The organism is Phycicoccus avicenniae (assembly GCF_018139485.1).
Lineage (GTDB): Bacteria > Actinomycetota > Actinomycetes > Actinomycetales > Dermatophilaceae > Phycicoccus > Phycicoccus avicenniae.
In genome coordinates, this window is sequence record NZ_JAGSNF010000017.1 from 109,910 (window position 1) to 165,770 (window position 55,861).

Consider the following 55,861-nt stretch of genomic DNA (forward strand, 5'->3'; position numbering starts at 1 on the left):
GCACGGCCTCGGGATGTCGGACCAGATCGAGAACCGGATCATCGAGGCGAAGTCCCGCGGTGTCTACGAGGCCCCCGGCATCGCCCTGCTCCACATCGCCTACGAGCGGCTGCTCAACGCCGTCCACAACGAGGACACCATCGCGAACTACCACGCGGAGGGTCGGCGGCTCGGGCGGCTGCTCTACGAGGGCCGGTGGCTGGACCCGCAGGCGCTGATGATCCGCGAGTCGATCCAGCGGTGGATCGCCTCCGTCGTCACCGGCCAGGTGACCTTGCGGCTGCGGCGGGGAGAGGACTACACCGTCCTCGACACCCGCGGCGAGAACTTCAGCTACCACCCGGACCGGCTGTCGATGGAGCGCACGGAGAACGCCGCCTTCGGCCCGCTCGACCGGATCGGCCAGCTGACGATGCGCAACCTCGACATCGCCGACAGCCGCGCCAAGCTCGAGCTCTACGCCGAGCAGCCGACCGACCAGGGCCAGGTGCTCGTCGAGAACGGGACGCTCTTCGGCGAGCTGCCGACCGGCGGGTACGACCGGATCGCCGACAACCCGGCCGTCGGCGGCGACGAGGAGGACTCCCTGGACCGGGCCGCGATCGAGTACGGCACCGACTGACCGGCCCCCGCCGCGGTGGTGGCGCCCTAGAGTTGTGGGGTGTCCACGACGTCCTCCCCCGACACCCGCACCCGGGTCGCCCGCGCCGCCGGCGACCTCGGCGCCGCGGCGGTCCGCCAGATGGAGGCCGACCACGAGTGGTTCCGCGCCCTCTCGGCGGAGAACCGGTCCTGGGTCGGGCTCGTCGCCCAGGCCGGCATCTCGAGCTTCGTCCAGTGGTTCGAGGCCGACGACGACCGGACCGCCGTCACGGCCGACGTCTTCGGCACCGCGCCGCGTGAGCTGACCCGCTCGATCAGCCTCGCCCAGACCCTCGACCTCATCCGCACCGTCATCGGGGTCGTCGAGCGCGAGACGGCCACCCTGGCCACCCCGGCCGAGGCCCGGGAAGCGCGGGAGGCGGTCCTGCGCTACAGCCGCGAGGTCGCCTTCGCCGCGGCGGAGGTCTACGCCGAGGCGGCGGAGGCCCGCGGGGCGTGGGACGCCCGGCTCGAGTCGCTCGTCGTCGACGCCGTGATCCGCGGCGAGGCGGACGACTCGATGCAGTCCCGCGCCGCCGCCCTCGGCTGGGGCTCGGTGACGGACGTCGCCGTCGTCGTCGGCTCCACCCCTCGTGGCGCCACGGGACCGGTCCTCGACGAGCTGCACCGCACGGCCCGCCGCGCCGGCCTGCAGCTGCTCGTCGCCATCCACGGGCCGCGGGTCGTCTGCATCGGCGGCCACGTCACGGACCCGATGACGCTCGCGCGCTCCCTCGACCCGCACCTCGCCGACGGCCCGCTCGTCGTCGGCCCGACGGTCCCGCACCTCTTCGCCGCCGGCCGCAGTGCCCGGGCCGCCGTCTCCGGTCACACCGCCGCACCCGCCTGGCCCGGCGCCCCCCGGCCGGTCCACGCCGACGACCTCCTCGGCGAGCGGGCGCTGATCGGTGACCTCCCCGCCCGCAACGCCCTCGCCGCCCGGATCCTGCGACCCCTCCAGGAGTCGAGCGGCGGGGCCCTCCTCGAGACGGCCGCCGCCTGGCTCGACGACGGCCTCGGGGTCGAGGGCACCGCGCGCACCCTCATCGTCCACCCGAACACCGTCCGGTACCGGCTCGGCGGGATCGAGCGGGCGACGGGCTACGACCTCACCGACCCGCACGACGCACAGACGGTGCGCACCGCCCTCGCCCTGCACCGCCTCGGTCCGGCGGCCCGCGTCGCCCCCCGGTGACCACGGACCCCCGTTTGGAGGATCCCCACAAATGACGACGGGCAGGTTCGTCCCCCCTCGTCACGACCGGCACGGCCCGTACCCGCCACGCTGGGACTCGTGATCGTCATCGTCTGTCCCGGCCAGGGCTCCCAGACCCCCGGGTTCCTCGCGCCCTGGCTCGAGCTGCCCGGCGCCGCCGAGCACCTCGCCACCCTCTCCGACGCCGCCGAGGTCGACCTCGCCGCCCACGGCACGACCTCGGACGAGGACACCATCAAGGACACCGCCGTCGCGCAGCCGCTGCTCGTCGGCGCCGGGCTGCTGGCGCTGCGGGCCCTCGGAGGCACCGACGGCGTCGGGGCCCTGTCCGGTCACTCCGTCGGCGAGATCACCGCGACCGCCGGTGCGGGTGTCCTCGACGAGGCCGACGCGATGCGCCTCGTCGCCCTCCGCGGCCGCGGCATGGCCGAGGCGGCGGCCGTCACCCCCACCGGGATGAGCGCGGTCCTCGGCGGCACCCCGGACGACGTCCTCGCGACGATCGAGCGGCACGGCCTCACCCCGGCCAACGTCAACGGCGCCGGCCAGGTCGTCGCCGCCGGCGGGCTCGACGCCCTCGCCGCGCTCGCCGACGAGCCCCCGGCCAAGTCGCGGGTCGTCCCGCTCAAGGTCGCGGGCGCCTTCCACACGAGCCACATGCAGTCGGCCGTCGACGCGCTCGCCGCCGCGGCCGCCGACCTCTCGCCCGCCGACGCCGCCGTCCCCCTCGTCTCGAACCGCGACGGCGAGGTCGTCACGGACGGCCGCGAGGTCCTCGAGCGGCTCGTCGCCCAGGTGTCGACGCCGGTCCGCTGGGACCTGTGCATGGAGCGGTTCGCCGCCCTCGGCGTCACCGCCGTCATCGAGCTCCCACCCGCCGGGACGCTCGTCGGGCTGGCCAAGCGCGCCCTCAAGGGCGTCGAGCTGCTGGCCGTCAAGGGACCGGACGACCTCGAGGCCGCCCGCGCGCTGATCGAGGAGCACCGCCGATGACCGTCACGCCGAAGAACCTCGCCGGCCCGCTCGCCGCTCCCCCGGCGGCCTCGGCGCGCATCACCGGGATCGGCGGCTACCGCCCGCGCCGGGTCGTGCCGAACAGCGAGATCGTCGAGCGCATCGACTCCTCGGACGAGTGGATCCGCGAGCGCTCCGGCATCATCGAGCGCCGCTGGGCCGGCGAGGGCGAGTCGGTCATCGACATGTCCGAGCTCGCCACGACGCCGGCGCTGGAGATGGCCGGCATCGAGGCCGCGCAGCTCGACGCGATCCTCGTCGCCACCGTCAGCTGGCCCTACCAGACCCCGGCCGCCGCGCCGATGCTCGCCGAGCGTCTCGGGTCCAAGGCCGCCGCCCTCGACATCTCGGCGGCGTGCGCCGGGTACTGCCACGGCATCACGATGGCCAACGACATGGTCCGGGCCGGGACGGCCGAGCACGTCCTGGTCGTCGGGGTCGAGCGCCTGTCGGACTTCACCTCCCGCGACGACCGCGGCACCGCCTTCATCTTCGCCGACGGTGCGGGCGCGGCGGTCGTGAGCCGCTCCGAGGTCCAGGGCATCGGCCCGACCGTCTGGGGCAGCGACGGCGCCCAGTGGGAGGCCATCTCCCAGACCGAGAGCTGGATCGACGTGCACCAGAAGAACCTCGGCTGGCCGCACATCGGGATGGCCGGGCAGACCGTCTTCCGCTGGGCGGTGTGGGGCATGGCGCCCGTCGCGCAGAAGGCCCTCGACGCCGCCGGGGTCACCGCCGACCAGCTCGACGCGTTCGTCCCGCACCAGGCCAACGTCCGGATCATCGACGCGATGGCCAAGCAGCTGAAGCTGCCGGCGGACATCCCCATCGCCCGCGACATCGCGTACACCGGCAACACCTCCGCCGCCTCCGTCCCGCTCGCGATGGAGCGGATGGTGCGCGAGGGTGAGATCCCCCGCGGCGGCCTGGCCCTGCAGATCGGCTTCGGCGCCGGCCTGTCCTACGCGGCGCAGGTCGTCACCATCCCCTGACCCCCGGCGGCCCCCGGGTCACCCGGGCCGAGCACCACCCGTCCACCGACACGAAGGAGACCGACATGGCAGACCAGCAGGAGATCCTCAGCGGCCTCGCGGACATCGTCAACGAGGAGACCGGCGTCGAGCAGTCCGAGGTCCAGATGGACAAGTCGTTCACCGACGACCTCGACATCGACTCGCTGTCGATGATGACGATCGTCGTCAACGCCGAGGAGAAGTTCGGCGTCCGCATCCCCGACGACGAGGTCAAGAACCTCACGACCGTCGGCGACGCCGTGAGCTACATCCAGAACAACCAGGGCTGACCCGCCCGCCTCCTCGACCCCGTCCGGTGGCCCGGACGGGGTCGGGGACGCACCACCCGCGGTTGACCCCCGCGGAGCCGTCCCACCGCCCCGACCCAAGGAGCAGCTGACCCCATGAGCGAGCGTCGCGTCGTCGTCACCGGACTCGGTGCCACCACCCCCCTCGGCGGCACCATCGCCGAGACCTGGGACGGCATCCTCGCGGGCCGGTCGGGTGCCAAGCCCCTCGACCAGGAGATGGTCGACCGCTACGAGATGCCGGTCCACTTCGCGTGCACCATCGCGCAGGACCCGTCCGAGGTGCTCACGAAGGTGCAGATCCGGCGGATGGACCCGAGCGCGCAGTACGCGGTCATCGCCTCGCGCGCCGCGATGGAGGACGCCGGATCCCCCGAGCTCGACCCGGAGCGGCTCGGTGTCGCGATCGGTACCGGGATCGGCGGGGTCTGGACGCTGCTCGACCAGTGGGACAACCTCCGCGAGAAGGGCCTGCGCCGGGTGTTCCCGCTCGCGGTGCCGATGCTCATGCCGAACACCTCGTCCGGCAACGTCTCGCTCGACCTCGGCGCCCGCGCCGGCGCCCACACGACCGTCTCGGCGTGCGCATCCGGGGCGGAGTCGATGGGCACCGCCTACGACATGATCCGGGACGGCCGCGCCGACGTCGTCGTCGCCGGTGGCACCGAGGCCGCGACGCACCCGATCTGCTTCGCCGGGTTCGCCCAGATGCAGGCGCTCTCCACCCGCAACGACGACCCGGGCGCCGCGTCGCGCCCCTACGACACCGGCCGCGACGGGTTCGTCATGGGCGAGGGTGCCGCCGTCATGGTGCTCGAGGAGTACGAGCACGCCAAGGCCCGCGGCGCGCGGATCTACGCCGAGTTCGCCTCGATCGGGATGTCCGCCGACGCGCACCACATCACCGCACCGGAGCCCGAGGGCGCCGGGGCGAGCCGGGCGATGCGCGCGGCCGTCGAGCGCGCCGGGCTCTCCGACGGCGACATCGTCCACATCAACGCGCACGCGACCTCGACCCCGGTCGGCGACGTCGCCGAGGCCAACGCGATCCGCCGCGCGTTCGGCGGGGCGGCCGACGGGATGCCGGTCAGCGCGACGAAGTCGATGACCGGGCACCTGCTCGGTGCCGCCGGGGCGCTCGAGGGCCTGCTGACGGTCCTGTCCGTGCACCACCGGACCGCGCCGGCCGCGATCAACATCGACGACCTCGACGAGAAGATCGACCTCGACGTCGTCCGCGGAGAGCACCGGACGCTGCCCGACGGCGACATCGCCGCGCTCAACAACAGCTTCGGCTTCGGCGGCCACAACGTGGCCCTCGTCATCACGAGCGTCTGAGCCGCCGTCCGGGGTCCGTGCGAACCCCGGACAGTGGCCCGGCCAGGGCCCTACCGTTCTGCCGTGGGCGACGGAACGGGCAGGGCAGACGTCCCGGGGGCTTCGCGGACGACGTTCGTGTCGACGCAGGCGTCGGTCGAGCGCGAGATCCGTGCGCTCCGCCGGTGGCACCTGCGACGACGCGCGGTGTGGGTGGCGCTGGCGCGGACGTGGCTGCTGGCCCTCCTCCTCGTCGTCGCCGGCTCGGTGCTCGTGGGCTCCGTCCTCGGCTCGGACCCCTGGCTGCTCCTCGGCCCGTGGCTCGCTGTGGGTGCCGTCACCATCTTCCTGCTCGACGCCGCACTCGTCCCCTGGCGAGCGGGGCGGATGTTCCGGTCGATCGTCATGGCGCAGAGCCCGCCCGGCACCGCCCTCGGGGCCGACGTCGGGCCGGACCGGTTCGTCCTCGACACCCCGGACACCTCCTTCGCGATCTCGACCGACGCGATGACCCGCCTGACCTGGGTCGAGGGCTGCCTCGTCATCGACACCCGGACCGACAAGTTCTTCGTCGTCCCCGGTGAGCTCCTCGACGACCACGCGTGGTCCGTCCTCGAGACCGCCCTCGGCGACCGGCTACGACGTGTCTGACGGTTCCTCTTCCGGGGTGTACGAGGTCTCCTACGTCCAGACCCGGGAGATCGCCCGACGTGAGGCGGCCGCTCTCGTCGAACGCCTCGAGCGTCGGCAGGGACGCTGGCGGTGGTTCGTCGTGCGCCACGCCGCCGTCCTCGCCCTGTGTGTCGGGGTCGTGCTGACGCTCGCCGTGGCGGGCCGGGCGAGCGCGGACGGAGCCGCGCGGGGGCTCGCCGTCCTGGTTCCCGCGGTCCTCGCCCTCACGGCGTTCGACGTCTGGCGGGCACGTCGCCGCGTGCGCCGCGCCGCGCGCCGGTGGAGCGAGATCTCCTGCCCTCCCGGGACGCAGGTGCGGGGGCGCTGGTCCGCCGAGCGCGTCACCTTCGTCCTGCCGAGCCACCAGGTCGCGCTCGACCTGTCGACGATCGTGACGGCCGAGCGCGTGGCCGGCGTCCTCGTCCTCGAGCAGGAGGACGAGCGCGCGTGGACAGTCCCGGACGAGCTGCTCGGGGACCGGGGCCTGGCGATCCTCGCGGAGGCCCTGGGCCCGCGCCTGCGCGGAGTGTGAGGCCGGTCGATGCGGTTCGTGACGCGACGGTGGGGGTCAGCCGACCTTGTGGAGCCAGCGGACGGGGGCGCCCTCGCCGGCGTAGCGGAACGGCTCGAGCTCCTCGTCCCACGCCGCACCGAGCAGTTCCTCGAGCATCTCCTGCATCGCCTCGGGGCTGCCCTGGGCGAGGACGACGACCTCGCGGAGCCGGTCCTCGTTGACGACGGCGTCACCGCTCGCGGAGGTCCACGTGTGGTGGATGCCCAGGCCGGGGGTGTGCGACCAGCGGGAGCCGTCGCAGCCGGGGCTCGGCTCCTCGGTCACCTCGTAGCGCAGGTGGTCCCAGCCCCGCAGCGCGGAAGCGAGCCGCGCCCCGGTCCCGGCGTCACCGGCCCAGCTGAGCTCGCCCCGCACCATCGCCGGCGCGGCCGGCTGCTCGGTCCACTCGACGGCGACTCGGGTGCCGAGCACCCCTTCGATCGCCCACACGACGTGCGGGCACAGCGCCTTGGGCGTGGAGTGGACGTAGATCACTCCACGCGTGGCGGTACGCGGCATCGCGACAGTCATCGTGGTCTCCTTCACGTGCGGTGGACGTCTTCCCCAACGCCGTCGCTCGTGGCGGACCCGGTTGCTGCCGGTCGGTCGTGCTGTGCGGGCACCTGCGTGCCGGTTGTCGAGGCCCATTGTGCACCACGCGGCGCACCCGCACCAGCGATCACAGGGATCACCGGGCGGATGCGCCGGGGCCTCTCGTCAGATCGACCAGGCGGTCGACTCCGCGGCCGTGTCGTCCGAGGTGCCGTTCGCGTCGGACGGGTCACCGGAGTCGGTCGACCCCTCGTCCCGGTCGCGGTCCGCCCCGGGGCCGTGCCCCATGCCAGGCCCGCCACGGCCGGGGCCGCGCCCGACGGGTCCACCGCCCTCGTGGGTCCCGGTCACGGCGAAGTCGGCGTCGAGCGCGACGTGGACGTGCCCGTCGTCGGTCGTCAACATGACGTCGTAGGTGCCGTCGGACCGGGCGCGGACGGCGGTGGCCGTCCCGCCGTCGACCTCCGCCTCGGCGGCGGCGATGGCGCGGCTCGCCGCGTCGGCGGTGAGCGGACCACCCTCGTCCATCATCGGGCGGTCGGGACGCTCGCCGTCGCCGTCGGTCGTCCCGCCCTCCGGGGAGGCCGTCGCCGAGGGCGAGGGGGTCGAGGTGCTGTCGTCCGCGGCGGCGATGCCGGCGCCCGTGAGGCCGAGGGCGACGGCCGCCGCGAGGCCCGCGCCTCCGACGGCGAGGATCGTACGGGTGCGGTCCATGGTGGCTCCTTCGTCGTGGGGACCTGGTGCCACCACGCTCCGGTCGGCGCCTGTGGGGGACCTGTCATCGCCGTCGCTCGGTGCTGTGAGGTCGAGCCGCGCGGCGTTCGACCTGCGGCACGGGTCAGGCGCCGGGCCGCCCCCTCCCCGGCGCGACGGTGCGCGCGAGGATGCCGAGCGTCGCGCGCAGCGCCGACTCGGGGACGACCGGGAAGATGCGGTCGGCGACCCGCTCGTAGTGCGGGTGCACGTCCGACCAGTCGTAGTACGCCACGACCCGGGTGCCGCCGTCGATCGGCTCGAGGCGGTACCCGTAGACGTGGCCGATCGGCGGCTGCATCGTGCCGTCGATGGTCCAGGCGATCTCCCGGTCCTGCTCGTACACGGTGAAGATCACGGTGACGTCGTACTCCCCCATGTCCCGGTCGCGCAGCGCGTCCCGGTCCATGTGGACGACGAACCGGTCACCCACCGCGGTGACCGGCGACCCGCCCGCCGACATGAGCATCCCCGAGGCGTCGACGGCCACGTGTCCCTCGGGCCGGGTGAGGAGGTCGAAGACCTCGTGCGGCTGGGCGGCGACGGCCCGGTCGACCTCGATGCGGCGCTCCGTCATCACGGCTCCTCGCTCTCGACGGCTGGCTCAGTCAAGCACGCAGCCGCAGTGACCTACGCGGTCCGGCCACGTTCTACCGCGCCGATAGGCTCGCGGGCGACGGCCACGGCCGTCCCGGGGCGTTAGCTCAGTCGGTCAGAGCAGCGGACTCATAATCCGTCGGTCGTCGGTTCAAGCCCGACACGCCCCACGCCTACGAGCCCGCGCCTCCTGGCGACACCGCGAACACCGGCCAACCGATCTCGGTCCGCCACGCCGCGGCGTCGGCGGTGTCCCGTGGCCCGACGAGATAGGTCTCCCGCACCGGGCCCGCGATGGCCAGGGCGTTGCGCGCGACCCAGGCACCGACCTCGCCGTACGTGACGTCGATGTCGTCGTGGTCGCCGACGTGCGTCGCGACCGCGAGGTCGACGGCGGGCAGGACGACACGGTGCACCCGGCCCCGGTCCGGGGGCGACGCACACGGCCGGTGGACGAGGACGTGTCCTCGCCCGGTCTCGAACAGCGCGTTGTCGTACACGCCGCCCACCGGACCCTCGCCGCCCCCGACGACGGCGTCCAGCTCCGCCACCGCGCCGGCGAACCAGGGCAGGACGGCGTCGAGGTCGACGTCGTCCTCGACCGCGGCGACGACCGCTTCCGGCACGGCACGCACCTCCACGTGCACCGGCGCCGGCTCGGGGGCGAGCAGGCGGCGCAGGGAGCCGACCGCCGCCCGCGTCCGGTCGAGCTCGGCCTCGAGGTGCCGGAGGTGCTCGGTGACGACGGCCGCCCGGTCGGCGGGGTCGTCCGCCTCGAGGACCCGCCGGACCTCGGGCAACGGGACGTCGAGCTCGCGGAGCCGGTGGATCACCTGCGCCACGGGGATCTGCTCGACGGCGTAGGAGCGGTACCCCGTCGAGCCGTCGACCGCCGCGGGCAGCAGGAGGCCGCTGTCGTGGTAGCGACGCAGGGTCCGCACGCTGAGGTGCGTCATCCGCGCGAACTCGCCGATGCTCAGGCCCGCCACCATCCCCGCAGTGTGCACCCTCCCCCCAGGAGAGGGTCACGGCTGTTGACCCTCACGCTGAGGACGGCCGCAGGATCGGTCCATGACCACCACCGACACCGCCCACCCCGTCCCCACCGACGACCTGCCCGCCGCCGTCCGCGGTTTCCTGGCCGCGCACGCGGACCGTGACGTCCCCGCGGCCGCGACCTTCTTCACCGACGACGCCGTGGTCACCGACCAGGGCGAGACCTTCCGCGGCACCGACGGCGTGCACGACTTCCTGACCCGCGCCGGCAGCGAGTACACCTACACCTCCGAGCTCGTCGGCGCCCGCCACGTCGACGACACCCGGTGGGTGGCGGTGGTCCGCCTCGAGGGGGACTTCCCCGGCGGGGTCGCGGTCCTCGACTACCGCGTCTCCCTGGCCGACGGCCGCATCGCCGAGCTGACGATCGGATGACCGCGTAGCGTCCCGCGCCCGGCCCACCGGCCGGCGGGCCGCACCACGTGGACGGTCAGGCGCGGCGTGGCAGGACGACGGTCCTGCTCCCACAGGTCCCGGACAGGATCCGCTGGAGCGCGGCCTTCTCACGGGAGTCGATGCTGAGCCGCCATCGGTACTTCACCTTGACCCAGTCGACGGCGTAGCGGCACCGGTTCTTCGGCGGCATCCACTGCCCGGGGTCGTAGGCGTTCTTCTGGTAGCGGTTGAGCGACGGGGTCATCACGTTGAGGCTGGGGGCGTAAAGGTCGTTCGCGAAGCGGGTGCGGCGGTCCTTGGACCACGACCGCGCACCCGAGCCCCACGCCTCCGCGAGCGCGACGTGGTGGTCGATGTCGACCTGGGCCTTGCGGGTGTACCAGCGTCCGTCGTACATCGAGTACCACCTCCCCGTGGAGAAGCTGCACCCTCCGATCCGGACCCGGGACTCCGCGACGAGCACCTCCTCGCGGGTGTCCTGGCAGTCCTTGTCGACGTCGAGCCAGTGCGGGAACTTCGCCCGGTCGTAGCCGCTGTTGCTCTCGGCGCGCACGTCCAGCGCGTTGAGGATGCGCGCAGGGGTCGTCTGGTACGCGGCCTGTGCCGAGGAGGGGAGAGCGAGCCCCACCGCCGCGGCGACGAGGGCGGAGGCGGCGAACGCGATGGTGGATCTCACCGATGTCCTTTCGTCAAGAGTTCGCGCGGACGCTAGCCCGGCCACATCGACGCCGGACGCCCGACGACCTGGCGGTCGGCCGTTCGGCCGGTAAGGTCCGGCCACGTGGTCCTGCTCGTCGTCGTCGTCGTCCTCGCCGCGGTCGCCGCGGGGGTCGGCATGGTCTCCCGTCGTCAGGAGGGTGGGCTGCGCGCCTTCTCCTCCGCCGTGGCCCTGCTGCTCGTCGTCTCGCTCGTCATCTGGAGCGTCGTCATCGTGCTCCAGGCCCTCAGCGCCTGAGCGGGCGTCCCGACCTCCGAGGCCACCGCGCACGCCCGTGACAGAGTGGCCGCATGAGTGACGACGCCCGCAGGGCACGCTGGGAGAGGTCCGGGGAGTGGCCGCTGACCGTCGCAGCGCTCGTGTTCCTCGTCTCCTACGCCTGGCCGATCCTCGACCCCGGCCTCGACGCCGCCGTCGTCACGGCCCTCGACGTCGTCACGTGGGTGGCGTGGGCGATGTTCGCCGTCGACTACGGCGTCCGGCTGTGGCTCGCGGAGCACCGGGTCACGTTCTTCCGGAAGAACCTGCTGGACCTCGCGATCGTCGTCCTCCCGCTGCTGCGTCCCCTCCGCCTCCTGCGCCTGTTCACGCTGCTCGCGGTGCTCAACAAGAAGGCGGGGGGCTCGCTCCGCGGCCGGGTGAGCGTCTACATCGGCGGCTCGGCGGTCATGGTCATGCTCGTCGCGAGCCTCGCCGTCCTCGATGCCGAGCGCGGCGCACCCGACGCGAGCATCGACTCGTTCGGGGTGGCCCTCTGGTGGGCGGCGACGACGGTGACGACCGTCGGCTACGGCGACTTCTACCCCGTGACGACCGAGGGCCGGTTCGTCGCCGCCGGCCTCATGCTCGCGGGCATCGCCATCATCGGAGTCGTCACGGCGACCTTCGCGAGCTGGCTCATCGACCGGGTCCGGGAGATCGAGGACGAGGCGTCCGAGCAGGCGCCGAGCAAGCGCGACGTGCTGCGCCTCACCGACGAGGTCCGCGACCTGCGCCGGGTCGTGGAGGAGCTGCGCTCCCAGAAGTGAGCGGGCCCAGGCCCGTCCGCGGACGAGGTCTCGGATCGGTCACGATCACGGCCCCCGCGAACCGGCACTGTCCGAACCCCGCTCGCACTCGCTAGGTTCTCGTCGCATGAGCGAGCCTCTCGTCGTCCTCAAGGACGTCAACAAGCACTTCGGCGACCTGCACGTCCTCAAGGACATCAACGTCACCGTCGAGCGCGGTGAGGTCGTCATCCTCATCGGCCCGTCCGGCTCCGGGAAGTCCACCCTCTGCCGCACGATCAACCGCCTCGAGACCTTCGAGAGCGGCTCGATCACCATCGACGGCAAGGAGCTGCCCGAGGAGGGCAAGGAGCTCGCCGCCCTGCGGTCCGACGTCGGGATGGTCTTCCAGTCCTTCAACCTCTTCGCCCACAAGACGATCCTCGAGAACGTCACCCTCGGGCCGATGAAGGTGCGCGGCATCAAGAAGGCCGAGGCCGAGAAGCGCGCCATGGAGCTCCTCGAGCGGGTCGGCATCGCCCACCAGGCGCACAAGTACCCGGCCCAGCTCTCCGGCGGCCAGCAGCAGCGCGTCGCGATCGCCCGGTCCCTCGCGATGGACCCGAAGGTCATGCTCTTCGACGAGCCGACCTCCGCGCTCGACCCCGAGATGATCACCGAGGTCCTCGACGTCATGGTGCAGCTCGCGAAGAGCGGCATGACGATGATCGTCGTCACCCACGAGATGGGCTTCGCCCGCAAGGCGGCCGACCGCGTGGTGTTCCTCTCCGACGGCGAGGTCCACGAGCAGGCCACGCCGGAGGAGTTCTTCACCCACCCCAAGAGCGACCGCGCGAAGGACTTCCTCGGGAAGATCCTCACCCACTGACCCGGGGGGCCGAGCGGCCCGCCGTACCGACCACCGTCGGCGACACCAGGAGGAACGAGACACCATGAAGAGCACCCGCACCGGACTCGCCGCCGCGGCGGCGGTCCTGGCCCTCACCGTGAGCGCCTGCGGCTCCGACGACGGCGGGGGCGGCGACGCCGGCTCCGGCGGCGACGGCGGCGGCGACTCCATCCGGATCGGCATCAAGTTCGACCAGCCCGGTCTCGGCCTCAAGCAGGGCGAGGAGTACACCGGCATGGACGTCGACATCGCGACGTACGTCGCCGGTGAGCTCGGCTACTCCGAGGACCAGATCGAGTGGGTCCAGGCCCCGAGCGCCCAGCGCGAGAACCTCATCGCCACCGACCAGGTCCGCCTCATCTTCGCGACCTACTCGATCACCGACGAGCGCAAGGAGCAGGTCTCCTTCGCCGGTCCGTACTTCATCGCCGGTCAGGACCTCCTCGTCCGCTCCGACGACGACTCGATCACCGGCCCGGACAGCCTCGACGGCAAGTCGCTCTGCTCGGTCACCGGCTCGACGTCCGCGCAGAACGTCCAGGAGGAGGTGCCCGGGGTCAACCTCCAGGAGTTCGGCACCTACTCCGAGTGCGTCGCGGCCCTGCAGTCCGGCGCCATCGACGCGCTGACCACCGACGACACGATCCTCGCCGGGTACGCGGCCCAGCCGCAGTACGAGGGTCAGCTCAAGGTCGTCGGCAACACCTTCTCCGAGGAGCGCTACGGCGTCGGCCTCAAGAAGGGCGACACCGAGCTGTGCCAGCAGGTCACGGACGCGATCAACCAGATGTTCGAGGACGGCTCCTGGCAGGCCGCCGTCGACGACAACCTCGGCCAGGCCGGGTACCAGCCGGGGGCGGGCAACCCGCCCACCCCGGACGAGTGCGCCTGACCCGTCCTGTCACCGTCGACACCGCCCGCCCGCTCCGGGCGGGCGGTGTCCCGGCGAACACCCCTCCGTCCGTCGGCCGAAAGGTGAGGTGAATGGGCGACTTCTTCAGCAACTACGACATCCTCGGCGCCTTCTGGGTGACCGTGCAGCTGTCCGTGCTCTCCGCCATCGGGGCGCTCGTCATCGGGACCGTCGTCGCGGTCCTGCGGATCTCCCCCGTCGGCGTGCTGCGACTCATCGGGTCGCTCTACGTCAACCTCATCCGCAACACCCCGCTGACCCTGCTCATGGTCTCGAGCATCCTCGGCCTGACGTTCATCCTCGGCCTGCAGATCTCGGAGCAGAACACCCGTAACGCCTACTGGTGGGCCGTCATCATGCTGTCGGTCTACCACGCCGCCTTCGTCTGCGAGGCGATCCGCAGCGGCGTCAACACCATCCCGGCCGGGCAGGCCGAGGCCGCCCGCAGCATCGGGCTGACCTTCGGGCAGTCGATGCGCGAGGTGCTCCTCCCCCAGGCCTTCCGCGGCGCCATCGCCCCGCTGGGTTCGACGCTCATCGCGCTCATCAAGAACACGACCGTCGCGGCCGTCATCCTCGGCACGGCCGAGGCGGCGGGCCTGCTCGCGCAGATCACCGAGAACGAGGGCGCGAGCCTGCCGCTGTTCTTCGTGTTCGCGCTGGGCTTCGTCGTCCTCACCCTGCCGATCGGCATCGGCATCACCAACCTCTCCCGACGTCTGGCGGTGAAGCGATGAGTGCCGAGAACGTCCTCTTCGACGCACCGGGCCCGCGCGCCCGGCTGCGCCACAACATCCTCACCGTCGTCGGCGTCGTCCTCCTCGCCGCGATCCTCTGGGTGGTCTACCGGCGGATGGCGGAGGCCAACCAGCTCGAGCCCTACCTCTGGCAGCCGTACGTCACCGACGCCGCGGTGTGGACCTCGTACATCCTCCCCGGGCTCCAGGCGACCCTCGAGGCCGCCGCCATCTCGATGGTCCTCGCCGGCGTGTACGGCCTCGTCTTCGGGATGGGCCGGCTCTCCGAGCACCGCCCGATCCGCTGGGTCAGCAGCGTCGTCGTCGAGTTCTTCCGCTCGGTCCCCGTGCTGCTCATGATGGTCTTCTTCTTCTACGGGTACTTCGCCCGGGCGGACTGGCTCTCGAGCACGATGGCGCCGCTCGCCGCCGTCGTCCTCGGGCTCACGCTGTACAACGGCTCGGTCATCGCCGAGCTCGTCCGCTCCGGCGTCCACTCGCTGCCGAAGGGCCAGGCCGAGGCGGGCCTGTCGATCGGGCTCACCCCGACGCAGACCCTGCGCTCGATCCAGCTGCCGCAGGCACTGCGGGCGATGCTCCCGGCGCTCATCGGCCAGCTCGTCGTCGTCCTCAAGGACACCGCGCTCGGCACCGTCGTGCTCTACCCCGAGCTGCTCACCCAGGGCGGGCGGACGCTCGGGTCGGCGTACGGCAACGTCATCCCGGCGTACATCGTCGTGGCGGTCATCTTCATCGTCATCAACTACGCCCTCACCGTCGTCGCGGGTCGGGTCGAGTCGCGGATGAAGCGCAAGCGCCGCTCCGCCGGTGGCCCGCAGACGAACGCGATGCCGGGCGCCCCCGGCGGCGAGGGCACGATGGAGTCCTCCGGCGTCGGCGGCGACAACGTCCAGAACATCGACGCCACGAGCCGGTAGTCCCGGCGCACGACGAAGGGCCCGGACCCCACGGTCCGGGCCCTTCGCGAGCCCTCACCGGGTCACGGTGATGACGGCCTTCCCGACGAGGTCGCCGCTCTCCATCGCCGTCAGGGCCTCGGACACGTCCTCGAGCGCGAACCGGCGCCCGAGGGCGGGCGTGACCGCGCCCGTCACGAGGTGCTCGGCGAGGGACTCGAGGAGGTCGCGCGACTCACTGCTCACGAAGAAGGTGAGCCGCTGCCGGACGAAGGGTGACATGAGGGCCGCCAGGACCTGGCGACCGATGCCGCCGGTGAGGTCGTCACCGCCCTCGCCGCCGACGATGACGAGGGTGCCCGTCGGGGTGAGCGCCCGCCGGATGCGGGAGATCGGGTTCCGGCCGCCGGTGTCGATGACGTGGTCGGCGCCGAGGCCGCGGACGACCTCGAGCTTGCGGGTGCCGGCGACCCCCGTGACGGTGGCCCCGCGCGCCTTGGCCAGCTGCACCGCGAACGAGCCCACCCCGCCGGAGGCCCCGATGACGAGAACGTGCTGTCCGGCCTCGAGGCGACCGACGGTCAACGCCTGGAGGGCCGTGATGCCCGAGATCGCCGAGACCGCGGCCTGCTCGACGGTGACGTTCTCGGGCGTGAGCACGAGCTTCGACTCCTTCGCCACGGCGAGCTCGGCGAAGGTCCCCGTCCCGATGCCGAACACGGAGTCGCCGACGGCGAAGCGGGTGACGTCGGCGCCGACCCCGACGACGCGACCGGCGACGTCCATACCGAGCACCGGGTCCTTGGGCCGGCGGACGCCGAACCCCATGAGCCGCATCACGTAGGGCTTGCCCGTCATCACGTGCCAGACCCCGCGGTCGAGGCCGGCCGCCGCCACCTCGACGAGGACCTCGTCGGGGCCGGGGGTGGGCCGCGCGACGGCCGTGACCTCGAGCGCGTCGGTCGACCCGTAGGTGCGGCGGGTGGCGGCGCGCATCGTCGTGCTGCCGGAGGTCCCGAGGGGCCGGTCGTCGAGGGTGTGCACCGTGTGTCACGGACCACGTCCTCGTCCCGCTCGGCATGGAGCACAGCTTCGTGTCGGACGGGGAGGTCCACGAGGCGATGGCCACCGGGCACCTCCCCTGGTTCTTCACCAAGCGGCCGATGCCGGAGAACGCCACGACGCGGGGGACCGCCCCTCAGGGCGGGATCGTCGCCGGCGTCACCGACCTCGCCCACTACCTCGCGGTGCAGATGAACGGCCGCGACGACGTGCTCAGCGCCGACGGCAAGCGCGCGATGATGCGGCCGGCCGGTGCCGCGTCGCCCTTCTACGGGTTCGGGTGGTTCGTCGACACCGAGGCCGGCACCGTGTGGCACACGGGGACGAGCCCGGGGTTCGAGGCCACGGCGACGATGCTCCCCGCCCAGGGCAAGGCCGTCGTCGTGCTCGTCAACGGGGGCAGCGGGGTCGGGTTCGGCGAGACCGCCCCGCTCCGCGACGCGATCACCGCCCGGGCGCTGGGGCTCGACGACGCGAGCAGCGGGTCCCGGCTTCCCCAGAAGGCCCTTTTCCTCGGCCTCCTGCTGCTCCCCGCCCTGTACCTCCTCGCCACGGTGTGGGCATGGCACCGCCGCGCGACGATCCGGGCCAAGTCAGGCTGGTTCGGCCTCTTCAGCCTGTGGTTCCCGTTGCTCACGACCGGCGTGGCGGCCTGGGTGGTGCTGAGCCTCGCCCCGACCCTCATCGGCTCGCCCCTCGGCACGATCTCGCGGTTCCAGCCCGACCTCGGCGTGGCCCTCACCGCGACCGCCGTCACGGGAGTCCTCTGGGCGCTCGGCCGGCTCGTCGTGGCCTACACCGGCGACGGGCGACCCCGTCTCCGCGCCTCGACGCCGGCCGGTCCGGCGTCCCCTCCGGGCCCTGGCGGCGTGTGACAGCGCCAGGGCCCCGCTGCCCGCATGACGACCTCGGAAGGCCGTCGACCTCGGGGGATGCGAAAGGCCCCCGACGCTGCGTCTGCGCAGGTCAGGGGCCTTGTCCGGCTCCCCCGGTTGGACTCGAACCAACAACCCTCCGGTTAACAGCCGAATGCTCTGCCAGTTGAGCTACAGGGGAAGGGCCACCACGGGATCGCCGCGGCAGCGGAGCCACGATAGCAACAGCGAGGGCAACCGACGAAATCGGCCCACCGGCGTGCCGAGCACGACCGAGGTCAGTCGAGACCGGCCTGCTCCCGCACCCCGTCGAGGGCCGCGCGCACCTGGACGGCGACCTCCGGGTCGCTCGCGCTGACGCCCTTGCCGAGGACCGCCTGGGACAGCAGCCGCCCGCTCGAGAGCTCACGCCGGACGACGACCCGGGCGGTGCGCTTCTCGCCCAGGTCGACGGTCTCTGCGAGGACGACGGACGCCTGGACCCGCTCGCGGATCGTCTCCGGCAGCATCCCGGGCTCCTCGGGTCCGACCCGCAGCGGGGGCTCCCGGTCGACCCACGTGACCCGCAGGACGCCCTGCTCGCTCCACGACCCGGAGTCGACGAGGTGCCACGGCCGGGAGCGCGTGACGACCGGGGCGTCCCCGTCCCGGGCCTCGAGGAGGTACAGCCGGTGGCGCCCCGCGACGAGCGTCGTGCCGTCGGGGGTCGACCCCCACGCGAGCAGCCGCTCCCCATCGGTCGGCGCGACGGCGGCGGCCACCTCGTCGGCGACGGTCGGCCGGCGCAGCCCGGTCCAGCGGAGCCTCACGTCATGGCCTCCTGTCGGAGTCGGACGCGCTCGAGCTCGAGCGCGTGCAGGGCGGTCGTGCGGTCCCGGAGCGAGGCGTCGCCGGCGTCCGGGTCGTTCTGCGCGCGGCGGAGCGAGGCCATCGCGTCGGAGATGCGGCGGCCGAGGTCGGCGTCGCGGACCCCGAGCACGAGCGAGCCGAGGTAGCGCCGCGGGGGCAGACCGGTCGTCGGGTCGTAGCGCACCGGCAGCGGCGCGACGGACAGCTCGGCGACGAGCGGCTTGACCGGGACCGACACCGCCTCGCCGACGGCGGCGACCCAGGCGGCGGTCGACGCCGCCCGGTGCCCCCGGTCGGCGGCCGCCCGGACGCCCTCGAGGACGAGCCGGTGCGCCGGCGCGGACAGCGCCGCCGGCTCCAGGGCCTCGAGGGTCGCGTCCGCGAACATCTGCGGGTACTGGACGAGGGCCTGGAGCAGCTGGCGCTCGGCGGCGACGACGGGGTCGCGCAGGTCGGGCCGCGGCATCGGCGCCGACTCCCCCGGGCCCGGCTCGGGGACCTCGTCGGTGTCGGCGGGCGAGGGCCGGCGCTCGGGGCCGTCGTCCGGAGCCGGCAGCCTCGGGGCGCGGCGGACCTCGTCGGCGAGCTGCTCGACCTCGATCCCGAGCCAGCCCGAGACGGTGCGGGTGTACTCCGGCCGAAGGCTCGTGTCGCGGATCGAGGCGATGATCGGCGCGACGGCCTTCATCGCCTGCACCCGGCCCTCGGCGGTGTCGAGGTCGAAGCGGCGGATCGTCGTGCGGACGGCGAACTCGAACATCGGGACCGCGTCGTCGACGAGCCCGCGGACCTCGGCGTCGCCCTTGGCGAGCCGCAGGTCGCACGGGTCCATCCCGTCCGGCGCGACGGCGACGAACGACTGCGCCGCCCACCGCTGGTCCTCGCGGAACGCCTTCATCGCCGCCTTCTGGCCGGCCGCGTCACCGTCGAAGGTGAAGACGACCCGGGCCGGGGCCCCCTCGGCCTCGTCCCGGATGATCCGGCGCAGGATCTTGATGTGGTCGACGCCGAACGCCGTCCCGCACGTCGCGACCGCGCTCTCGACCCCGGCGAGATGGGCGGCCATGACGTCGGTGTACCCCTCGACGACGACGGCCCGTCGGTCGCCGGAGATGGCCTTCTTCGCGAGGTCGAGGCCGTAGAGGACGGAGGCCTTCTTGTAGATGGGGGTCTCGGACGTGTTGAGGTACTTCGCCTGGATGCGGTCCTCGTCGAAGAGCCGGCGCGCCCCGAACCCCACGGTGTCGCCGGTGATGTCCCGGATCGGCCACACGAGCCGCCCCCGGAACCGGTCGTAGAGCCCCCGGCCCCGCCCCGAGAGCCCGCCGGTCGTCAGCTCGTCGTCGGTGAACCCGCGCTCGAGCAGGTGCCGCGTGAGGGCGTCACCGTCGGCCGGCGCGAAGCCGACGCCGAACCGCTCCACGGCCGCGGAGTCGAAGCCCCGCTCGCGGAGGAAGTCCCGGCCCTTGCGGGCGTCCCCGCGCCCGCGGTCCAGCAGCGTCGCGGTGTAGAACTCCTCGGCGACGCGGTGCGCCTCGAGCAGCCGCGAGCGCTTGCCGAGGGAGGCTCCCCCGTCGCGGGGGCCGCCGCCCTCCTCGTACCGCAGCTCCATGCCGACCTTGGCGGCGAGCCGCTCGACGGACTCGGTGAAGGTGAGGTGCTCGACCTTCTGGACGAAGTCGAGGACGTCGCCCCCCTCACCGCACCCGAAGCAGTGGTAGGTGCCGACGGCCGGACGGATCGTGAAGCTCGGGGTCTTCTCGTCATGGAACGGGCACAGCCCCTTGAGGGAGCCCACACCGGCCGAGCGCAGCGTCACGTGCTCGCGCACGACGTCCTCGATGGACGAGCGCTCCTTGACCGTCGTGATGTCCTCGGCCCTGATCCGACCCGGCACCCGCACCTCCCGTTCGTCGGTCAGAGTCTAGGTCGTCGCGCCGTCAGGCCGAGGGGCGGCGGCACCAGCGGCGGTGCAGCTCCATGGCCCGGACGTCGGTGAGCGAGGCGACCTGGTCGACGACGACGCGCAGCGCGGCCGCGTCGTCCCCGGCGGCGTCCAGGTCGGCCCGCAGGGAGGGGTCGAGGCGGTCGGCGTCGTCCTGGAAGGCGGCGGCGAGCTCGACGAGCAGCTCCCGCTGGCGCTCGTAGACGGCGACCCGCTCGGCGGCGAGCATCACGTGGTGCGCCGCGACGGCCTTGAGGACGACGGTCTCGGCCCGGGCCTCGTCGGGGACCACGAGGGAGGCCTCGTGGCGCACGAGCGGCCCGTCGCCGTGCGCCTCCCGCGTCGCGACCTCGACGGCGGTCGCGAAGCGGCCGATGAGCCGGGAGGTCATGTCCTTGAGTGCGGCGAGCGCCCGGCGGTCGCCGTCGTGCTCGCGCGGCACCGCGCCCGACGCGAGCACCCGGTCGAGCGCGGCCGCGAGGTCGTCGGGCCCGAGGTCGGACTCGTAGACGCGCGCCGCGACGTCGAGCACGGCCTCGACGTCCGCCGGGTCGCGCAGCGCCCGCGGGTCGAGCCACCCGGAGGCGATGGCGTCCTCGACGTCGTGGACGGAGTAGGCGACGTCGTCGGACCAGTCCATGACCTCGGCCTCGAAGGACCGGACGCCCTCGGGCGCGCCGTCCCGGAGCCAGGCGAAGACGTCGAGGTCGTCCTCGTAGACCCCGAACTTCGTCGTCGGGACGGGGCCGCCGCCACGCCGCCACGGGTACTTCGTCGCGGCGTCGAGGCTGGCCCGGGTGAGGTTGAGGCCCGCCGGGCGGCCGTCGGCGTGGACCCGCTTCGGCTCGAGGCGGGTGAGCAGGCGAAGGGTCTGGGCGTTGCCCTCGAACCCGCCGACCGACGCGGCGACGGCGTCGAGCGCGACCTCGCCGTTGTGCCCGAAGGGCGGGTGTCCGAGGTCGTGCGCCAGGCAGGCGGTGTCGACGACGTCGGCGCTGCACCCGAGCGCACCGCCGAGCTCCCGCCCGATCTGGGCGACCTCGAGGGAGTGGGTGAGCCGGTTGCGGACGAAGTCGTCGCTGCCGGGGGCGACGACCTGGGTCTTCGCCGAGAGCCGGCGCAGGCTCGCCGAGTGCAGCAGCCGGGCCCGGTCGCGGGCGAAGTCGTCGCGGTCGGACCGCTTCTGGGCCGGGTCCTCGGAGACCCATCGCTCGCGGTCGTGGGCGGCGTACGTCACGCCGGCGAGCCTACGGGGCCGATCCCCTCGCGGCGTCGGCGGCGGCCGCCGCGCGGGTGACCCAGGTGGGCGGTGTGCCGTACCGCTGGAAGGGGACGAGCCGCCCGGCGGCGCTGTCGGCGACGAGCTGGGCGAGCCGCCGGTCCCGGGTGACCTGCTGCTTGGCGCTGCCGACCCAGTGCGTGACGATCCGCCGGTAGCTGGGGGTGGCGGCGTCCCAGAAGGCGGCGGCCGCAGGGTCGGCCCGCACCAGGGCCTCGTGCTCCGGCGAGAGGTCCATGACGGGCTGCTCGAAGGACGCCTGGGCGGTCCGGTCCTCCCGGCGCTCGGCGAAGGCGGCGAGGCCGCTGGGCTGCATCCGCCCGGCGGCGACGAGCTCCTCGACGGCCCGGACGTTGACGGCGCTCCAGTGGCTGCCCCGACGGCGGGGGGTCCACCGCTGGCGACGGGCCTCGTCGTCGACCCGCTCGGCGCGGGAGTCGATCCACCCCCAGCAGAGGGCCTCGCGGACCGCCTCGGCCCACGTGATGCCGCCGCGCCCGGACGCCTTCTTGTACAGCCCCATCCACAGCTCGTCGGCCGTGTCGTGGTGCGCCTCGAGCCAGCGGCCGAACTCCGCCGCGTCGGCGAAGAACACCGCCGGCCGGTCCGCCGTCCCGCCGGGAGTCCCGATCCGCTCGCTCACGTGCCCCAGCATCGCGCACCCCACCGACAGCGGGGCGGCCAACCGGTGCTGACACCCCGGTACACCGCCCCGGGCGCCGCGCTGTGGAGAACCTCGCGGTCGGAGAGCGGTCGTCCGCCATGCTCCCGACCATGGACCTCGACCGCCTCGTCGCCGCGCAGCACGGCGTCGTCACGACACGGCAGGCCCTCGACGCCGGTCTGTCCGAGGACGCGCTGCGGTGGCGGGTCGAGTCCGGCAGGTGGTCGCGCCTCGGGCGAGGGGTCTACCTGACCCGGTCCGGGCCCCAGGACTGGTTCTCCCGCGCCCACGCGGTCGTCCTGCGAGCAGGTCCGGGAGCGGCGCTCGCCCTCGGCGCGGCGGAGTACCTGCACGGTGTCAGCGCTCGCCCTCCGGCCGTCATCACCCTGTGGGTGCCGCGCGACCGGCGGATGACCCGGCTCCCGGGGACCCGGGTCGCACGACGGCGCGTCCTGCACACGGAGCAGCGCCGCGGACTGCCGGTGACGTCGGCCGTCGGGACGGTGCTCGACCTCGCCGACGCACCGGGCGTCGGCGCCCGCGAAGCCGTGGCGATCGCGGCGCGATGGGCGCAGTGCCGTCGGGTCACGGCCGACGAGGTGGCGACCGCCCTCCACACGCGTCCGCGCCATCGCCACCGTGGAGCGCTGATGCTCGCCCTCGGGGTCGTCGCCGAGGGGGCCGAGAGCGTGCTCGAGGTCGGCTTCGTCCGCGGCGTCGAACGTCGGCACGGTCTCCCGACGGCGCGGCTCCAGGTCCCCGCCGGATCCGACGGGCACCGGCTGCGTCGCGACGCCGAGTACGTCGGCTACGGAGTGGTCGTCGAGCTCGACGGACGCCTCGGGCACGAGGGTGAGTTCGTCGCGGTCGACCGCCGCCGGGACCGGTCGACGGCCCGGTCCGGACGGATCACGCTGCGGGCGGGCTGGGTGGACGTCGACCAGGAGCCCTGCGAGCTCGCCGTCGACATCCACGAGACGCTGCGCTCCCGGGGCTGGAGCGGACGTGGGCGTCGCTGCGGTCCTCGGTGCCCGATGCGCCACGTCCTCGGCTCCGCCGCCTGACGCCGTCGGGGTGGTGAACCGGCGTCATCACCCCGGTTCGCCACCCCGGCAGGACGGGTCAGCCGCCGGAGACCGAGAGCTCGGCCTGGGCGACCTGTTCGCGCTGGACGGCGTCGAGCTCGCGGCCGCGCAGCCAGTTCTCGGGCAGCGCCACGACCCGGGGCGAGCCGGCACGACCGCGCGGTCCCTCGGCCGGCTCCCCCGGCCAGGGCGCGTCGAGGTCCATCCCGGCGATCAGCGCGTCCAGCGCCTCGAGCGAGTCGACGAGCGCGAGCCGGTTGCGGACCGTCGACCCCGCAGGGAACCCCTTGAGGTACCAGGCGATGTGCTTGCGGATCTCACGGCAGCCACGCTGCTCGTCCTCGAAGAAGTCGACGAGGTACTCGGCGTGCCGGCGCAGCACGTCAGTCACCTCGCGCAGCCCCGGGCGCACCCGCTCCTCCGACCCGGCGAACGCCGCGGCGAGGTCGGTGAACAGCCACGGCCGGCCGAGGCAGCCACGACCGACGACGACGCCGTCGCACCCGGTGTGGCGGACCATCGCGAGGGCGTCCTCGGCCGACCAGATGTCGCCGTTGCCGAGCACGGGGACGCTCGTCACGGCCTCCTTGAGCCGGGCGATCGCGTCCCAGTCGGCCTGCCCCGAGTACGCCTGGGCCGCGGTCCGGCCGTGCAGCGCGACGGCGGCGACGCCCTCGGCCTCGGCGATCCGCCCGGCGTCGAGGTAGGTGACGTGGTCCTCGTCGATGCCCACCCGCATCTTCACGGTGACCGGCACGTCGTACGGCGAGGCCTCCCGGACGACGGCGCGCACGATCGAGCGGAAGAGGTCGGTCTTCCACGGCAGCGCCGCTCCCCCGCCCTTGCGGGTCACCTTGGGGACGGGGCAGCCGAAGTTGAGGTCGATGTGGTCGGCCCGGTCCTCGGTGACGAGCATCCGGGCGGCGAGACCGGCGGTGGCGGGGTCGACCGAGTACAGCTGGACCGACCGGGGGAACTCCTCGGGGTCGTGCGAGATGAGCCGCATCGTCTCCGGGGTCCGCTCGACGAGCGCCCGCGAGGTCACCATCTCGGCGACGTAGAGGCTCGTCGCGCCGGAGGCCCCTCCGGCCTCGAGGCCCGCGGCGCCGTACCCGCGGCACAGCCGCCGGAAGGCCCGGTTCGTGATGCCCGCCATCGGGGCGAGCACGACGGGTGAGCCGATGACGTGCCGCCCGATGTGCAGCGGGGGCAGCACCGGGGTCGTCGTGGCGGTGGGGGCGGTCGTCGTCATGGCGCCGTCCATCATCCCGCGACCGGCGGCGACGCCGAAATCGGTGCACGCGTCGCGGCCACGAGCTCCCACAGCGCGGCCGCGGTGTCGTGCGGATGGCTCAGCGGGAAGACGTGCAGCGCCCGCGGCACGGACACCACCCGCACCCACGGCGCGGCCGCCGCGGCGCGGCGGAACCGTCCGACGTCGACCCGCAGCTGGTCGAGCTGGCCGTTGACGAGGAGCACGGGTGCGGTGACCTCGGCGAGCATCTCCGGTCGGCAGCGGGACATCACGTCCGCCCACGCCGTCCGCACCCCGCCGAAGCCGTAGCCGGCGTCCTTGACGGCCGCCGCGAGCTCGGGGGTGAGGAGGGCCTCGAACTCACGGTCCATCCCCCGGCTCATCCGCTCCACCCCGAGCCACCGCTGGGTGACGGCGAGGCCGCGGTAGACGAGCGCCCCCGGACCGGTCGGCACGCCGGACGCGCCGAGCAGCGCGAGCCCGGCGAGCCGCTGCGGGTGCGCCCCCGCCCACGCCATCGCGAGGTAGCCGCCGAGGCTGTGCCCGGCGAGGACGACGGGCCTGCCGTCGTCACCCACCGCCTCGTCGACCGTCGCCAGCGCCGACTCCCACGAGAAGGGCTCGTCCCGCCGCCGACCGTGAGCGGGCAGGTCCGGGGCGACGACCTCGACGCCCGGACCGAGCAGCGCGGGGTAGGGCGACCACACGGCGTGGTTGACCTGGGAGCCGTGGAGCAGGACCAGCCGGACGCGTTCGGGCACCCGGCCATCCTCCCCCAGCAGCCGGACCCGGTGGTTGGATGGCCCCGTGCCCGCCCTCATCACCGCCGACGAGCTCGCCGCCGCGATCGAGCGCCGCGCCGTGCGCGTCGTCGACGTCCAGTACGCCCTCGGCGGACCGCCCGGGGCCCGGCTGTACGCCGAGGGCCACGTCCCCGGGGCGCCCTTCCTCGACCTCGAGACGGCGCTCGCCGGGGCACCCGGCTCCGGTGGGCGGCACCCCCTGCCGGACCCCGGCGCCCTCCAGGACGCCCTGCGCGCGTGCGGCCTCGGCGACGAGGACGAGGTCGTGGTGTACGACCAACGCACCTCGCTGTCGGCCTCGCGGGCCTGGTGGGTGCTGCGCTGGGCCGGGCACCCCGGCGTCCGGGTGCTCGACGGCGGGCTCGCCGCCTGGGCCCGGGCGGGTCGTCCCGTGAGCACCGAGCCGGTCACCCCCTCCCCGGGCGACCTCACGGTGCGGCCGGGGTCGGTGCCCGTCCTCGACGCGAACGGCGCCGCGACGATGGCCCGGGCGGGTGTCCTGCTCGACGTCCGCACGCCGGAGCGCTACCGCGGGGACCACGAGCCGGTCGACCACACCGCCGGGCACGTGCCCGGGGCGGTGAACCTGCCGATGGCCGACCTCCTCCACGAGGACGGCACCTTCCTGCCCCCGGAACGGATCCGCGAGGTCCTCGCCCGGGTCGGCGTCGGCCGCGACACCCCCGTCGGCACGACGTGCGGGTCCGGCATCACCGCCGCGCAGATGGCGCTGGCGCTCCACCTCGTCCGGGTCGACGCCGTCCCGTACGTCGGCTCGTGGAGCGAGTGGATCGAGGACCCGGCGCGCCCGGTGGCCCTCGGCAAGGACCCCTGACCCGGCCCGTGGTTCCATCGGGGACATGGCCCCGCCCACGTCCCCGGAGCACCTCCCCGACGCGCCGGTCGTCGCGCTGACCCCCGCGGCCCACGCCGAGGCCTGCGCCCGCGACGGGGACGTCGAGGGGGCCGTCGAGGGCTTCCGGACCGCGTGGCCGGTCGTCGGCCGGGACCCGACCGCCCTGCTCGAGGTGGCGACGTGCCTGCGCGTCCTGGTCCTCCTCGGCAACACCGACCGGGCGCTCGACGCGCTGCTGCCGCGCCTCGCCCTCCTCCGGGACGCCCCGGACGGGGTCGACCGGGCGTGGTGCGTCACGACCGCGGCCTGGGTGCTGCGGCACGCCCTGCGGCTGGGCGTCGCGCCGGAGACGATCGACGGGGTCCCCACGCCCGACCTCGTCCGCGACCTCACCACGAGGGCCGACGACGCGGCCACGACCGACCGACGGACGCTCGACGCCGCGCACGCCGACGACCTCGTCCCGGCGGAGCCGACGCTGCCGCCGACCCGGATGCCGGCGGGTACCCCGCCCCCCGACCGCACCGTCCCGGTCCCCGCGGACCCGGCCGATCTCCCCGTCATCGCCGACCGGGTCCGGCGGGCCCGCGAGCAGGTCGACCCCACCGCCGAGCGGGCGGTCCGGGGCTGGCTGGAGGCCCGGGACGCCCTCCTCCCCCGCCTCTCGACCGCCGAGGAGTGGGCCGCGGCCGCCCGCCTCGAGCGGCTCGGGGCGCTGCTGCTCGACGACCCGGCGCGCGTCCTGGACCGGCTCGAGGACGCCGCCGCGGCGGCGGAGCGCGCGGGCGACGTCGTCGAGGCGGCGGCCGTCGAGGCCGAGCGGGCGACCGCGGCGGTCCGCCGCACCCTCCTCGAGGACGGCCCCGACGCGGCGGGCCCGGAGCGCGCGCGTGCGGTGACGGCGCTCGGCGTCCTCGAGGCGACGGGCGACGACGCCGCCACCGCGGACGCGCTCCGCTGGTACGCCCTCACGACCCGGCCGCCGGACGCCGCCGACCGTCTCCTGCACGCCGCGGCCCTCCACGAGCGGGCCGGGACCACGGCCCGGCGGGCGGTGTGCCTCCTCGACGCGGCGACCGCGCTCCTGCCCACCGACGAGGAGGTCGCCCGGGCGCTCGTCGAGGAGGCGGAGACCCTCGCCGCCGGGGTCCCGGCCGTCGCCGGTCAGGCGGCCGACCTCGCCGCCCGGGTCGCCCGCGCCCGGAACGACCTCGAGGCGGCCGAGGCCGCCCACGTCCGAGCACTCGAGGCCGCCCGCGGCCACGACCGGCTGCTCCTCGGCCCCCTGCTCGCGCTGTGCGACGTCCTCGTCGAGCGAGCCGCCTGGAGCCGCCTGGAGCCCCGCGCCGCCGACGCGCTCGCCATGGCCGTCCGGCTGCGCGACGGCACCTCCCTCGCCGCCGCGCAGCGTCACCTCGCCCTCGCCTACCTCGAGACGGAGCGCCCCGCCGAGGCGGCGGAGCTCCTCGAGGCGGCCCTGCCCGTCGTCACCCGGCGACTGCCGGCCCTCGTCGGGCCGACCGGCTGGGCGCTGGGGAACGCGCTCCTCGCCGACGCCGACCCCCGTCGCGCCGAGGCCGCCTTCGCCACCGCCGCCGCCGCCTTCGAGCGCGAGGGCAGGCTCGTCGAGGCCGGGCACTCGCGTCACCGGGCGGCCGTCGCCGCCTGGGAGGCCGACGACACCGACGCGGCCACCGCCCACGTCGAGCACGCCCTCATCGCGGCCCGGATGTCCGGGGCGGTCGAGGTCCTGCACCAGGCGTCGCTCGTGCGGGCCGCGGTCCGCGCCGCCACGGTCGGTCTCGACGTCGGGGTCGCCGAGCTCGACGAGGTGCTCCCGGCGGTGGCGCGGTTCGCCGCCGACCGCGGCGAGGAGGAGTTCGACGTCGAGGTCCACGAACCGGACGTGCTGCGGCAGGGCGCCCACCTGCTCGCCCGTGGCGGGCGTCCGGAGGAGGCCCTGGAGCGGCTGGCCCGCGCCGAGGCCCTCGTCGGCGCCGACTACGAGATCGTCCTGCGGGCCGAGCGCGGCGTCGTCCTCGTCGAGGCGGGTCGCGCCGATGAGGGGGTCCAGGTGCTGCGTGCGGTGCTGCCCGCCCTCGCCGGGGCCGGGTTGCACGACGAGCGGGTGGGCGTCGCCCAGGTCCTCGCGACCACGCTCGACGAGCTGGGGCGCCCCGAGGAGTCCGACGAGACCTGGGCGGCCTTCGGTCCCGACGCCTGAGCCGGTCTCAGAGCGTCCAGGCGCGGGTGAAGCCCGCGCCCGACGCCGCGGCGAGGGCGGCCTCGTCGGCCTCGGCCACCCGGTGCAGCCGTCCGCCGGGGACGTCCCACGCGAGGAGGCGGATGATCCGGGCCCCGGCCCCGGACGTACGGGCCTCGACGAGGACGACGCCCCCGGGTCCCCACCCCACCGGCCGGTAGGCCTCCGAGGACCCCGTCGTGGGCGCCGTCGCGAGCACCCGCGCCTCGGCCGCCCCGCCGGCGCGGACGGCCACGAGCCCCCGCGTGCGCCCGCCGGTGGCCGGGGACGGCTCGAGCCCTGCGGCGGAGCACGTCCAGCCGCCCACGGTCGACACCGACCGGCCGAGCACCTCGAGGCGCGGTCCGAGGACCGAGCGGAGGGAGATGAGGCGTCCGTCCTCCGAGAAGGTCCGCACCGTCGGACGGCCCGCCGGCGAGGTGATGTCGGCCCACCCCGGGTGGGCGGCGATGCCGGAGCGCCGCACCCTCCCGGAGCGCGTGTCCACGAGCCAGGTCGCCGTGGCGCTCGACGCGACGACGGTCCGGTCGTCCGCGGCCCAGCCCGCCGACTCGATCGTCTCCCCCTCGATCTCGAACCGCTGGGTGCGGCTGGAACGCACCTCGAGCAGGACGACGCCCCCCGGCTGGGGGAAGACCACCCGGTGGCGTCCGGAGTCGACGGCGCGGGGCCCGAGGGCGATCCCCTCCGCGTCCGGCACGGTCCCGAGCGGTCGCAGGGGGGCCATGCCGACGCGTTGGGCGCGCGAGGAGATGCGGGGGATGAAGAGTGCGGGCGTCAGGGCCCCGGGGCGGGAGCGGACGAGGTAGACGGCCCGCACCGAGGACGAGGTCCCCGCCGGGCTCAGCATGTCCAGGGGTCGGTCGGCGTCCGGCCACAGCCGTCGCGGCAGGGCGAGCTGGTCGGCGAGCGGGTAGCGAGGGAGCGCGTCGAGGCCGTCGGCGTCCGGGGCCAGGTGGACCCGGACGCCGTCCGCCACGACCGCCCGGAGCCGGCCGTCGGGAGCGGCGGAGGTCACCGCGTCCGCGGACGAGGGGTCAGGCCGGCCGGTGACCACGGCGGCGGCGGTGCTCGCCCCGACCGCGAGGACCGCACCGACGGCGGTGCGTCGTCGCACCGTCCTGCGCCGGGACCGGGCGGCGTCCTCCGCGAGCGGGCCGAGGTCGCGCTCGACCACCCCGTCCGCGAGGAGGTCGAGGAGGTCCCGCGCGGCGGCGTCGCCGGGCCCGGTCGGTGGGGTCGACCGGGGGCCGACGGTCGCGAGCGCCCGACGGACCCGGTCGACGTCGGCGAGCACCTCCTCCGGGGAGCACCGCAGGACGTGCGCCGTCCCTGCGGCGTCCCGGTCCTCGAGCCACCACGACACCGCCGCGGCCCGTGCCCTCGGCGGCACCGTGGCGAGCGCCCGTGCGACGGCCGCCGACCGGTCGTCACCGGACGGGACGTCGGCGCCGGGAGGGACGTGCGGTCCGGTCGCGGCCGGCCCCTCGGCGTCCTGCCCGTCCTGCGTGTCCCGCCTGTCCTCCCGGGCCTCGGCCGCGCGCACCGCCGACGGGTACAGCGCCGCCCGCAGGACGTGCTCCGGACCCTCCTCCCGCGCCTCGCGCCAGCGGAGGGCGAGGTCGGTCAGCGCCCGCAGCACGACCGCCTCGGCGAGGTCGGGGTCGAGGGTGACGAGGGCAGCTGCTCGCAGGGCCGGCCCCTGCCGGGCCCGGGCCACGTCGAGGAAGCCGGCGTCGTCGTCCCGCCGCCAGTCCGCGTCGCCGGCCATCGGGCCACCTCCTCACCGCCATCGTCGCACCGCGGGAGGCGTCCGGACAGAGCCGGCGCAGCGAGAGACGGGCCCGGCGGGAACGGGCGCCGCGGGCGGATCAGCGGATCAGGAGGTCAGCAGCCGACGAGCCGCTGCGCGAGGTACCCCTCGACCTGGCTCAGCGCGACCCGCTCCTGGCTCATCGTGTCGCGCTCGCGGACCGTCACCGCGTCGTCGTCGAGGGTGTCGAAGTCGACCGTGAGGCAGAACGGGGTGCCGATCTCGTCCTGACGCCGGTAGCGGCGTCCGATGGCGCCCGCGTCGTCGAAGTCGACGTTCCAGTGCGTGCGCAGCGTCGCCGCGAGGTCGCGCGCCTTCGGCGACAGGTCGGCGTTGCGCGACAGCGGCAGGACCGCGGCCTTCACCGGCGCGAGGCGCGGGTCGAGCTTGAGCAGGACGCGGGTGTCGACGCCGCCCTTGGTGTTCGGCGCCTCGTCCTCGGTGTAGGCGTCGACGAGGAACGTCATGAGGCTGCGGGAGAGCCCGGCCGCCGGCTCGATGACGTACGGGGTGTACTTCTCGCCCGATGCCTGGTCGAAGTAGACGAGGTCGGTGCCGGAGTGCTTCGAGTGGGTCGTGAGGTCGAAGTCGGTCCGGTTGGCGATGCCCTCCAGCTCACCCCACTCGCTCCCGGTGAACCCGAAGCGGTACTCGATGTCGACGGTGCGCTTGCTGTAGTGCGACAGCTTGTCCTGCGGGTGCTCGTAGTGCCGCAGGTTCTCGGGGTCGATGCCGAGGTCGGTGTACCAGCGGGTGCGCTCGTCGATCCAGTACTGGTGCCAGTCCTCGTCCTCGCCGGGCTTGACGAAGAACTCCATCTCCATCTGCTCGAACTCGCGGGTGCGGAAGATGAAGTTGCCCGGCGTGATCTCGTTGCGGAAGCTCTTGCCGGTCTGGGCGATGCCGAACGGCGGCTTGCGGCGGGAGGACTGCAGGACGTTGAGGAAGTTGACGAAGATGCCCTGGGCGGTCTCCGGACGCAGGTAGTGCAGCCCGGACTCGTCCTCGATGACCCCGAGGTAGGTCTTGAGCATCATGTTGAACTCCCGCGGCTCGGTCCACTGGCCGCGGGTGCCGCAGTTGGGGCAGGCGATGTCGGCGAGGGCGACGGAGTCGGGGTCGACCTCCTTGCCCTTCTTCGCCTCCTTGTCGGCGACGGCCTCCTGCATGTGGTCGACGCGGAAGCGCTTGTGGCAGGACTGGCACTCGGTGAGCGGGTCGGTGAACTCCCCGACGTGGCCCGAGGCGACCCAGGTCTGGCGGGGCAGGATGATCGAGGAGTCGAGGCCGACGACGTCCTCGCGGGCGGTGACCATCGCCTTCCACCACTGCCGCTTGATGTTCTCCTTGAGCTCCACACCGAGCGGGCCGTAGTCCCACGCCGCCCGCGTCCCGCCGTAGATCTCCCCGCAGGGGAAGACGAACCCCCGGCGCTTGCAGAGGGAGACCACGGTGTCGACGACGGAGGTGGGGGCTGCCATGCGCGCAAGGCTAGCCGTCGGGAGTGGCACGCTCGAAGCGGGTTCACGCGGCCCGTACGCTGGGGCACCGTGTCCAGCCTCCGTGAGTCGTTCGAGCGCGTGAGCCTCCCGGCGATCACCCGCCTCAGCGAGCTGCCCCGCGTCATCCCGTTCCTCGTCGTCATCGCCCTCGTCGTCGCCGGGGTCCTCCTCCCGCCGCCCGGCTGGCTGCTCCTCGGCGTCGTCGCCCTGCTCCTGGCGTGGATCCTCGCGCTCGCCTGGCCCCGGCTGTCCCGGGTCGAGAAGCTCATGCGGATCGCCGTCGTGGCCCTCATGGTGGCGCTGCTGCTCACCCAGGCGTTCCCCCGCGGCTGACCACCCCGGGCTCCCGGGCCCTCCGTCCGCGCCCTTCATCGCGTGCTACGGCGCAGTACGCGTCGCGGTCGCGACGCGTACTGCGCGGTAGCACGCAGTTCGGGCTCGCTGATTTGACAACGGTTCTCATTGCGGATGAGAATCCTTCCCATGAAGCGACGCCTCCCCCTCCTCGTCCTGCCCACCATCCTGGCCCTCGGCGCCTGCGGTGGGGCCGCCTCCGGCGACGGGGCCGGCAGCGACGGCGACCCGGCCCTCGAGGTGAGCGCCGCGTTCTACCCGCTCCAGTGGGCCGCCGAGCAGGTCGGCGGCGACCTCGTCGCCGTCGAGCCGCTCACCAAGCCCGGCGCCGAGCCGCACGACCTCGAGCTCACCCCGCAGGACGTCGCCGGCATGGCCTCCTCCGACGTCGTCCTCTACCTCGCGGGCTTCCAGCCGGCCGTCGACGACGCGGTCGACACCGAGGCGGCCGATGCCGGGTACGACGTCTCCCCCGAGGCCGACCTCACCCTCGCCGCCACCGACGACGGTCACGACCACGGACACGATCACGAGGGCGAGACCGCCGAGGAGCACGCCGAGCACGCCGACGAGGACGGCCACGACCACGAGGGCGAGACCGCCGAGGAGCACGCCGAGCACGCCGACGAGGACGGCCACGACCACGCCGGGGCCGAGGGCGTCGACCCGCACTTCTGGCTCGACCCGGTCCGCCTCCAGGGCGTCGTCACCGCGATCGGCGAGCGCTTCGCCGAGGCGGACCCCGACCACGCGGAGGACTACCGCGCGAACGCCGAGGCGACCGTCGCCGAGCTGGCGACCCTCGACGAGGAGTTCGCCGACGGCCTCGCCCAGTGCCGCAGCGACGAGCTCGTCACCGGCCACGCGGCCTTCGCCTACCTCGCCGACCGGTACGGTCTGAGCCAGGAAGGCATCGCGGGACTCAGCCCCGACGCCGAGCCCGACGCGGCGACGCTGCGCGAGCTCGTCGAGCACGTGGAGGAGCACGACGTGAGCACGATCTACAGCGAGACCCTCGTCTCCCCGGCGCTCGCCGAGACGGTCGCCCGGGAGACCGGCACCGAGGTCGCCGTCCTCGACCCCGTCGAGGGCCTCACCGACGCCTCCGCCGGGTCGGACTACCTCGAGGTGATGCGCAGCAACCTCGCCGTGCTGCAGGACGGACAGCAGTGCACCTGAGCCCCGACGTCCCCCTCATCGACCTGCGGTCGGCCGCCTTCGGGTACGCCGACCGCACGGTCGTGTCCGGGGTCGACCTCACCGTCGACGCCGGCGAGGTCGTCGCCCTCCTCGGCCCGAACGGCTCCGGCAAGTCGACCCTCGTAAGGGGCCTGCTCGGGCTCGCCGAGCAGCACGGCGGAGAGGCCCTCCTCCTCGGCACCCCCCGCGACCGCTTCACCGAGCACACCCGCATCGGCTACGTCCCCCAGCGCCACTCCCTCTCGGCCTCGGTGCGTGCCACCGTCGAGGAGATCGTCGCCGTCGGGCGCCTTCCGCACCGCCCGTGGTGGCGCCCCGCCGGCCGGGTGGACCGCGAGCGGGTCGCCGCAGCCATCGAGGCCGTCCAGCTCGCGGACCGCGCCGGCGAGGAGGTGGCCTCCCTCTCCGGGGGCCAGCAGCGCCGCGTGCTCATCGCCCGCGCGCTCGCCGGCAGCCCGGACCTGCTCGTCATGGACGAGCCGACCGCCGGGGTCGACCACGCGAGCCAGCACGCCCTCGCCGAGGTGCTCCGCCGCCTCGCGGCCGACGGCACGTCGATGCTCGTCGTCACCCACGAGCTCGACGCCCTCCACGACGTCGTGACCCGGATCGTGTGCATGGACGCCGGGCACCTCGACTTCGACGGGACCCCCGCGCAGTACCGGGCGCACCTCGCCGACCACTCCCTCGGCTCCGGGCACCACCACGACGACGAGCACCCGCCGCCCCCCGCCCGGGTCCTCGGCGGCGGCCCGCTCGACCCCGCTGCGGGAGGTCGCCCGTGACCGAGATGCTCGAGCTGTCCTTCATGCGACAGGCGCTGCTCGCGGCCCTCCTCGCGGGGGTCGCCGCGCCGCTCGTCGGGACCTTCCTCGTCCAGCGGCGGATGTCCCTCATCGGCGACGGGATGGGCCACGTCGCCCTCGCGGGCGTCGCCGTCGGCATCCTCACCGGCAGCGAGCCCGTCCTCACGGCCCTCGTCGCCGCCGTGGCCGCCGGGGTCGCCATCGAGCTGATCCGGGCCAGCGGCCGCACGAGCGGGGACGTCGCGCTCGCCGTGATGTTCTACGGCGGCATCGCCCTCGGCGTCGTGCTCATCGCCCGGTCGACGGCGTCCAGCCCGGCGAACCTCACCGCCTACCTCTTCGGGGCGATCCTCACGACGAGCGCCGGCGACCTCGCCCTGCTCGCGGGGCTCGCGGCCGTCGTCCTCGTGACGACCGCGGTGCTGCGTGCGCGCTTCTTCGCGGTGGCCAACGACGAGGAGTACGCCCGCGCCGCGGGGATGCCCGTCATGGCCTACAACCTCGTGCTCGCGGTGCTCACCGCCGTCACGGTCGTCGTCTCGATGCGGGTCGTCGGGCTGCTGCTCATCAGCGCGCTCATGATCGTCCCGAACGCGACGGCCCAGCTCCTCGGCCGCAGCTTCGCGGCGAGCGTGCGGTGGGCCGTCGTCCTCGGCGTCGTCGCGAGCGTCGGCGGGGTCGTCGTGTCGTACTACGCCGAGACCCCGTCGGGCGGCACGATCGTCCTCGTGGCGATCGCCGTCTTCCTCCTCGTCAGCGTCGTCACGACGTCCCTGGCGCGGGCCCGACGGGCCGCCCACGCCCGCGCCGAGCGGCACGACCACGAGCACGGACCCACGTGCGAGCACCCGGCCGTCCCGCACGGCGACCACGTCGACTACCTGCACGACGGCCACCGCCACGCGGCGCATGAGGGCCACTACGACGAGCACGGCGAGCACGAGACGAGCGAGGCGAGACCCCGATGACCGAGCAGACCCGCACCGACCGCCGTCCGACCCGGCAGCGCGCCGCCATCGCCGACGCGCTCGCCCGGTCCCCCGAGTTCCGCTCGGCGCAGGAGATCCACGCCGACCTCGCGGGCGACGGCACGCGCGTCGGCCTCGCGACGGTGTACCGCAACCTCCAGGCGATGTCGGCCGACGGTGAGGTCGACGTCATCCGCACGGCCGACGGCGAGGCCGTCTACCGCTCGTGCGCGACCGACGACCACCACCACCACGTCGTCTGCCGGGGCTGCGGGCTCGCCGTCGAGGTGACCGGCGACGCCGTGGAGCGCTGGGCCGAGGCCGTCGCCGCCGAGCACGGGTTCACCCACGTGCGGCACACCGTCGAGGTCGACGGCCTGTGCGCGCAGTGCTCGGCGGGTTCGGTCTGAGCCCTCACGCGCCGGCCGTCGGGGCGTCGACGGCCCCGCCGTACCGCCGCTCGCGCTCGACGTAGGACGTGACCGCCGCCCACAGGTCGCGGCGGTCGTAGTCCGGCCACAGCCGGTCCTGGAAGACCATCTCGGCGTAGGCGCTCTGCCACAGCAGGAAGTTGCTCGTCCGCTGCTCCCCGGACGAGCGGACGAAGAGGTCGACGTCCGGCATGTCGGGCTCCGGCAGGTAGCGCGCGACGGTGCGGTCGTCCACGCCGGACGCCTTGAGCCGGCCGGCGGCGACGTCCTCGGCGATGCGGCGGGCGGCGTCGCCGATCTCGGCGCGGCCCCCGTAGTTGACGCAGAAGTACAGGGTGAGCGCGGTGTTGTCCCGGGTCATCTCCTGAGCGGTCTCGAGCTCGGAGATCACCGAGCGCCACAGCCGCGGCCGGCGGCCGACCCACCGCATCCGTACGCCCCACGCGTTCAGCTGGTCGCGACGACGGCGGATGACGTCGCGGTTGAAGCCCATGAGGAAGCGCACCTCGTCGGGGCTGCGCTTCCAGTTCTCGGTGCTGAAGGCGTAGGCCGACAGGTGCGTCAGCCCCACCTCGAGGGCCCCGGCGACGACGTCGAGCAGGGCGGCCTCCCCGGCCTCGTGCCCCTTCGTGCGCGCCAGCCCTCGCTGGTTGGCCCAGCGCCCGTTGCCGTCCATGACGACGGCGACGTGGCCGGGCAACCGGTCGGCGGGCAGCTGCGGCGGGCGGGCGCCGCTGGGGTGCGCGAACGGGGCCTGGTACCGGGGGTGGTCGCTCACCGCTCCACCATACGGAGGCTGCGGATCCCCCGTTCCAGATGCCACTGGGTGAAGGCCGCGGTGAGCCCGCTGCCCTCGCGGCGGTGCTGCTCGCGGGAGTCGTCGGCGAGCGCCCAGTCGCCCGCCAGCAGGGCCGCGAGCAGGCGCAGGGTGTCCGGTGCAGGGGCGCTGGACCCGGGCGGGCGGCAGGCCGGACAGACGGTCCCGCCGCTCGCCACGTGGAAGGCCCGGTGCGGGCCGGTCGCGCCGCAGCGGGCGCAGTCGGCGAAGCTCGGCGCGTAGCCCGCGATGGCGAGCGCCCGCAGGAGGTAGGCGTCGAGGACCAGCCCGGCGTCGTGCTCCCGGTGGGCGAGCGAGCGCAGCGCCCCGGCGAGCAGCAGGTACTGCTGCAGCGCCGGCTCCTTCTCCTCGGTGAGCCGGTCGCACGTCTCCAGGACGGCCGTCGAGGCGGTCCACGCCCGGTAGTCGCGGGCGATGGCGTCGCCCCACGGCTCGACCGTCTCGACCTGGGTCACGGTGTCGAGGCTGCGCCCCTCGTAGCACTGGAGGTCGATCCGCATCCCGGGCTCGAGCCGGGACCCGAACCGCGACTTCGTCCGGCGCACGCCCTTCCCGACGACCCGGAGCTTGCCGAGCCGTCGCGCGAGGACGGTGACGATGCGGTCGGCCTCCCCCAGCTTGTGGGTGCGCAGGACGATCGCCTCGTCGCGGTAGAGAGGCACGAGGCCATTGTCCGCCCCGGCACCGACATCGGTGGGAGGCGGTCAGCGCGGGTCGAGCGCGTGCGCGGTCCAGAGGTGGACGACGGCGAGCGAGCGGAACGGCCGCCACGCCTGCGCCGCCTCCGCGGCCTCCCGCGCCGACACCCCACCCAGGGCCCGCCGCAGGACGAGGTCGCCGGGCAGGAAGACGTCGGGGTCGCGCAGGCACCGGGTGGCGACGAGGTCCGCGGTCCACGGACCGACGCCCGGGAGGGCGAGGAGCGCCGCCCGGCGACGGGCCCGGTCCAGGGGGTCGGCTGCGGGCGACAGGTCCAGGCCGTCCCGGACCCCAACCGCGAGGGCGACGAGGGTGCGGGCACGGGCGGAGGTGACCCCGACGGCCTCTCGGAGGGCCTCGGGGTCCGCCCCGGCGAGGGCCTCGGCCCTCACGGGGGTGCTCGCGGCGAGACGCCCGGCGAACACCCGTCCGGCCGCCAGCGAGACGTGCTGCCCGAGGACGACGTTCACGGCCGCCTCGAAGGGGTCCGGGGCGCCGGGGACCCGGACGTGCGGACGCGTCCGCACGAGGGGGCCCAGCACCGGGTCCGCGGCGAGCGCACTCACCGCCGGCGCGGGGTCGAGGTCGAGGCCGAGCCACCGACGTCCTGCTGCGAGCGCCTCCGCTTCCCCCGGACCCTCTGCCGTGACCCGCACCGACCCGGTCGCGGGCAGCGCGAGCGTCAGGCGTGTGGGGCCCTCAGCGGTGGGGACCACACGACGGTGCACGATGCCGTCGCCCGCCTCGACGACCTCGTCGACGCCGGGCACGGCGTGCGCCCGCAGCCACGCGCGCACGAACGGGACGTCGAGCGGCTCCTCGACGACGACGGCCCCCGCCCCGCTCAGGTGAGGACCGCCTCGTCCCGCATCGGGTGGACGTCGACGGGGCGGCGGGCGAGGTGGATGCCCGCGACCATGCAGCGCACCGACCCGCCGGCCAGCTCGATGGTCGGCACCTCGAGCGGCAGGATCCGGCAGGTCCGCTCGATGACCTCGCGCTGGGCGTCGGTGAGGCTCGCGGCGGCCCGGGACGACAGGGCGAGGACGAGCCCGTCCGGCGTCTTGAGCTCGATGGCGTTGCCCGCGAACTCGTAGACCTGGTGGTCGGAGAGCTCGACGACCTCGCGCCCGGGCTCGGCGAGGGTGTCGCGCACCTCGTCCCGGCGCCTCTCGTCACGGATGAGACCGAGGCCGGCGAGGGCGAACCCCGTGGCGATGCACATGAGGACGTTCGTGTGGTAGATCGGCGTGCCGTCCTCGCCGGTCGCGTCGAAGACCATCGGCTCGTAGCCGAACTGGCTGCAGAAGCGCTCGAGGACGATGGGGTTGGCCCGGTTCGAGCGCGCGGTGAGGGCGACGCGGGTCATGTGGTCGAGCACCATCGCGCCGGTGCCCTCGAGGTAGGCGCCGTCGTGCTCCAGGCCGGAGTAGTCGACGACGTCCATGACCCGGTACTGGCTCTTGAGCATCTCGACGATGTCGGCCCGGCGCTCGGTGCGGCGGCTCGGCGCGTACATCGGGTAGACGGCGACTCGCCCCCCGGCGTGGGTGGAGAACCAGTTGTTGGGGAAGACGCTGTCGTTGCGGGAGGCGTCCTCGTCGTCGAAGAGGTGCACGGTCACGCCCGCGCTCGCGAGCGTCTCGGCGGCCCGCGTCACCTCGCGGAAGGCCGCGCCCGCGATCTCCTCGTCCCGTCCGGGACCGACCTCCGTCTGGAACGTATTGTCGGCGGCGGTCTCCGGGTTCGGCGTGAAGTGACGCGGACGGATCATGATGACGGCCGAGGGGGCCTGGACGCTCACGGGCGCTCCTTCCTGGACGGGGCCGGACCAGCGTAGGACCGCCCCGCCGGTCCCCGAAATCCGCGCCCGCCCGCGGGCCCCGGCTCAGCCGATGTCGTCGGCGGCGAGGTCGGCCGTCCCGGCCTCGACCGCGTCGAGCACGGCGCGGGCGACGACGTCCGGCTCGAGCCCCTGCGGCAGCCGCGGCGCCTCGCCGGCGAGGGCCCGGTCGACGAGCCCGGTCTCGGTGTGCGGCGGCCGGACGTCGAGGACGTCGACCCCGGCCCGTCGCAGCTCCTTGACCAGGCCCCGGTCCGCCGCCGTGAGGGCGGCCTTCGACGCGGAGTAGCCGACCATGCCCGCCATCGGCTGGTCGGCGACGACCGCGCTGACGTTGACGAGGAAGCCGGAGCTCTCGGTGAGGGCGGGCACGACCCGCCGGGCGAGGAAGAGCGGCCCGACGACGTTCGTGAGGAAGAGCTCCTCGAGGACCGCGTCGTCGGTGTCGGCGAGGGTCCCGAACGCGACGACCCCGGCGGCGTTGACGACGCCGTCGAGGCGGCCGTGCACGCGGTTCGCCGTCTCGACGAGACGGTCCCCGAGGGTGGCGTCGGCGAGGTCCCCGACGACGACCTCGGCCTCGTCGAGGACGTCCTGCAGGCGCTGCTCGTCCCGTCCGACGAGGACGACGCGCGCACCGCGCTCCGCCGCCCCCTTCGCGATCCGTGAGCCGAGGGCCCCGGACGCCCCGACGACCGCGACGACTGCTCCGTCCAGCTGGTGTGCACTCATCGGGCGACGCTCCCACGCCGCGCCTCGGCACGACACCCCTGGTCACCGGCCCGCGGGCACGCTGTCGAAGCCTGGACACGTGTTCGATTCACGCGTAACCTTCTCGTCATGACGGTCCTCCAGGGCTCGCTCCTCGACCTCGCCGACGGGATCGAGGTCCGTCCGCTCGGCGACACCGTGCGCCGGCGGATGCTCTCCGACGGGGCCTGGGTCGACGAGCGCACCGCGTGGGTCGGCGGCGCGGACGACCTCTACGCGGCGCTGCGCCGGGACGTCCCCTGGTACGCCGAGCGGCGGCAGATGTACGACAACATCGTCGACACCCCGCGCCTGCTCTCCTTCTACGCCGAGGGCGACCGGCTCCCCCATCTCGCGCTCGCGGAGTGCCGCGACGCCCTGAGCACCCACTACGCCGACGAGCTCGGCGAGCCGTTCGTCACGGCCGGCCTCTGCCTCTACCGGGACGGCCAGGACTCCGTCGCCTGGCACGGCGACCGCATCGGCCGCAGCCGCGACGAGGACACGATGGTCGCCATCCTGTCCGTCGGAGCACCACGCGACCTCCTGCTCCGCCCCCGGGACGGCGGGTCGTCCGTGCGGGTACCGGCCGGGCACGGCGACCTCGTCGTCATGGGCGGGTCCTGCCAGCGGACGTGGGACCACTGCGTCCCGAAGACGACACGGCCGGTCGGTCCCCGGATCAGCGTCCAGTTCCGCGTGCGCGGCGTCCGCTGACGCGGCCTCCGAGGGGCCCGGTCGGGCCGTCAGACCGAGGCCCAGCCGTGGGCCCCCTCGGCGGTGACCGAGCGCGAGGCCACCGTGACCGCCTCGGCGAGCAGTCCCGGGAGGTCGCCGGTGCCGTGCCGGGCGACGCCCGCGAGCAGCGCGCCGTGCAGGACGTCACCGGCGCCGAGGGTGTCGACGACGTCGACGACGGGCACGGGGACCTCGCCCCGTGCGCCGGAGGCGGTCCGCCAGCGCACCGGACCCGCCCCGTCGGACGCGGCGACGAACGTCGGGCCGGCGCCGAGCAGCCCGGCGAGCCCCGCGTCGTCCGGCAGCCGGAAGGCCGCGGAGACGACGGCGACGTCGACGACGGGGAGCAGGTCCTCCAGGCCCGGCTTCCACGACCCACCGTCGAGGAGGACCGGGACCCCGGCCGCGCGGGCCGCCCGGGCGAGCGGGACGGCCGCCTCGAGGAGATGGCCGTCGACGAGGAGCGCGCCGACCCCGTCGAGCAGCGCCGCGAGCCGCCCGGAGTGGATCCCGTCGACGACCGGGGCGACCGGCGGGCGGCCGGACACGACCGCCCGCTCCCCCGTCGACCGCGTGACGACCGCCGTCGCGACAGCGGGCTCGTACGCCGGCCCGACGAGGTCCTCGACGGCGACTCCGGCCGCGCCGAGGTCACGGAGGACGACCGACGAGAGCGGGCCCTGTCCGACCGCACCGACGAACGTCGTGCGGACCCCGAGGAGGGCGCTCGTGACCGCCGCGTTGCACGCGGGCCCGCCGGCGGCCGTCGTCGTCGAGAGCGCCCGGACCTTCTCGTCCGGTCCCGGCACGGCGTCGACGACCTGGACGACGTCCACCGTCGCCAGACCGCACGCGAGCGCCGTGCCGGGCACCGTGGCGTGACCGGGTCAGTCCGGCAGGGTTCCGCGCTCGGCGCGGTTCACCGCCGAGAGGATGGCCCGCAGAGACGCCTTGACGATCGACTCGTGGAGCCCGACGCCCCAGAGGACGCGGTCGCCGACCGCGCACTCGACGTAGGCCGCGGCCATCGCGTCGCCACCGGCGGACAGCGCGTGCTCGTGGTAGTCGAGGACCCGGACGTCGACGTCGAGGGACGCGAGGGCGTCGGTGAACGCGTCGATCGGGCCGTTGCCCCGGCCCTCGATCGTCGTCTCCGCGCCGTCGACGGTGACGACCGCCTCGATCCGGTCGGCCCCCTCGTCGGCCCCGGTGATCGTCGAGCGGACGGGGACGAAGCGCGCCCACCGGCGGTCGCTGTCGTCGGTGTGCAGGTACTCGTCGGCGAACATGTCCCAGATCTGGCGCCCGCTCAGCTCTCCGCCCTCGGAGTCGGTGCGGACCTGGACGACCTGGCTGAACTCCACCTGGAGGCGGCGCGGCAGGTCGAGGCCGTGCTCGGTCTTGAGCAGGTAGGACACCCCGCCCTTGCCGGACTGGCTGTTGACCCGGACGACCGCCTCGTAGGAGCGGCCGATGTCGTGCGGGTCGATCGGCAGGTACGGCACGCCCCAGTCGAGGTCGTCGATGCCGGTCCCCCGCTCCTTCGCCCGCTTCTCCATGTCGTCGAAACCCTTCTTGATGGCGTCCTGGTGGGAGCCGGAGAAGGCCGTGTAGACGAGGTCACCGCCCCACGGGTGCCGCTCGTGGACGGGCAGCTGGTTGCAGTACTCGACGGTGCGCCGGATCTCGGCCATGTCGGAGAAGTCGACCTGCGGGTCGATGCCCTGGCTGAAGAGGTTCATCCCGAGGGTGACGAGGCAGACGTTGCCGGTCCGCTCGCCGTTGCCGAAGAGGCACCCCTCGATCCGGTCGGCCCCGGCGAGGTAGCCGAGCTCCGCGGCGGCGACGCCCTCGCCCCGGTCGTTGTGCGGGTGCAGGCTGACGACGACCGACTCGCGGCGGTCGAGGTGCCGGATCATCCACTCGATGGAGTCGGCGTACACGTTGGGCGTCGCCATCTCGACCGTCGCCGGCAGGTTGACGATCATCTTGTGGTCCGGCGTCGGGTCGATGACGTCGATGACCTCGTTGCAGATGCGGACCGCGAACTCCAGCTCGGTCCCGGTGTAGGACTCCGGCGAGTACTCGTAGTAGACGTCGGTCTCGGGGACGGTCTCCTCGAGCTTGCGGCACAGCCGGGCGGCCTGGAGGGCGATGTCGACGATGCCGTCCTGGCTCATCCCGAACACCACCCGGCGCTGCAGCACGGAGGTCGAGTTGTAGAAGTGGACGATCGCCTGCTTGCTGCCGCGGATGGCGTCGAAGGTGCGCTCGATGAGGTGGTCGCGGCTCTGGGTGAGCACCTGGATCGTCACGTCGTCCGGGATGTGCCCGCCCTCGACGAGCTCCCGGCAGAAGTCGAAGTCGGTCTGGCTCGCGCTGGGGAAGCCGACCTCGATCTCCTTGTAGCCCATCCGCACGAGGAGCTGGAACATCCGCAGCTTGCGCTCGGCGTCCATCGGGTCGATGAGCGCCTGGTTGCCGTCGCGCAGGTCGACCGCGCACCAGCGCGGCGCCTTCGTCATGACCTGGTCCGGCCACGTGCGGTCGGGGAGCTCGACGCGGATCTGGTCCTGGAAGGGGACGTACTTGCCGGTCGGCATCCCGGAGGACTGCTGGGGGTGGATCATCTGCTCTCTACTGCCTTCGTCTCGTCTGCGGGTCGGCCTGGTGCAGCACGGACTCCGCGACGAGGGGCGACCGGTTCAGGCCCCGCCGCGGCGGCGAAGGAGGAGGCGCGAGGAACGCACGGGACGAGCATGCCACGCCGGGCACCGGCCGCCAACCCGTGGCCACGGACCGGTCACCGTCGCACGCGGACGGACAGGCACGTCACGCAGCCCTCGAGCCGCTCCAGCTCCGAGATGTCGACGGCGGTCACCCGGTACCCACGGTCCCGGAACCGGTCGGCGGTCGCGGGTGCGCTCGCCGCCATGAGGAGGTGGTCCCCGTCGAGGACGACGACGTGCGCGCCGCCCTCCTCGGGCACCTCCTCGTAGCGGGCGAACACCGACGGGTCGTCGACGACCGGCCCCCACCCGACGACCGTGCCGTCCGGGAGCGCGGTGCAGGCCGACTTCAGGTGCAGGGCGCGGGTGACGGGGACCCCTCGTACCGGGACGCCGTACGGCTCGAGGAGCTCACGGAGCCGGGCGACCCCGGCCGCGTCGGTCCGTCCCCCGACCCCCACGTAGGCGACCCCGCCGGTGCGCAGGACGTCGCCGCCGTCGAGGGTCGCCGGGCCCGCCACGTGCTCGACCCGCATCCCGAGACCGCGGACGACGTCCTCGACGCCCGTCGTCTCGGGACGGCGCTCCGGTGCGCCGGGTCGGGTGACGATCGCGAGGTCCTCGTGCACGACGAGGACGTCCTCGACGAACACGGCGTCCGGGCAGTCGTCGGCCGGTGGCGCCTCGACGATCTCCCAGCCCGCGGTCCCGAGGGCCGCGACGTACCCCTCCCACTGCCGCCGCGCACGTCCGACGTCGACGGCGCTGCGCTCGATGTGGGTCACGAGTCCCTCGGCGAGCCGAGGGCCGGGCGGACGCACGATCGCGGTCGGTGGGGTCATCCCCGGTGTCTACCAGGCCGGCCGGGACCGAGCGGTCGCGGTCCGGACAGCGGTGTGCCCGCCGACCGAGAGGGCCGGCGGGCACACCGTGCGGTGAGCGAGGCGCTCACCCGTGCGACGACGTCAGTTCGTCACCTGGACGACGGTCTGACCGTAGGTCTCGCCGTCCGTCGTGTGGTCGACGACGCCGAACGAGACGCCCGAGGGCGCGTCGCTCCACGAGGCCGTCACGTCGACGACGTCACCCGTGGAGACCTCGGCCGACTCCGGGTCGACGGTGAGGTCGCCCTCGCCGCGGACGACGAGCCAGGTGTCGACGCTGAAGTCGAGCGAGTCCTCGACGACCTGCCACCCGTGGACGTACAGGGTGTAGTCCCCGGCCGGCGGCTGGCTGATCTCGATGAGCTCGTTCGTGCCACCCGCCGTGCTCTCCGCGACGACCTCGTCGCCGCTGCAGAGGAACAGGTCGATGTCGTCCTCGGACGCGAGCGTGAAGGCCATCCGCGCGTACGCGGTGTCCTCGGCGACGGTCACCGGCACGGCGGTGACGCCGGGCTGGTCGGCCGTGCAGCCGCCGAAGGTCTGGTCGGGGTCCTGCTCGACGGTGCCCGTGAGCGGGGTGTTCTCGGCCAGGCCGCCGGGGACCGGCGTGTAGAGGCCGGAGAAGCCGACCTGGACCGGGATCTCGACCGAGCCGGAGCCACCGGAACCGGTGACCGTGCTCGGCGCCGAGAACGGCGTCGGGTAGGCCGCGACGTTGCTGCGGACCGAGACGCCCTTGCCCTTCCACGTGATGGCCCCGAACTGGAACTCGCTGTTGACCGGCGCGCTCTCGTTGGTGATCGTCACCTCGAAGGACTTGCTCTCACCCTTCTTGAGCTTGAGCGTGCTCGGCGACACGGTGATGTCCATGCCCTCGGGGTTGTCGACCCGGGCCCGGAAGGTCGCGTTCTTGCCGGTCACGTTGGTCACCGTGCGGGTGACCGTCTGCGAGCCGGCGAGCGCCGAGACGCCGATCGTCGGGTAGTTGAGGTCCTCGATCGTCGTGGCGATGCCGTCGTCCTCGAGGCCGGCGCAGTAGGCGTCCGGGTTGGCGAGGATGTCACCGCGCGCGTCCGAACCGCAGACGAAGCCGAGGAAGTCGAAGATCCCCGAGTCGTACACGAGGCCGGGGTTGACGACCTTGTCGAGCGCCGAGACGTGGCCCGAGCCGAAGTCGAACGGGTCCGCCGGGGTGCTGCGGTCGTTGTCCCGGACGTCCTGGTAGGCGGAGGTCATGACGGCCGACTTCACGGCCGCGGGCGACCAGTCGGGGTGCGCCTGGTCCATGAGGAGGAAGTACCCCGCCATGACCGGGCTCGACATCGAGGTGCCGGCGATCGCCTGGAACAGCTGCCCGGGCTCGTAGTCGTCACCGACGATGGCCGGGGACGCCGCCGCGAGGACCTGCACACCCGGGGCGGTGATGTCCGGCTTGATGATCGACTCCGCGGACGGGTTCGGGCCGCGCGAGGAGAAGCTCGCCATCGACGGCGCCGGGGTGAAGGAGTCGATCTCCGCGGTGTCGGTGATCGTCGCCTTGGCGTTGCGGATGTTCGCGTACGCCGCGACGAGGTCGCCCTCGGACTTGTCGACCATGACGGTCGGCACGCGGAAGTTGTCCGTGAAGTAGTTGTCGTCGTCGGTGACGTTCGACAGGACCATCGCCTTGCCGCCCGCGTCCATGACGTTGAGGCTCTTCTCGGACCGACCGGAGACGCCGCGCCAGCACAGGACCATGGCGCCCTCGGCACCCTGCTCGAACTGCGCCCACGCGTCGGCGCCGACGGCCGCCTCGTTGAGGCAGAACTCGTTGCCGAGGTTGCGGGCGTCGACGAGCGGGAGGTTCTTCTCGCTCGGCAGGGTCACCGAGGAGCCCTTGACGGTGCGCCCGTTGCCGAGCTTGATCGAGCCGGAGTAGAAGCGCGGCTGCGTGCTCGCACCCACGGTGGTCACCCACGGCAGGTCGGCCGGGCCACCGATCGTCGCCTCGCCCGGGCCGGAGTTGCCGGCCGAGGTCGCGACGTGGACGCCCGCGTCGTTGGCGAAGAGGAACGCGATGGCGTCCGCGCTCGCGAGGCCGGGGCCACCACCGACGGAGTAGTTGATGGCGTCGACGCCGTCGGCGACGGCCTGGTCGATGGCCGCCGCGAGGTCGGAGCTGAAGCCACCGAGCGAGCCGAGCGCCTTGTAGGCGACGATCTGCGCGCGCGGGGCGATGCCCGAGGTGCGGTCGATGATCCGGTCCTCGTCGTAGATCCACGCGGGGACGTTGGCGTTGCCCGCCGCGGTGCCGGCCGTGTGGCTGCCGTGCCCGTCGTCGTCACGGGCGGAGTCGAACTCGCCCGGGAGGACGCCGACGACCGAGCGGTAGGTGTCGAGCATCTGGCGGGCGCCGACGAGCTTGTTGTTGCACTCCCAGTCGGCGTCGCCCTCGGAGCCACCGAAGTCGCACGAGGAGCGGGTCTCGTCGTCGAGCGCGACCGGCTCGTAGCTGCCGTCGTCGGCGAAGCTCGGGTGCTCGGGCCAGATGCCGGTGTCGATGACACCGAGGAGGGTGCCGCGCCCGTCGAGGCTGTTGCGGGTGGACTTGTCGTTCTTGCCCTTCGTGCCGTACTTCCCGCCCTGGAGGCCGAGGAAGGAACGGAGGGACTCGCCGGCGCGGTCCCGGATCTGGTCGTCACCGGCGACGGACTTCGTCGGGAGAGACTGCTTCTGGCGCAGCTCGTCGGGGAAGACCGCCATGACCTCGGGGTCGCCGGCGAGCTTCTCGGCCTTCTCGTGCGAGACGACGACGGAGAACCCGTTGACCGCGTTGGTGTAGCTGTTCTTCCGGCTGGCGTTGGAGATGCCGGCCTTCTTGAGCGCCTTGCCCTGCTCCGCCTTGAGCTTGTTGCGCTCGGTGTTGGCGGACCGGGACCGCAGCTGCTGGGGCTGGAAGCGCTCGCTCAGCGGGTCGCTCTTCATGACGACGACGTAGCTTCCGTACTTGCTCTTCTCGACCTTGGCACCGGTGGGTGCCGTCTCGGCCGGTGCGCTCTCGGCCGGCGCGGCGCCGACGGCTGCGGCCGGTGTCGCCACCAGCGCGAGCGTCGCCACTGCGGCGGCAGCGATCGTCCCTCTTCTCACGAAATCCTCCACGGGGTGATTTTCTTCGGCGTCCGGTGCCTGTCCTGCACACGAACGGCGCCCTGACTCTAAGCGCGCCCCAGGAGTTGCGGTAGGTCTGGATTTCACCCGAACGGTGTGTTACGCGTGAGGTCCGTGGGCCGGCATTCCCTGCGACGTGCGGCCCAGTCTGCGCCCGGTCACGCCGATCCGCATCCGGAGGAGGAGCCCGCTCTCCGGAGGTCAGCCCCGCAGGCCCTCGACGGTCCGCACGTACTCGGTGCGGGCGTCCTCGGCGGACATCCCCCGGACCGAGGACCGGGCGTCGTGCTTGGCTCGCGCGACCATGGCGAGCGCACCCGGCCGGTCGCCCGTGACATCGCCCTCGGTGGCCTGCTTGTACAGCGCGTACAGCCGCAGCTTCGTGAGGTTCCCCGGGTCCTCGGTCAGCGCGGAGACGCCGTCGACGGCGGCACGGAACTCGTCCTCGGAGGCGGCCATGGCGCCACTGTAGGCCGTTCGTGTCTCAGCCGCGGCGCTCCAGCTCCTCGGCGATCTGGACCGCGTTGAGCGCCGCGCCCTTGCGGAGGTTGTCACCGACGACGAAGAGCACGAGGCCGCGGCCCTCCGGCGCCGCCTGGTCGGCGCGCACACGCCCGACGAACACCTCGTCGCGCCCGGTCGCCTGCAGCGGGTTCGGGACGTTCGTGACGACGACGCCGGGGGCGCAGGTGAGGCGCTCGACGGCGTCGGCGGGGTCGATCTCCCGGTCGAACTCGGCGTGGATCGCGAGGCTGTGGCCGGTGAACACCGGCACGCGCACGCACGTCCCGGACACCCGCAGGTCGGGGATGTGGAGGATCTTGCGCGACTCGTTGCGCAGCTTCTGCTCCTCGTCGGTCTCGAGGCTGCCGTCGTCGACGAGGGACCCCGCGAGCGGGACGACGTTGAAGCCGACCGGGACCGCGTACACGGTCGGGTCCGGCAGCGTGAGCGCCGACCCGTCCAGCGCCAGGTCCTTGGGGTCGCCGGCGGCGTAGCCCGCGCGCAGCTGGTCGTCGAGCTCGGTGAGCCCCTTGCCACCCGAGCCGGAGACGGCCTGGTAGCTGCTCACGTGGAGCCGGACGAGACCGGCGGCCTCGTGCAGCGGCGCGAGCACCGGCATCGCGGCCATGGTCGTGCAGTTGGGGTTGGCGACGATGCCGAGCGGCACGTCGTCGAGGTCCCCGGGGTTCACCTCGGCGACGACGAGCGGGACCTGCGGGTCCCTCCGCCAGGCGCTGGAGTTGTCGACCACGGTGGCGCCGGCCTCCGCCACCCGCGGCGCCCACTCCGTCGAGGTCGACCCACCGGCGGAGAAGAGCGCGATGTCGAGGCCGGAGAAGTCGGCCGTCGCCGTGTCCTCGACGACGATCTCGCGGTCACCCCACGGGAGCGTGCTGCCCGCCGACCGGGCGGACGCGAAGTACCGCATCTCCTCGACCGGGAAGGACCGCTCGCGCAGCAGACCGCGCATGACGTTGCCCACCTGACCGGTGGCACCGAAGACTCCGACTCGCATGCCGGGAAGTCTAGGGAAGACGCCGCGCGCGCCGGGACCCGATCACGATGCGAGCCGCGGCCGCCGGCGGGCCGGGGTGGCGGGGGGGGGGGGGGGCCCCCCCCCCCCGGCCCCCCCCCCCCCCCCCACGCCTGCTCTCCGCCCCGGAGGCCTGCGTGCGGCGGCCGCCCGTCCCCCCGGGTGACCGCCGCGTCAATACTGTGCGGGAGGAGATGTCCGAACTCCAGGGCCATTGCGGGAACTCGCAAACGCATACTGGGTCCGGGCGCGGTGGAGAGGTCGCCGGGCGGTTCGACGAGGAACGGAGGGTGGGTGTGGACCCCGACGAGCTGCTCGCGCTGCGCACGACGAGCGCCTTCTCGGACCACGTCGCCGAGCTCGTCCTCGGTGGCGACCCGCGGGTCCGGCTCGTCGGGGACCACGCGGAGGCGCACCTGCGGATCCGCGAGCGGGCCGCGTCGGTCCGCTCGAGCGTCTGGAACATGCTGGCCGGGGGCAGCACCAGGGGACTGCGTGAGGCCCGGCGCACCGAGCAGCTGCACCCGGTCCCCGACAGCCGCGACGTCTTCAGCCGGGCGGCGCTGCCCCGGATGCCCCTCGCGTCCAGCCTGTACCCGCACGGCCGGGTCGGGCCGGTCGGCATGCCCCTGCTGCTGACCGACGCGGACCACGTCTTCCTCCCGGGCCCGCCCGGCTCACCCCACCACTGGACGGTGTGGGAGAGCAGTGACGCCGACCTCGTCCGGCGGGCCGAGCACGTCTTCCTGCGCACCTGGGAGGTCTCTCGCCCCGTGGCCGAGGTGGACCGGCGCGCCCCCCTCGTCGGCCGGACGCTGGAGGTCGCGCTGCTCCTCGCCGACGGACCGAGCGACCAGGAGATCAGTGCCGATCTCGGCGTCGGCGTCCGGACCGTGAGCGCCGAGGTCGGGACGGTCGTGCGGTGGTTGGACGCGCGGAGCCGGACCCACGCCGTCGCCCTGCTCGCGGGCGGTCGGTGAGCGGGCGGCGGTGACCGTCCGTCCCCCTCGCTACGCTGGGGTCGTCCCGAGGACGCGGCCTGAGGAGGGGGAGGCACCATGTCCGAGCGAGCACCGGGTCCTCGCACCGGCGCGGCGGGTCCGCTCACCGGTGGGCTCCGATGAGCACGCCGCCACGGGAGCAGGTGGCCTTCTTCCGATGGGCCCACGACCTCGTCCTCGAGGGGGACGAGCGCCTCCGGCCGCTCGGTGAGGTCGAGGACGCGATGGCCCGGGGCCTCGACGAGGTCGCCCGGGCGGTACGGCACACGGTGTGGCACATGACGGCGATCCCGTCGTGGGCCGAGGCCCGCGCCGCGCGGGCCCTCGAGCACGCGGCCCGGCGGCCGGGCGTCGACGGCCGCTACGTCACCGCCGACCAGGCCCTCTCCCGGCTGCCGATGCTGTCGAGCCACCACCTCGGGATGCGCGTCGCGCCGGTCGTCGCCCCCCTGCTGGTCCTGGACCGGACCCGGGTGTTCGTCGGGGCGCCGCGGGGCTACGCGCTCGAGGGCACGGTGTGGACGAGCACCGTGCCGCACGTCGTCGCGGCGGCCGCGGCGTGCTTCGAGGGGGTCTGGGACGGCGCGGTCCCGGCGGCGCACGACGACCCGCCCTTCACCCAGCGGATGGTCGACATCGGGTTCCTGCTCACCGAGGGCGCCACGGACCGCGAGATCGCCCGCGACCTGGGCGTCTCCGAACGGACCATCTCGAACGAGGTCGCCGAGATCGTCCGGCGCCTCGGGGCCCGGGGGCGCGCGCACGCCATCGCCTGCATCACCGGCAACGCCTTCTGACGGCGGTCTCAGAAGCCGAGGCGCTGAAGTTGCTTGGGGTCGCGCTGCCAGTCCTTGGCCACCTTGACGTGCAGGTCGAGGTGGACCCGCCCGCCGAGGAGCCGCTCGATGCCCTCGCGGGCCGTCGTCCCCACCTCCCGCAGGCGCGAGCCCCCGCGACCGATGACGATCGCCTTCTGGCTGTCCCGCTCGACGAAGACGTGGACCCGGACGTCGAGGAGCGGGTCGTCCTCGGGCCGACCCTCACGGGGGACGATCTCCTCGACGACGACGGCGAGGCTGTGCGGCAGCTCGTCCCGCACGCCCTCGAGCGCCGCCTCGCGGACGAGCTCGGCGATCATCCGCGCCTCGGGCTCGTCGGTCAGCTCGCCGTCGGGGTAGAGGGGGCCGGGCGAGGACGGCAGGTATCCGGCGAGCACGTCCGCGAGCTCCTCGACCTGGTCGCCGCGGACGGCCGAGCACGGCACGATGGCAGCCCAGTCCCCCAGCTGGTCGACCGCGATGAGGTGCTCCGCCAGCCGCTGACGGTCGACCGTGTCGGACTTCGTGGCGATGGCGACGACGGGGGTGCGCCGGGCCTGCGCGAGCTCGGCGAGCTCGCGGGCGATGAACTGGTCCCCGGGGCCGATCCGCTGGTCGGCCGGCAGGCAGAACCCGACGACGTCGACCTCGAGCAGCGTCTCTCGGACGAGGTCGTTGAGCCGCTCGCCGAGGAGGGTCCGCGGGCGGTGCAGCCCGGGGGTGTCGACGAGGACGAGCTGGCTGTGCTCGCGGGTGACGATGCCACGGATCGTGTGCCGGGTCGTCTGCGGCTTCGTCGAGGTGATCGCGACCTTCTGGCCGACGAGCGCGTTCGTCAGGGTCGACTTGCCGGCGTTCGGGCGCCCGACGAAGCAGGTGAAGCCCGCGACGTAGCCCCCCTCCGGCGGCGTCCCGCCCGACCCCTCGCCGGCTCCCGGTGTACTGCTCATCCGACCCGCTCCTGCGTCTCGTCCTCCACGAAGGCGGCGGGGACCCGCTCGACGACGACGGTCGCCACCCGGTTCCGCCGCCCGGACATCCGCTCGGCGGTGAGCCGCAGCCCAGCGACCTCGCACGTCGAGCCGACGATCGGCACCATCCCCGTCGTCTTGCCGATGAGCCCGCCCACGGTGTCCACCTCGTCCTCGTCGAGGTCCACCTCGAACATCTCGGCGAGGTCGTCGACGTGCATCGTCGCCGCGACCCGGGTGCGGCCGTCCGGCAGGGTCTCGACCTCGGGCCCCTCGCGGTCGTACTCGTCGGTGATCTCGCCGACGATCTCCTCGAGGATGTCCTCGATCGTCACGAGCCCGGCCGTGCCGCCGTACTCGTCGACGACGACGGCGAGGTGCGCCTGGTCCAGCTGCATCTCGCGCAGCAGCGCGTCGACCGGCTTGCTGTCCGGGACGAAGCGGACGGGGCGCATGACGTGGGTCACCGGGAGCGACGAGGACTGCGGGTCGGCGGTGACGATCCGCACGACGTCCTTGAGGTAGAGCAGCCCGACGACGTCGTCGACGTCGTCGCCGAGCACCGGGATCCTGGAGAAGCCGGAGCGGATGAACAGCGTCATCGCCTGGCGGCACACCCGGTCGGCGTCGATCGCGACCATGTCCGTGCGCGGCACCATGACCTCGCGGGTGTAGGTGTCCCCGAGCTCGAAGACGGAGTGGATCATCGCGCGCTCGTCGGCCTCGATGAGGAGGTTCTCGCGGGCCACGTCGACCAGGCCGCGCAGCTCGGACTCGCTCTCGAACGGCCCGTCCCGGTAGCCCTTGCCCGGCGTCACGGCGTTCGTCAGGGCGATGAGGAGCCGGGCGAACGGCCCGAGGAGACGCCGCAGCCACACGGCGACCGGGGCGGCGAGGAGCGCGACGCGTGCGCTGTGCTGCCGCCCCAGCGTCCCGGGCGAGACCCCGACGACGGCGAACGAGACCAGCGCCATGATCCCGATCGCGACGAGGAAGGTCGCGGTCGTGCCCGTGACGGCGTCGACGACGGCGAGGGTGACCATGACGGCCGCCGTGGACTCCGCGATGACCCGGACGAAGGAGAGCACGGACAGGTAGGACGCGGTGTCGGCGACGACCCGCACGAGGGCCCGGGCACCCGGACGGCCCTCGTCGACGAGCTCGTCGGCCCGGACGCGGGACATCCGACCCACCGCGGACTCGGCCATCGACGCGAGGAACGCCAGGACGGTGGCGACGACCGCCGCGACGACGAAGTGGAGCATGGGGTCTCAGACGCCCGGTCGGCCGCGCGTGGCGAGGAAGGTGAGCAGGAGCTGGCGCTGCAGCTCGAACATCTCCTTCTCCTCGTCCGGCTCGGCGTGGTCGAAGCCGAGCAGGTGGAGGATGCCGTGCGTCGTGAGCAGCAGCAGCTCCTCCTCGGTCGCGTGCCCGGCCGTGCGCGCCTGGGACTCGGCGACCGACGGGCACAGGACGATGTCGCCGAGGACGCCCTCGTCGGGCGGCACGCCGTCGCGACCGGGTCGCAGCTCGTCCATTGGGAAGCTCATGACGTCCGTCGGCCCGGGCAGGTCCATCCACTGCACGTGGAGGGTCTCCATCGCCGGTTCGTCGACGAGCCGCAGGCACAGCTCGGCCTGCGGGTGGACCTTCATCTCGCCCATGACGTACCGGGCACACGCGACGAGCTCGGTCTCGTCGAGGGAGAACTCGGTCTCGTTGAGGACCTCGATGCTCACGACCGGTCCTGCCCGGCGCTGCGCGGCCGGGTGGCGCGGGGGCCACGACGCTGCTGCGTGGCGTCCCAGCGGCCGTACGCGTCGACGATGTCGCCGACGAGGCGGTGGCGGACGACGTCGACGGCGGAGAGCTCGGCGAAGTGGACGTCCTCGATGTCGCCGAGGATGTCGCGCACGATCCGCAGACCGCTCTCGTTGCCGCCCGGAAGGTCGACCTGCGTGACGTCGCCCGTGACGACCATCTTCGAACCGAACCCGAGCCGGGTGAGGAACATCTTCATCTGCTCGGGGGTCGTGTTCTGCGCCTCGTCGAGGATGACGAAAGCACCGTTGAGCGTGTTGTGCGTGACGATGTGGTCGTCCGTCACGTACAGGGAGTCCGCCGCCGCGACCTGGATGCACATGGTCTCGGCTTCGCCGGCGGGCTCGATCGACTCGACGTACCGGGTCGGGTGACCGCCACCGCTGCCGAGGAACGCCTCGCGCTTCCGCCGGAGACGGAACGGCACGTAGCCCTCGGGAAGTCGGACGTCGAGGACGTACGCATCGTTGCGGTACTCCACGGGTCGGCCGCCCGCCCGTCCCGGGGGTCTTCCGGATGCAGGACGGGTCCTCCAGTACGCCACGCCCCCCAACGAACGGACGAGGTGGACCACGTCGTCACGCAGTCGCGCCGAGGTCGTCGCGTACTGGACGCGGCACGTCCGACCTTCCTGCAGCACAGGTCCACCGTCGCTGTCGAAGAGTCCCTCGAGGACCGCGAGCCGCACCCACGCCGCGTTCGCCTTGTACACCTCCGGGACGAACTTGGTGGCGGACCTCGTCCCCGCGAGTCCGAGGTCGCGCAGCACCGCGGTCACTGCGTTCGTCGTCCGGACGCCCTCGACGATGCCGCCGCGCGACGTCCCCCGCTGCCGCAGCACGAAGTCGTACCTGTCCTTGTGCACGACCTCGACGTCGAGCCGGCTCGCGTCGAGGGCGTCCTGCAGCCCGTCGACCAGCTCCGGGTCGGCGGTGGTGAAGCTGGGGGTCGTCCGCGTCGTGAGGCACCCGTCGCCCAGCAGGAGTCCGAGTGCATACGGGTCCATCGGCACGGGCTGCGGAACGTGGTCCGCGGCGTCCATGAGTGGCAGCTCGAACCGGTGCTGATGGCCGGACCGGAGTCGCCCCACCATGTCGGAGGTCTGAAGAGTGCGCCAACGGTCACGGCGCTTGTCATCCGGGGTCCGCACCGTCCAGAGGTGCTCGGCACACGCAAGAGTCGACGCACCGTCCTGGGTCGTGACCCGGTAGACCTCCTTGACGCCCTGGGGATGCACACCGATCACGGGAGTCGGCCGCCCCGACGACCCGATGACGAGGTCTCCGACCTCGAGGTCACCGAACCGACGGAAGCCCTCCGGTGTGAGCACCGCACTGTTCACGGGCTGGGCCCGTCCACGCATGAATGCCAGCGGGGCGACCTCGATCGTGCCGGCGGCGAGCAGCCGCGGGATGGAGTCGGGGTCGACCATGTCGTGCAGGGCGTCGTAGAGGGGCCGCAGGTACGGGTCGATCTTGTCGTTGAGGGAACCCGGCAGGAAGCCGAGCCGCTCCCCCGCCTCGACCGCCGGCCGGGTGAGGATGATCCGGTTCACCTGCTTGGCCTGCAGGGCCGCGACGGCCTTCGCCATCGCGAGGTAGGTCTTGCCGGTCCCCGCCGGGCCGATGCCGAAGACGACGGTGTTCTCGTCGATCGCCTCGACGTACTGCTTCTGGCCGAGGGTCTTCGGCCGGATCGTCCGGCCGCGGCTGCTCACGATGTTCATCGTCAGCACGTCGGCCGGGCGCTCGACGCTCTGGCTGCGCAGCATCGAGATCGACCGCTCGACGGCGTCGCGGTTCAGCGGCTGGCCACCACCGATGACCTCGATGAGCTCGTCGAGGAGGCGCTCGACGAGGGCGACCTCGGCGCTCGGGCCGCTGAGGTGGAACTCGTTGCCGCGGACGTGGATCTCCAGCTGCGGGAACTGGCGCTCCATCGTGCGCAGCAGCTCGTCACGGGGGCCGAGGAGGGAGACCATGGAGACCTCGGCCGGGATCGTCACGGTGTGCCGGGGCACGATGGGCTGGGTGGTCGGGGTGCCGTCGGGCACGGCCGGGCCGTCGGTGCGCGCGTCTGTCATCGTGCGTCCAGTCTACGGGCCGAGGGGGCGTCGGGGCACGCGAGAACCCTGGGTCAGCGCCCGCTCACCCCGGGGGCCAGGTGAGGTCCCGCCCACCGAAAACGTGCAGGTGGGCGTGGAAGACCGTCTGGCCCGCGCCCACCCCGGTGTTGAAGACCGCCCGGTACCCGTCGGCGAGGCCCTCCTGCTCGGCCACCTCGCCGGCGAGCCCGACGACCCCGGCGAGGGCGGCCGGGGACGCCGCCGCGAGGGCGGCGCCGTTCTCGACGTGCTGCCGCGGGACGACGAGGACGTGCGTGGGTGCCTGCGGGTTCACGTCACGGAAGGCCAGGGCGTGCTCGGACTCGGCGACGACGTCGGCCGGGACGTCGCCGGCGACGATCCGGCAGAAGAGGCAGTCGGTGCTCGGCTCGCTCATCCCCCGACCCTAGGGCCGCGGGCCTCACACGTCGACGGACAAGGCCACCTCGACGGTGTCGCCCACGCCGATGCCCTCGGCCCGGCGCACGGCGGCCTTGAGCGGCAGGGCGTACCGCTCGCCGCGCGGGATGAGGGCGGTCGTGAAGTCGGTCCGGCCGATCCTCGCGGCGAGCGGGATGCAGCCCCACCCGTAGCTCGTGAGCGCGGAGGTCGCCTGCACGGCGGCCGACTCCTCCTCGGGCAGGTCGACGAAGTGGTGCGGCGCGGGACCGCGCCACTCGTACACCGCGCCCGAGAACGTC

57 protein-coding genes, 2 tRNA genes and 3 pseudogenes (2 of these 62 cut by a window edge) are annotated in these 55,861 nt (G+C 73.8%); 28 read left to right on the plus strand and 34 right to left on the minus strand.

All coding sequences use genetic code 11. The features are described from left to right. The 8 genes from argG to KC207_RS12315 all read left to right on the plus strand — a co-directional run. On the plus strand, positions 1 to 622 hold the 3' portion of the coding sequence (argG, locus tag KC207_RS12280) for an argininosuccinate synthase (protein ID WP_211603391.1). 806 nt of this gene lie to the left of the window's left edge; the window shows 622 of its 1,428 coding nt (coding positions 807-1,428); the start codon falls outside the window, past its left edge; the stop codon is at positions 620 to 622. Positions 623 to 661: 39 nt separating this feature from the next. Further along, on the plus strand, positions 662 to 1,837 hold the full coding sequence (locus KC207_RS12285; RefSeq protein ID WP_249138711.1) for a PucR family transcriptional regulator: 1,176 nt from the start codon (positions 662 to 664) through the stop codon (positions 1,835 to 1,837). 99 nt (positions 1,838 to 1,936) lie between these two features. Then, on the plus strand, positions 1,937 to 2,851 hold the full coding sequence (locus tag KC207_RS12290; RefSeq protein WP_211603393.1) for an ACP S-malonyltransferase: 915 nt from the start codon (positions 1,937 to 1,939) through the stop codon (positions 2,849 to 2,851). Beyond that, a complete protein-coding gene (locus KC207_RS12295) occupies positions 2,848 to 3,864 on the plus strand; it encodes a beta-ketoacyl-ACP synthase III (RefSeq protein ID WP_211603395.1) in 1,017 nt (338 codons plus the stop codon). The genes KC207_RS12290 and KC207_RS12295 overlap by 4 nt, the downstream gene beginning before the upstream one ends. A 65-nt stretch (positions 3,865 to 3,929) precedes the next feature. Further along, positions 3,930 to 4,175, plus strand: coding sequence for an acyl carrier protein (locus tag KC207_RS12300; RefSeq protein ID WP_211603397.1), 246 nt, complete (start codon positions 3,930 to 3,932; stop codon positions 4,173 to 4,175). 114 nt (positions 4,176 to 4,289) lie between these two features. After that, positions 4,290 to 5,531 carry a beta-ketoacyl-ACP synthase II gene (fabF, locus tag KC207_RS12305; protein ID WP_211603399.1) on the plus strand — a complete coding sequence of 414 codons (1,242 nt, stop codon included), beginning with the start codon at positions 4,290 to 4,292 and terminating at the stop codon, positions 5,529 to 5,531. 63 nt (positions 5,532 to 5,594) lie between these two features. After that, entirely contained in the window at positions 5,595 to 6,161 is a 567-nt protein-coding gene (locus tag KC207_RS12310; RefSeq protein ID WP_211603401.1) for a hypothetical protein, read from the plus strand. Between the two features lie 16 nt (positions 6,162 to 6,177). Continuing rightward, positions 6,178 to 6,714: a hypothetical protein gene (locus KC207_RS12315; RefSeq protein WP_211603403.1), complete on the plus strand. Its 537-nt coding sequence runs from the start codon at positions 6,178 to 6,180 to the stop codon at positions 6,712 to 6,714. A gap of 36 nt (positions 6,715 to 6,750) precedes the next feature. Here KC207_RS12315 and KC207_RS12320 read toward each other — a convergent pair whose 3' ends face one another. The 3 genes from KC207_RS12320 to KC207_RS12330 form a co-directional block, all read right to left on the minus strand. Continuing rightward, on the minus strand, positions 6,751 to 7,266 hold the full coding sequence (locus KC207_RS12320; protein ID WP_211603405.1) for a DUF3145 domain-containing protein: 516 nt from the start codon (positions 7,264 to 7,266) through the stop codon (positions 6,751 to 6,753). Positions 7,267 to 7,452: 186 nt separating this feature from the next. Continuing rightward, positions 7,453 to 8,001, minus strand: a complete 549-nt coding sequence (locus KC207_RS12325) for a hypothetical protein (protein WP_211603407.1) — start codon at positions 7,999 to 8,001, stop codon at positions 7,453 to 7,455. Positions 8,002 to 8,125: 124 nt separating this feature from the next. Next, on the minus strand, positions 8,126 to 8,617 hold the full coding sequence (locus KC207_RS12330; protein ID WP_211603409.1) for an SRPBCC family protein: 492 nt from the start codon (positions 8,615 to 8,617) through the stop codon (positions 8,126 to 8,128). Between the two features lie 116 nt (positions 8,618 to 8,733). On the opposite strand from KC207_RS12330, the gene KC207_RS12335 reads away from it, so the two are divergent. After that, a tRNA-Ile gene (locus KC207_RS12335) sits at positions 8,734 to 8,807 on the plus strand. Between the two features lie 3 nt (positions 8,808 to 8,810). Here KC207_RS12335 and KC207_RS12340 read toward each other — a convergent pair. Continuing rightward, positions 8,811 to 9,629 (minus strand): MerR family transcriptional regulator, encoded by an 819-nt coding sequence (locus KC207_RS12340; protein WP_211603410.1) that lies wholly within the window; start codon positions 9,627 to 9,629, stop codon positions 8,811 to 8,813. 79 nt (positions 9,630 to 9,708) lie between these two features. Between KC207_RS12340 and KC207_RS12345 the strand changes: the two genes are divergently transcribed. Next, on the plus strand, positions 9,709 to 10,068 hold the full coding sequence (locus tag KC207_RS12345; RefSeq protein ID WP_211603412.1) for a nuclear transport factor 2 family protein: 360 nt from the start codon (positions 9,709 to 9,711) through the stop codon (positions 10,066 to 10,068). Between the two features lie 55 nt (positions 10,069 to 10,123). On the opposite strand, the gene KC207_RS12350 is transcribed toward KC207_RS12345, so the two are convergent. Beyond that, on the minus strand, positions 10,124 to 10,765 hold the full coding sequence (locus KC207_RS12350) for an HNH endonuclease family protein (RefSeq protein ID WP_211603414.1): 642 nt from the start codon (positions 10,763 to 10,765) through the stop codon (positions 10,124 to 10,126). A gap of 105 nt (positions 10,766 to 10,870) precedes the next feature. Here KC207_RS12350 and KC207_RS12355 point away from each other — a divergent pair, with 105 nt between their 5' ends. The 6 genes from KC207_RS12355 (at position 10,871) to KC207_RS12380 (ending at position 15,291) form a co-directional block, all read left to right on the plus strand. After that, a complete protein-coding gene (locus tag KC207_RS12355) occupies positions 10,871 to 11,044 on the plus strand; it encodes a hypothetical protein (protein WP_211603416.1) in 174 nt (57 codons plus the stop codon). 53 nt (positions 11,045 to 11,097) lie between these two features. Beyond that, positions 11,098 to 11,835 carry a potassium channel family protein gene (locus KC207_RS12360; RefSeq protein ID WP_211603418.1) on the plus strand — a complete coding sequence of 246 codons (738 nt, stop codon included), beginning with the start codon at positions 11,098 to 11,100 and terminating at the stop codon, positions 11,833 to 11,835. A 106-nt stretch (positions 11,836 to 11,941) separates the two neighbouring features. After that, the gene (locus KC207_RS12365) at positions 11,942 to 12,682 is read left to right on the plus strand and encodes an amino acid ABC transporter ATP-binding protein (protein WP_211603420.1); all 741 of its coding nucleotides are present in this window, start codon (positions 11,942 to 11,944) and stop codon (positions 12,680 to 12,682) included. A gap of 64 nt (positions 12,683 to 12,746) precedes the next feature. Then, positions 12,747 to 13,595: a glutamate ABC transporter substrate-binding protein gene (locus KC207_RS12370; RefSeq protein WP_211603422.1), complete on the plus strand. Its 849-nt coding sequence runs from the start codon at positions 12,747 to 12,749 to the stop codon at positions 13,593 to 13,595. A 92-nt stretch (positions 13,596 to 13,687) separates the two neighbouring features. Continuing rightward, on the plus strand, positions 13,688 to 14,353 hold the full coding sequence (locus KC207_RS12375) for an amino acid ABC transporter permease (RefSeq protein WP_211603425.1): 666 nt from the start codon (positions 13,688 to 13,690) through the stop codon (positions 14,351 to 14,353). Continuing rightward, on the plus strand, positions 14,350 to 15,291 hold the full coding sequence (locus KC207_RS12380; protein ID WP_211603427.1) for an amino acid ABC transporter permease: 942 nt from the start codon (positions 14,350 to 14,352) through the stop codon (positions 15,289 to 15,291). Before KC207_RS12375 ends, KC207_RS12380 begins: the two co-directional genes overlap by 4 nt. Before the next feature lie 54 nt (positions 15,292 to 15,345). On the opposite strand, the gene KC207_RS12385 is transcribed toward KC207_RS12380, so the two are convergent. After that, complete coding sequence (locus KC207_RS12385; protein ID WP_249138712.1) at positions 15,346 to 16,314, minus strand: NAD(P)-dependent alcohol dehydrogenase; 969 nt, start codon at positions 16,312 to 16,314, stop codon at positions 15,346 to 15,348. 50 nt (positions 16,315 to 16,364) lie between these two features. Between KC207_RS12385 and KC207_RS12390 the strand changes: the two genes are divergently transcribed. Further along, entirely contained in the window at positions 16,365 to 17,207 is an 843-nt protein-coding gene (locus KC207_RS12390) for a serine hydrolase (protein WP_249138713.1), read from the plus strand. Positions 17,208 to 17,315: 108 nt separating this feature from the next. On the opposite strand, the gene KC207_RS12395 is transcribed toward KC207_RS12390, so the two are convergent. From KC207_RS12395 to KC207_RS12415, 5 genes are all read right to left on the minus strand, one after another. Next, positions 17,316 to 17,388, minus strand: a tRNA-Asn gene (locus KC207_RS12395). 97 nt (positions 17,389 to 17,485) lie between these two features. Next, complete coding sequence (locus KC207_RS12400) at positions 17,486 to 18,016, minus strand: hypothetical protein (protein WP_211603431.1); 531 nt, start codon at positions 18,014 to 18,016, stop codon at positions 17,486 to 17,488. Next, positions 18,013 to 19,953 carry a DNA primase gene (gene dnaG, locus KC207_RS12405; RefSeq protein WP_211603522.1) on the minus strand — a complete coding sequence of 647 codons (1,941 nt, stop codon included), beginning with the start codon at positions 19,951 to 19,953 and terminating at the stop codon, positions 18,013 to 18,015. Before dnaG ends, KC207_RS12400 begins: the two co-directional genes overlap by 4 nt. A 43-nt stretch (positions 19,954 to 19,996) precedes the next feature. Continuing rightward, positions 19,997 to 21,238: a deoxyguanosinetriphosphate triphosphohydrolase gene (locus tag KC207_RS12410; RefSeq protein WP_211603433.1), complete on the minus strand. Its 1,242-nt coding sequence runs from the start codon at positions 21,236 to 21,238 to the stop codon at positions 19,997 to 19,999. Positions 21,239 to 21,248: 10 nt separating this feature from the next. After that, a complete protein-coding gene (locus KC207_RS12415) occupies positions 21,249 to 21,923 on the minus strand; it encodes a YdeI/OmpD-associated family protein (RefSeq protein ID WP_249138714.1) in 675 nt (224 codons plus the stop codon). A 131-nt stretch (positions 21,924 to 22,054) separates the two neighbouring features. On the opposite strand from KC207_RS12415, the gene KC207_RS12420 reads away from it, so the two are divergent. Further along, a complete protein-coding gene (locus tag KC207_RS12420; RefSeq protein WP_211603437.1) occupies positions 22,055 to 23,008 on the plus strand; it encodes a type IV toxin-antitoxin system AbiEi family antitoxin domain-containing protein in 954 nt (317 codons plus the stop codon). A gap of 58 nt (positions 23,009 to 23,066) precedes the next feature. Here the strand turns inward: KC207_RS12420 and dusB are convergent, their stop codons facing one another. Next, on the minus strand, positions 23,067 to 24,281 hold the full coding sequence (gene dusB, locus KC207_RS12425) for a tRNA dihydrouridine synthase DusB (protein WP_211603440.1): 1,215 nt from the start codon (positions 24,279 to 24,281) through the stop codon (positions 23,067 to 23,069). 11 nt (positions 24,282 to 24,292) lie between these two features. Then, positions 24,293 to 25,045 carry an alpha/beta fold hydrolase gene (locus tag KC207_RS12430; RefSeq protein ID WP_211603442.1) on the minus strand — a complete coding sequence of 251 codons (753 nt, stop codon included), beginning with the start codon at positions 25,043 to 25,045 and terminating at the stop codon, positions 24,293 to 24,295. A gap of 46 nt (positions 25,046 to 25,091) precedes the next feature. On the opposite strand from KC207_RS12430, the gene KC207_RS12435 reads away from it, so the two are divergent. Both KC207_RS12435 and KC207_RS12440 read left to right on the plus strand, forming a co-directional pair. Then, a complete protein-coding gene (locus tag KC207_RS12435) occupies positions 25,092 to 25,922 on the plus strand; it encodes a sulfurtransferase (protein ID WP_211603444.1) in 831 nt (276 codons plus the stop codon). Between the two features lie 25 nt (positions 25,923 to 25,947). Beyond that, complete coding sequence (locus tag KC207_RS12440) at positions 25,948 to 28,167, plus strand: hypothetical protein (RefSeq protein WP_211603446.1); 2,220 nt, start codon at positions 25,948 to 25,950, stop codon at positions 28,165 to 28,167. 7 nt (positions 28,168 to 28,174) lie between these two features. Here KC207_RS12440 and KC207_RS12445 read toward each other — a convergent pair whose 3' ends face one another. Both KC207_RS12445 and KC207_RS12450 read right to left on the minus strand, forming a co-directional pair. Next, entirely contained in the window at positions 28,175 to 29,977 is a 1,803-nt protein-coding gene (locus tag KC207_RS12445; protein WP_211603448.1) for a hypothetical protein, read from the minus strand. 116 nt (positions 29,978 to 30,093) lie between these two features. Beyond that, entirely contained in the window at positions 30,094 to 31,500 is a 1,407-nt protein-coding gene (locus KC207_RS12450) for a glycine--tRNA ligase (protein WP_211603451.1), read from the minus strand. Between the two features lie 69 nt (positions 31,501 to 31,569). On the opposite strand from KC207_RS12450, the gene KC207_RS12455 reads away from it, so the two are divergent. From KC207_RS12455 to KC207_RS12475, 5 genes are all read left to right on the plus strand, one after another. Next, the gene (locus KC207_RS12455; RefSeq protein WP_211603453.1) at positions 31,570 to 31,854 is read left to right on the plus strand and encodes a DUF6703 family protein; all 285 of its coding nucleotides are present in this window, start codon (positions 31,570 to 31,572) and stop codon (positions 31,852 to 31,854) included. A 150-nt stretch (positions 31,855 to 32,004) separates the two neighbouring features. Next, positions 32,005 to 33,054 (plus strand): metal ABC transporter substrate-binding protein, encoded by a 1,050-nt coding sequence (locus tag KC207_RS12460; protein ID WP_211603455.1) that lies wholly within the window; start codon positions 32,005 to 32,007, stop codon positions 33,052 to 33,054. Next, positions 33,051 to 33,860, plus strand: a complete 810-nt coding sequence (locus KC207_RS12465) for a metal ABC transporter ATP-binding protein (protein ID WP_211603524.1) — start codon at positions 33,051 to 33,053, stop codon at positions 33,858 to 33,860. Before KC207_RS12460 ends, KC207_RS12465 begins: the two co-directional genes overlap by 4 nt. Continuing rightward, on the plus strand, positions 33,857 to 34,849 hold the full coding sequence (locus KC207_RS12470; protein ID WP_211603457.1) for a metal ABC transporter permease: 993 nt from the start codon (positions 33,857 to 33,859) through the stop codon (positions 34,847 to 34,849). Before KC207_RS12465 ends, KC207_RS12470 begins: the two co-directional genes overlap by 4 nt. Beyond that, on the plus strand, positions 34,846 to 35,259 hold the full coding sequence (locus KC207_RS12475) for a Fur family transcriptional regulator (protein ID WP_211603460.1): 414 nt from the start codon (positions 34,846 to 34,848) through the stop codon (positions 35,257 to 35,259). Before KC207_RS12470 ends, KC207_RS12475 begins: the two co-directional genes overlap by 4 nt. Positions 35,260 to 35,263: 4 nt before the next feature. Here KC207_RS12475 and KC207_RS12480 read toward each other — a convergent pair whose 3' ends face one another. The 5 genes from KC207_RS12480 to KC207_RS12500 all read right to left on the minus strand — a co-directional run bounded on the left by KC207_RS12480 (position 35,264) and on the right by KC207_RS12500 (position 39,392). Then, positions 35,264 to 36,058, minus strand: coding sequence for an isoprenyl transferase (locus tag KC207_RS12480; RefSeq protein ID WP_211603462.1), 795 nt, complete (start codon positions 36,056 to 36,058; stop codon positions 35,264 to 35,266). Further along, positions 36,055 to 36,780 (minus strand): DNA repair protein RecO, encoded by a 726-nt coding sequence (gene recO, locus KC207_RS12485; protein ID WP_211603464.1) that lies wholly within the window; start codon positions 36,778 to 36,780, stop codon positions 36,055 to 36,057. The genes KC207_RS12480 and recO overlap by 4 nt, the downstream gene beginning before the upstream one ends. A gap of 42 nt (positions 36,781 to 36,822) precedes the next feature. Beyond that, positions 36,823 to 37,665, minus strand: a complete 843-nt coding sequence (locus KC207_RS12490; RefSeq protein ID WP_211603526.1) for a DNA-3-methyladenine glycosylase family protein — start codon at positions 37,663 to 37,665, stop codon at positions 36,823 to 36,825. Continuing rightward, positions 37,662 to 38,621, minus strand: a complete 960-nt coding sequence (ctlX, locus tag KC207_RS12495) for a citrulline utilization hydrolase CtlX (RefSeq protein WP_211603465.1) — start codon at positions 38,619 to 38,621, stop codon at positions 37,662 to 37,664. Before ctlX ends, KC207_RS12490 begins: the two co-directional genes overlap by 4 nt. 84 nt (positions 38,622 to 38,705) lie before the next feature. Beyond that, positions 38,706 to 39,392: an SDR family NAD(P)-dependent oxidoreductase gene (locus KC207_RS12500; RefSeq protein ID WP_211603467.1), complete on the minus strand. Its 687-nt coding sequence runs from the start codon at positions 39,390 to 39,392 to the stop codon at positions 38,706 to 38,708. Positions 39,393 to 39,500: 108 nt separating this feature from the next. Between KC207_RS12500 and KC207_RS12505 the strand changes: the two genes are divergently transcribed. Next, positions 39,501 to 40,127: an alpha-ketoglutarate-dependent dioxygenase AlkB gene (locus KC207_RS12505; RefSeq protein ID WP_211603469.1), complete on the plus strand. Its 627-nt coding sequence runs from the start codon at positions 39,501 to 39,503 to the stop codon at positions 40,125 to 40,127. Between the two features lie 29 nt (positions 40,128 to 40,156). Here the strand turns inward: KC207_RS12505 and KC207_RS12510 are convergent, their stop codons facing one another. The 6 genes from KC207_RS12510 to KC207_RS12535 all read right to left on the minus strand — a co-directional run bounded on the left by KC207_RS12510 (position 40,157) and on the right by KC207_RS12535 (position 48,427). Further along, positions 40,157 to 41,020, minus strand: a complete 864-nt coding sequence (locus KC207_RS12510; RefSeq protein ID WP_211603471.1) for a PfkB family carbohydrate kinase — start codon at positions 41,018 to 41,020, stop codon at positions 40,157 to 40,159. Between the two features lie 15 nt (positions 41,021 to 41,035). Beyond that, the gene (leuA, locus tag KC207_RS12515; protein WP_211603473.1) at positions 41,036 to 42,778 is read right to left on the minus strand and encodes a 2-isopropylmalate synthase; all 1,743 of its coding nucleotides are present in this window, start codon (positions 42,776 to 42,778) and stop codon (positions 41,036 to 41,038) included. 173 nt (positions 42,779 to 42,951) lie between these two features. Further along, positions 42,952 to 43,719, minus strand: coding sequence for a dimethylargininase (gene ddaH, locus KC207_RS12520; protein ID WP_211603475.1), 768 nt, complete (start codon positions 43,717 to 43,719; stop codon positions 42,952 to 42,954). A 123-nt stretch (positions 43,720 to 43,842) separates the two neighbouring features. After that, entirely contained in the window at positions 43,843 to 46,839 is a 2,997-nt protein-coding gene (locus KC207_RS12525; protein ID WP_211603477.1) for a S8 family serine peptidase, read from the minus strand. Between the two features lie 270 nt (positions 46,840 to 47,109). Then, positions 47,110 to 47,367 carry an acyl-CoA-binding protein gene (locus KC207_RS12530; RefSeq protein WP_211603479.1) on the minus strand — a complete coding sequence of 86 codons (258 nt, stop codon included), beginning with the start codon at positions 47,365 to 47,367 and terminating at the stop codon, positions 47,110 to 47,112. Positions 47,368 to 47,392: 25 nt separating this feature from the next. Continuing rightward, entirely contained in the window at positions 47,393 to 48,427 is a 1,035-nt protein-coding gene (locus tag KC207_RS12535) for an aspartate-semialdehyde dehydrogenase (protein ID WP_211603481.1), read from the minus strand. Positions 48,428 to 48,735: 308 nt separating this feature from the next. Between KC207_RS12535 and KC207_RS12540 the strand changes: the two genes are divergently transcribed. Then, complete coding sequence (locus KC207_RS12540) at positions 48,736 to 49,425, plus strand: helix-turn-helix transcriptional regulator (RefSeq protein ID WP_211603483.1); 690 nt, start codon at positions 48,736 to 48,738, stop codon at positions 49,423 to 49,425. A gap of 140 nt (positions 49,426 to 49,565) precedes the next feature. Then, a complete protein-coding gene (locus tag KC207_RS12545) occupies positions 49,566 to 50,243 on the plus strand; it encodes a helix-turn-helix transcriptional regulator (protein ID WP_211603485.1) in 678 nt (225 codons plus the stop codon). Between the two features lie 8 nt (positions 50,244 to 50,251). Here the strand turns inward: KC207_RS12545 and era are convergent, their stop codons facing one another. The 8 genes and pseudogenes from era to KC207_RS12585 form a co-directional block, all read right to left on the minus strand. Beyond that, complete coding sequence (gene era / locus KC207_RS12550) at positions 50,252 to 51,214, minus strand: GTPase Era (protein WP_211603487.1); 963 nt, start codon at positions 51,212 to 51,214, stop codon at positions 50,252 to 50,254. After that, entirely contained in the window at positions 51,211 to 52,500 is a 1,290-nt protein-coding gene (locus KC207_RS12555) for a hemolysin family protein (protein WP_211603489.1), read from the minus strand. Before KC207_RS12555 ends, era begins: the two co-directional genes overlap by 4 nt. A gap of 6 nt (positions 52,501 to 52,506) precedes the next feature. Further along, positions 52,507 to 52,974, minus strand: coding sequence for an rRNA maturation RNase YbeY (ybeY, locus tag KC207_RS12560; protein ID WP_211603491.1), 468 nt, complete (start codon positions 52,972 to 52,974; stop codon positions 52,507 to 52,509). After that, positions 52,971 to 53,312, minus strand: a pseudogene (locus tag KC207_RS12565) (PhoH family protein); the annotation flags it as partial. The gene ybeY and the pseudogene KC207_RS12565, both read right to left, overlap by 4 nt. 279 nt (positions 53,313 to 53,591) lie before the next feature. Next, a pseudogene (locus KC207_RS17100) lies at positions 53,592 to 54,419 on the minus strand (LAGLIDADG family homing endonuclease); the annotation flags it as partial. Then, positions 54,405 to 55,139, minus strand: a pseudogene (locus KC207_RS12575) (PhoH family protein); the annotation flags it as partial. The pseudogenes KC207_RS17100 and KC207_RS12575, both read right to left, overlap by 15 nt. 64 nt (positions 55,140 to 55,203) lie before the next feature. Then, positions 55,204 to 55,557 (minus strand): HIT domain-containing protein, encoded by a 354-nt coding sequence (locus KC207_RS12580; protein ID WP_211603493.1) that lies wholly within the window; start codon positions 55,555 to 55,557, stop codon positions 55,204 to 55,206. A gap of 24 nt (positions 55,558 to 55,581) precedes the next feature. Further along, positions 55,582 to 55,861: the 3' portion of a DUF1905 domain-containing protein gene (locus KC207_RS12585; RefSeq protein WP_211603495.1), read on the minus strand. 8 nt of this gene lie beyond the right edge of the window; 280 of the gene's 288 nt are visible here — the last part of the coding sequence; its start codon lies off the right edge, out of view; it ends in the stop codon at positions 55,582 to 55,584.

Bases quoted from the DNA above. Each gene is read 5' to 3' on its own strand.
- KC207_RS12530 (WP_211603479.1), bottom strand. From the start codon at position 47,367: ATGGCCGCCTCCGAGGACGAGTTCCGTGCCGCCGTCGACGGCGTCTCC.
- KC207_RS12500 (WP_211603467.1), bottom strand. From the start codon at position 39,392: ATGAGTGCACACCAGCTGGACGGAGCAGTCGTCGCGGTCGTCGGGGCG.
- KC207_RS12380 (WP_211603427.1), top strand. From the start codon at position 14,350: ATGAGTGCCGAGAACGTCCTCTTCGACGCACCGGGCCCGCGCGCCCGG.
- KC207_RS12295 (WP_211603395.1), top strand. From the start codon at position 2,848: ATGACCGTCACGCCGAAGAACCTCGCCGGCCCGCTCGCCGCTCCCCCG.
- ddaH (WP_211603475.1), bottom strand. From the start codon at position 43,719: ATGACCCCACCGACCGCGATCGTGCGTCCGCCCGGCCCTCGGCTCGCC.
- KC207_RS12375 (WP_211603425.1), top strand. From the start codon at position 13,688: ATGGGCGACTTCTTCAGCAACTACGACATCCTCGGCGCCTTCTGGGTG.
- KC207_RS12450 (WP_211603451.1), bottom strand. From the start codon at position 31,500: ATGGCAGCCCCCACCTCCGTCGTCGACACCGTGGTCTCCCTCTGCAAG.
- KC207_RS12555 (WP_211603489.1), bottom strand. From the start codon at position 52,500: ATGCTCCACTTCGTCGTCGCGGCGGTCGTCGCCACCGTCCTGGCGTTC.
- KC207_RS12320 (WP_211603405.1), bottom strand. From the start codon at position 7,266: ATGACTGTCGCGATGCCGCGTACCGCCACGCGTGGAGTGATCTACGTC.
- fabF (WP_211603399.1), top strand. From the start codon at position 4,290: ATGAGCGAGCGTCGCGTCGTCGTCACCGGACTCGGTGCCACCACCCCC.
- KC207_RS12365 (WP_211603420.1), top strand. From the start codon at position 11,942: ATGAGCGAGCCTCTCGTCGTCCTCAAGGACGTCAACAAGCACTTCGGC.
- KC207_RS12475 (WP_211603460.1), top strand. From the start codon at position 34,846: ATGACCGAGCAGACCCGCACCGACCGCCGTCCGACCCGGCAGCGCGCC.
- KC207_RS12545 (WP_211603485.1), top strand. From the start codon at position 49,566: ATGAGCACGCCGCCACGGGAGCAGGTGGCCTTCTTCCGATGGGCCCAC.
- KC207_RS12340 (WP_211603410.1), bottom strand. From the start codon at position 9,629: ATGGTGGCGGGCCTGAGCATCGGCGAGTTCGCGCGGATGACGCACCTC.
- KC207_RS12580 (WP_211603493.1), bottom strand. From the start codon at position 55,557: ATGAGCGAGCCGAGCACCGACTGCCTCTTCTGCCGGATCGTCGCCGGC.
- KC207_RS12460 (WP_211603455.1), top strand. From the start codon at position 32,005: ATGAAGCGACGCCTCCCCCTCCTCGTCCTGCCCACCATCCTGGCCCTC.
- KC207_RS12505 (WP_211603469.1), top strand. From the start codon at position 39,501: ATGACGGTCCTCCAGGGCTCGCTCCTCGACCTCGCCGACGGGATCGAG.
- KC207_RS12445 (WP_211603448.1), bottom strand. From the start codon at position 29,977: ATGGCCGGCGACGCGGACTGGCGGCGGGACGACGACGCCGGCTTCCTC.
- KC207_RS12360 (WP_211603418.1), top strand. From the start codon at position 11,098: ATGAGTGACGACGCCCGCAGGGCACGCTGGGAGAGGTCCGGGGAGTGG.
- KC207_RS12420 (WP_211603437.1), top strand. From the start codon at position 22,055: ATGGACCTCGACCGCCTCGTCGCCGCGCAGCACGGCGTCGTCACGACA.
- era (WP_211603487.1), bottom strand. From the start codon at position 51,214: ATGAGCAGTACACCGGGAGCCGGCGAGGGGTCGGGCGGGACGCCGCCG.
- KC207_RS12325 (WP_211603407.1), bottom strand. From the start codon at position 8,001: ATGGACCGCACCCGTACGATCCTCGCCGTCGGAGGCGCGGGCCTCGCG.
- KC207_RS12440 (WP_211603446.1), top strand. From the start codon at position 25,948: ATGGCCCCGCCCACGTCCCCGGAGCACCTCCCCGACGCGCCGGTCGTC.
- KC207_RS12330 (WP_211603409.1), bottom strand. From the start codon at position 8,617: ATGACGGAGCGCCGCATCGAGGTCGACCGGGCCGTCGCCGCCCAGCCG.
- leuA (WP_211603473.1), bottom strand. From the start codon at position 42,778: ATGATCCACCCCCAGCAGTCCTCCGGGATGCCGACCGGCAAGTACGTC.
- KC207_RS12370 (WP_211603422.1), top strand. From the start codon at position 12,747: ATGAAGAGCACCCGCACCGGACTCGCCGCCGCGGCGGCGGTCCTGGCC.
- KC207_RS12535 (WP_211603481.1), bottom strand. From the start codon at position 48,427: ATGCGAGTCGGAGTCTTCGGTGCCACCGGTCAGGTGGGCAACGTCATG.
- KC207_RS12345 (WP_211603412.1), top strand. From the start codon at position 9,709: ATGACCACCACCGACACCGCCCACCCCGTCCCCACCGACGACCTGCCC.
- KC207_RS12300 (WP_211603397.1), top strand. From the start codon at position 3,930: ATGGCAGACCAGCAGGAGATCCTCAGCGGCCTCGCGGACATCGTCAAC.
- dusB (WP_211603440.1), bottom strand. From the start codon at position 24,281: ATGACGACGACCGCCCCCACCGCCACGACGACCCCGGTGCTGCCCCCG.